Consider the following 56,284-nt stretch of genomic DNA (forward strand, 5'->3'; position numbering starts at 1 on the left):
GCCAGCTGATGCCCGCCGACCTGCACGGCCGCATGGAAGTGCTCAAGTGGCTGTTCTGGCAGGTGGGCGGCCTCGGCCCGATGGCCGGGCAGATCGGCCACTTCAACGTGTACGCCCCCGAGCGCGTGCCCTACGCCATCGACCGCTACACCAAAGAGACCAACCGCCTGTACGGGGTGCTCGACCGCCGCCTGGCCGATCGCCCATACATTGCCGACAACGACTACACCATCGCCGACATCGCGGCCTATCCGTGGATCGTCCCGCACGCCGGGCATGGTCAGGACCTGAACGACTTCCCGCACCTGCAGCGCTGGTTCGAAGCCGTTGGCGCACGGCCGGCCACGCAGCGCGCCTATGCCGGGGTGGAACGCGCCTACTCGCGCCGCCGCGAAGACATCTCCGACGACGAGCGCAGCGTGCTGTTCGGTCAGACCGCCAGCACCGCCGCGCGCTGATTCTCGCGGAGCCTCCGCTCCGCCCTCTCTCCGTTTTCTTCTTCGTTTTCCTCTTCTGACAGGAGCCGACCATGCCGGCATCGCTGTGGTGGTTGTGCCTGGGCGCGTTCGCCATCGGCACTGAAGGTTTCATGATCGCCGGCCTGCTACCGGTGCTGGCCGCAGACCTGGGCGTGAGCGTGCCGGCGGCCGGGCAGCTCGTTACCGTGTTTGCCGTCACGTATGCCGTCGGCTCGCCGGTGATGGCGACGCTGCTCGGCAATGTCGACCGCCGACGCGTGCTGATCGGCGCGCTGGCCATCTTTGCGGCAGGCAACCTGCTGGCGGCCACCGCGCACGGCTTTGGGCAGTTGATGGCGGCGCGCGTGCTGCTGGCGCTGGCGGCCGGCGTGTTTCTGCCGACGGCCAATGCGGTGGCGACCTCGCTGGTGCCGGCTTCGCGCAGCGGCTCGGCGCTCGCCATCATCACGGGCGGCGGCACGGTGGCAGTGGCGCTCGGCGTGCCGCTGGGCGCGTGGATTGCGGCGCAGGGCGACTGGCGCTCGACGTTCATCGCATGCGGTGTGCTGTCGGCGCTGGCCACGGCGGGCCTGGCCTTCGGCCTGCCGCGTGCGCTGCCGCACAGCGTGACCACGCTGGCGCAGCGCCTCTCCGTGGCGCGCCGGCCCGGCATGCTGGGCGCGCTGGCGGTGTCCACGCTGTGGGCCGCAGGCGGCTTTACGTTCTACACCTACGTCGCCCCGTTCTTTGTGCAGGGGCTGGGGTTCGCGCCGCAGCACGTGGGCATCGTGCTGTTCCTGGTCGGCAGCTTTGCGGCGCTCGGCACGGGCCTGGGCGGCCACATGACCGACCGCGCCGGTGTGGCACGCGTGCTGGCGGTCAGCAGCGCGGGCATCGTGCTGGCGTTCTCCGTGCTGTCGCTGTCGGCGCAGGTGCTGCACGGCACGGTGGCCGGCGCGGTCGCCATCGGCGCGGTCGTGCTGTGGGGCATGGCCGGCTGGGGCTTCGGCCCGGCGCAGGCGACGCGCTTGATCCGCCTCGCGCCCGATGTGTCACCGATCACGCTGTCGCTGCATGCATCTGCGGTGTATGTGGGGATTGCGCTGGGGTCGAGCGTTGGCGCCCTGGCCCTGGCGCACGGCGGGCCGGGCATGCTGGGGTGGGCAGCCGCCGCGTGCCACGTGGTGGCGGTGGTGTTGTGGCGCAGGGGCGGCCGACATGAGGCGGCGCTGGCCGATGAACCTGCAGCCACGTCGGTCGCACACTGAACGCCGGAGCGCGGAAGGCGACGCGCCGGGTCCGGAGCCCGACGCACGGACGTCAAACCCTCGCGCTCCGAGCTTGGACTGCGGCGATCGAGCCTCAAACCCTCGCGCTCCGAGCTTGGACTGCGGCGATCGAGCCTCAAACCCTCGCGTTCCGAGCTTGGACTGCGGCGCTCGACCCTCAAACCCTCGTGCGCCACGCTTCAAGGTCGACATTTTCGACCTCAAACAGTCACGCTCCGGGCTTTGAGGTCGACGCTTGAGCCTCAGAGGCTCGGCGTCCGGCCTCCGACCCCTCGCGCTCGGCCCTCTGAGCCCGATTTTTTCGACCTCGAACGGTCATGTTCCGGGCGTTGAGCCTGGTGGACGAGCCTCGGACACTCACGCTCGACTGCCGGAGCCCCGCAATCGGGCCTCAGAGCCTCACGTGCCGCACTCAGACTGCCGCGGTGGGCGTGTCCCGCTCGCCGGTCGAGCGCCGCGCGCCTCGCCGATCCAGGTACGGCAGCGCAAACATGTAGAGCCCCGTGAACAGCAGCAGCGCCAGCGGCAGCAGCGGCGCGTAGGTGATCCACGCCGGCGGCTGCGCACCCTTGCCCAGCCCCAGGGCGACAAAGTTGGCGATGACCGTGAGCGTGAATGCCATCGACACCCAGCGGTGAAACTGGCGGATTGCGTGGCGGGCGCTCACTGGGCACCTCCGGCGGCCTGGATCATCTTCCAGCCGTTGCCGGCCGGGTCACGAAAGCCGGCGTCGACGCTGCCGAAGCGGTCGATCGGCTCCTGCGTGAACTCCACGCCGCGCTCGCGCAGTTGCGCATAGGCGGCGCGGCAATCGGCGACGGTCAGCACCAGCGGCGGCATCGCGCCCTTGGCCACCATGGCGCGCAAGGTCTGCGCGGTGGCTTCGTCGTGAATGGGCGGGCCCGGCTGGAACAGGCCGAGCTGAAACGACGGCTGCTCTGGATGCTGCACCGTCAGCCACCGATACGGGCCGTTGCGCACGTCGGTATGCACGCGAAACCCGAGCTTGTCGACATAGAACGCCAGCGCCGCGTCCTGATCATCCACATACAGCCCGACGACATTGATCCCTTGGCTCATCACCGCTCCTTGTTGTGGGTGGGTGACGGATTTGTACCCTCTGCCAACTGGCGGCGCTTCTCCGAAACTGCTGTGACGAGGTCGGGCCGCTGCGCAGCCTTCAGCACACAGGCGGGCACGCGGTCGAGTTGTTGCAGCGGTGCGGTGGCCTGTGCGTGACGGCGAAGCGCGCTCGGGCTCTGCCCGGTGATGTCGCGAAAGATGCGGCCGAAGGTGCCGAGGCTTTCCCAGCCCGTGGCATACGCGATTTCGATGATGGGCAGGTCGGTGTCGCGCAGCAGGGTGGTGGCCTGCTCGATGCGGCGCGTGAGCAGGTAGCGGTGCGGCGGAATGCCGAAGGCCTGCTTGAACGAACGCGCGAAATGCGCCGCCGACACGCCGCTCACCTCGGCCAGCCGCTTGACGGGCCATGCCTCGTGCGAGGCGGCGTCCATGCGGTCTTTGGCGCGCAGCAGGCGGCGCAGCAGCGCGGGGTCTTGCTGCGCGTCGGTGTGTGCCTGTGCCACCGCAGCCTGCCCTGGCGAGGTCAGCCCAGCTTGAACTCGCCGATGGCATGCGCGAGCTTGCGCACACCCTCTTCCACCTGCGCCAGCGACGAGGTGGCGTACGACAGACGCAGCGTCGAGCGATCCGGGTCGACCGGGTAGAACGCCGCGCCCGGCACGAACGCCACACCGCGCTCGATGGCCACCTTGGCCACGTCGCCGGCATTGCGGCCCGGCAAGGTGCACCACAGGAACATGCCGCCGCGCGGGCGGTTGAAGGTCAGTTCGGTGTCGGGCAGCAGGGCACGCAGGCCGTTGGCCATGGCGTGGGCGCGTTCGGCATAGGCCCCACGCGTGCGCGGCAGCACCGTGTCCAGGCGATTGCTGCGCAGGTACGCGGCGGCCGTGGCCTGCGCAAACGTGGAGGTGTGCGCATCGGCAAACTGCTTGACCATCACCGCGTTGCCCAGCACCGGCTGCGAGGCGATCATCCAGCCCACGCGCAGCCCAGGCGCCACCACCTTCGACAAGCTGCCGAGGTAGATCACGCGCCCCTGCGCGCCGTCGGTCTGCTGCGACAGCGCGTACAGGGACGGCGGCGGGGGCGCGTCGAAATACAGATCGCCGTACGGGTCGTCTTCCACGATCAGCAGGTTGTGGCGCACGGCCACGTCCAGCAGGCGCTTGCGACGCTCCAGGCTCATCAGCGCGCCGCTCGGGTTGCCGAAGTTGGGAATCACGTAGAGGAATTTGGGGCGCGCGGTCGAAAGCACCTTTTCCAGCGCGTCGACATCCAGGCCGTCGCCATCGGTCGGCACGCCGGCCACCTTGGCGCCGTACAGCTTGAACGCCTGAATGGCGGCGAGGAAGGTGGGCGCCTCGGTCAGCACCGTGTCGCCCTCGCCGATCAGCACCTTGCCCAGCAGATCCAGCCCTTGCTGCGAACCGGTGGTGACGAGGATGTCGGTGTTGGCGACGTTGGCGCCGCGCGACTTCATCAGCGTGACGATGGCCTCACGCAGCGGCTCGAAGCCCTCGGTGGCGCCGTATTGCAGCGCGCGGGCGGCGTCGGTGGCGAGTGCGCTGTCGGCGGCGGCCTTCAGGCCTTCCACGTCAAACAAGGCGGCGTCCGGAAAACCGCCGGCAAACGAGATCAGGCCCGGCTTGCCGAGCACCTTGAACAACTCACGGATGGCGGAGGTTTCAACGTTTTGCAGGCGGGGTGCCAGCAGCGATTGCAGGAATTCCATGGCGTGCGTGTCTCTGTAGTTCGAGTGCCCGCCACTTTACGTGATGTGCGCCGCGTGCGCATGCCAACCGGGCATCACAGCCGTGACTAAAATGCCGGCACCGCATAGGCGAAAAGGAGCCCCGCATGGCTGTCCGACGCATCGTCCCGAACCTGCATGCTGCCGATCCGGCACGTGCCCGCGCGTTCTATGCCGAACTGCTCGACCTGGAAGCGGTGATGGACCACGGCTGGATCATCACCTTTGCCGATACGGCCCACACGATGACGCCGCAAATCAGCATTGCCAGCGAAGGTGGAAACGGTACGCCGGTGCCGGCGCTGTCGGTAGAAGTGGACGATGTGGATGCGGTGCATGCGCGGGCCGTCTCGCTGGGCCTGGAAATCGTTTACCCGCTGGTCGATGAGCCGTGGGGCGTCCGCCGCTTTTACGTGCGCGATCCGTTCGGCAACGTGGTCAACATCCTGGCGCACCGCTAACCACGCTTCAAAAAAGAAAACGCCCGCATGCCAAAGGCGATGCGGGCGCGGCAGTGCCGGCTAGCGGCTACCGGTGATTGCCGTTGTGGGTGCGCTTGTCCTGGTGTGCGTTGCCGTTCTTGTCCTTCTCGACAACGCGCGTGATGCCACCCGTGGCGGGCGGGTCACTGGCGGGGAAGGTGTCTTCCACCGCCTTTTCCACCAGCTCCTCACGCTTTTCTGCGTGCGGATGCTTCTCTTTCTTGCCTTTCTCCATGGCGCCCTCCTGTTTCAAGCGTGGTTGACGACACGCAAGCGAACCGCGTGCCTGGGCGCACTCAATACTCTTCCCAGTACGGACGCGAGCCGTAGTACTCATGCACGGACTGCGCCCAGGTCGGGTCAGCCATCGTGGGCCAGCTGTCCTTGTCGAAACCCGGAGCCGCTTCAAGGCGATCCTTGTTAGCGTCGAGCACGAAGCACTTGCGGTCGACGTCGAGCGACATGGCGCTCCACGGCACGGCAAACAGCTTGTCGCCGATGCCCAGGAAGCCGCCCACCGACATCACCGCATAGGCGATCCGGCCGCGCTGCACGTCGAGCATGATGTCGGTGATCTTGCCGAGGTCCTCTCCAGCGAGGTTGACGACGCGATCGCCCTCCAGCGTATCTGCGGCCATCAGCTCCGGGCCCGGACCCGCCGAATCGGACTCGGCACGCCCGATGATGCGCATGCGTACGCCAGCGGTGGTTCCCACACCGGTGGCCGTACCGGTGCCCAGCGTGGTGCCCGTTGTCGTGGTTTGCATAGCAGTTACCTCCCATCAATCAGTTGACGTTCAGGATGATGTGCGGCGGCCACGCATCTGCGCGGCGTCTGTCGCACGTAACCACCTGTGCCAGCACGAAGCTTGCCTGCGGCACATCGCCCGCAACGGCTCGCGTGCGGCATGCCGCTTGCTCGACGGTTTGGCGGACTCAAACAACAACCCCTTACCGGAGAGCCCCATGAACAAAGCTGAAATCCCTGTGGCGCAACGCGCCGTGCTGTCGATGCTGCTGGACGATCACCGCGAGGTGAAAAAACTGTTCAAGGCGTTCCAGCAGGAAAAAGACAAAACCGCCGGCGAGCAAATCGTGCGCGAAGCGTGTGAAAAGTTGACCGTCCATACGCAACTTGAGGAAGAGGTGTTCTACCCGTTCGTGCGCGACAACGGCGGCGAAGCCTTCAAGGACCTCGTCGACGAAGCCGTGGTGGAGCACGCCACCGCGAAGGACCTGATCAAGCAGCTGAGCGGCATGCAGGCCGGCGACGATCTGTTCGCGGCCAAGTTCACCGTGCTGGCCGAGTACGTCTCGCACCACGTGGAAGAGGAAGAGACCGAACTCTTCCCCAAGCTCATCCGCCAGCACGTGGACCTCGCCCCGCTGCAGGAACCCATGACCGCGCGCAAGGAAGCATTGCTCGCCGAGACCGCCAGCTGACGCCCCATCACCCGATACCGGACCGACACCATGCGAGCCACCGTCTCCGATTTCCTCGTCGCGCGCCTGTATGACTGGGGTGTGCGGCGCATCTTTGGCTACCCCGGCGACGGCATCAACGGCATGTTCGGGGCCCTGCAGCGCGCGGGCGGCAAGATCGAGTTCGTGCAGGTGCGGCATGAAGAGATGGCCGCCTTCATGGCCTCGGCGCACGCCAAGTTCACGGGCGAGCTGGGCGTGTGCATGGCAACGTCCGGGCCGGGTGCCACGCACCTCATCACGGGGCTGTACGACGCGCGGCTCGACCACATGCCGGTGCTGGCGATTACCGGCCAGCAGGCCCGCACGGCGGTCGGCGGGCATTACCAGCAGGAGGTGGATCTCGCGGCGATGTTCCGCGACGTGGCCGGCGCGTTTGTCCACCAGGCCAGCATGCCGGCGCAGGTGCGGCATCTGCTGGATCGCGCCGTGCGCATCGCCATCGGGCAGCGCCGGGTGACGGCGCTCGTGCTGCCCAACGATTTGCAGGAAATGCCCTACACCGAGCCGCCGCGCGCGCATGGCACGGTGCACTCGGGCGTGGGCTACAGCGCGCCGAGCGTGATCCCGCAAGCGGCCGATCTGGAACGCGCGGCGGACATCCTCAACAGCGGCCGCCGGGTGGCGATGCTTGTCGGCGCGGGCGCACTCGGGGCCAGCGCAGAAGTGGCGGCCGTGGCGGAAACGCTGGGCGCGGGCGTGGCCAAGGCGCTGCTCGGCAAGGCCGTCCTGCCCGACGAGTTGCCCTATGTGACAGGCGCCATCGGCCTGCTGGGCACCGAGCCGAGTTGGGAGCTGATGAGCCACTGCGACACGCTGCTGATGGTGGGCTCCGGCTTCCCCTATGCGGAATTCCTGCCCAAGGAAGGCCAGGCGCGCGGTGTGCAGATCGACCTCGACCCCGGCATGCTCGGGCTGCGCTATCCGATGGAGGTCAACCTCGTGGGCGACAGTGCGCAGACGCTGCGTGCGCTGCTGCCGCTGCTGCAGCGCAAGACCGATCGCTACTGGCCGGACCGCATTGCCCGTTGGAATGAAAGCTGGTGGAAGACGCTGGAAGACCGTGCGCTGCAGCCGGCCTACCCCGTCAACCCGCAGCGCGTGTTCTGGGAGTTGTCACCGAAGCTGCCGAGCAACGTGATCGTCACCAGCGATTCCGGCACCTGCGCCAACTGGTACGCGCGCGATCTCAAGTTCAAGCCCGGCATGATGGGCTCGCTCTCGGGCGGCTTGGCATCGATGGGGGCGGCGGTGCCCTACGCGATTGCCGCCAAGTTCGCGCATCCCGATCGCCCTGTCATCGCACTCGTGGGCGACGGCGCCATGCAGATGAACAACATGGCCGAACTCATCACCGTGTCGAAATACTGGAAGCGGTGGAAGTCTCCCAAGTGGATCTGCATGGTGCTCAACAATCAGGATCTGAACGAAGTCACCTGGGAGCAGCGCGTGATGGAAGGCGACCCGAAGTTCCCGGCGTCACAGGACATCCCTGACGTGCCGTATCACCGCTTTGCCGAGTTGATCGGCCTGAAGGGCATCTACGTCGACAACCCCGACCAGTTGGCCGGCGCGTGGGATGAAGCGCTCGACGCCGACCGCCCCGTGGTGCTGGAGGTGAAGACGGACCCCGATGTACCGCCGCTGCCGCCGCACGTCACGTTGCAGCAGGCCCGCAACTTTGCGACGGCCTTGGCGTACGGCGACCCGGACGCGAGCGGCGTGCTGCGCGGGACAGCGCGACAGGTGCTGTCGGCGCTGTTCCCGGTGCACAAGGACAAGGAGTGACACGGAAGTGGCGTCGGTGCAGTCAGGCCACTTCGACGTGGACGGCGCCGGATTCCAGCGGGCGCACCGCCACCGCCACCGGCAGGAACTTCTCGATCACGCCGATGTTGGTCAGCAGGTGCGATGACGCGGTGACCACCGTGAAAGCACCGGCGCCTGCGAGCGCCATCGGCAGCACAAGCTGATCCGCCAGGTATTCGTCCACGGCTGCGGTGCTGTGCAGGTAGCGCTGCGCGGCAGCGGCGACTTCCTTGCCGATCGTCTCCGCCGTCACGCCACGCTCGCCGAAGCCCGTGAAGACTTCGGTCACGTGCTCATGCTCGATGTCGAGCACGAGCGCATTGCCGGGGCCTTCCGCGTTGCCGAGGTCCCGGACCGTGCACTCGACGCCCGGCACGAGACGCGTCAACGTGTCCAGCTCGCGCCGCGCCACGCTGCCGCGCACGCCGGCAACGATGCCTTCGGCACGAAGCGCCCGTTGCGCACCGCGCTCCGTCAGGTGTAGCGGCGTCAACACACCCGTGCACGGCGTTACCGTCGCGACCACCTCGCCGCCGCCTGCGGGATAGAAGCCGTGGCGCTTGAGCGCGAGCGTCTGCGTCACGCCCATGCGCGCCACCAGCGGCAGCCATGCCCGGATGAGGAAATCGACCGGCGGTGCGGCGCGGTTGTGCGTGCCGCCGCTGACTGACACGGTGTTCGGCGCGTCGGCAAACCAAAGCGCTGGGAGGATCGTCTGCAGCACCAGCGTGCAACTGCCGGCGGTGCCAATGGCGAAGCGGTAATCGCCGCCACGGATGGCACCCGGCGCAAACCGCAGCGTCTGCGAGCCTGCTTCTGCGCCCTCTACCGTCGCACCGCTGATCTGCACGGCAGCCTGCACCGCCGTCAGATGCTGGCGCAGCAAGCCCGGCTTCGAACGCTTGGCGCGGATGTTCTCGATCCGGAATGGCGTGCCGGTCAGCATGGACAGCGTGAGCGCCGTGCGCAGGATCTGCCCGCCCCCTTCACCTTGTGCGCCGTCCAGTTCGATGCAATCGGCCTGCGCGCGTTGTGCGTGCCGAGCGTGTCGTTGCAATAGGGTGTTCATGGTCTGTTCTTCTTGTTCTTTGTTGGTGTGCGCCTCGCCGCCGCATGTGCATCAGGTCGCACGGGCTTCGCGAGCGTGCTCGCCCGTCTCAATCTCAATCGGTGGTGCTTGCTGCCAGCACACACAGCGTGCGGCATCGGGGGTTGAAGACGGTCAGGCACCAGATGCCCCACCATTCCTTTCCCGCATCAAAGTAGTCACTCCACGTGCTGCGCTCGGGCTCGTCGTCCGGGTTACCCACCCAGTCGACGGCTTCCAGATCGTCATCTGGAAGAACGCACAGCGTTGCGAGCCAATCCCGGAAGTCCTTCCGGTCGAGCTTCGTGCCGTAAGGCGGATCGAGGAACGCCCGCTCCAACGGTCCGCCTTCTTCTGCCAGCGCACGGACTTCCAGTGGGTCAAGGCGCCTCGGACAAGCACGGCCCAACTGGACGTCTTGTGCCGGCCACTCGAGCTGCGCGAACAAGCCGGCCAGCGCCTGACGGTGAATCTCAGTGCCGGGTGCGTCCGGCCCTTCCGGCCCTTCAACGCGATACAGCACGAAATCAAAAACGCAGCCGGCATGCCACAAGCGCCGGCGCATCGCCTCCATGTCAGGGCTCTCGACACGCGTCAGCATGGTCGATGCTCTTAACCCTTCACACACACCACCTGGCGCAGCGTGTGGACGATCTCCACCAGATCCGCCTGCGCAGCCATCACGTGGTCGATGTCCTTGTAGGCCATCGGGATCTCGTCGATCACGTCGGCGTCCTTGCGGCACTCCACGTGGGCCGTGGCGCGGATCTGGTCATCAACCGTGAAGCGCTTCTTGGCCTGCGTGCGGCTCATGGTGCGGCCTGCGCCGTGGCTGCACGAACAGAACGCGTCTTCGTTACCGAGCCCGCGCACGATGAAGCTCTTTGCGCCCATCGACCCCGGGATGATCCCAAGCTGCCCCTTCTGCGCCGACACCGCGCCCTTGCGCGTCACCAGCACTTCGCGCCCGAAGTGGGTTTCGCGCTGCACATAGTTGTGGTGACAGTTCACCGCTTCCACGTCGGCTGCAAACGGCTTGGCGATGACCTTGCGCGCGGCCGCAATCACGTTCTGCATCATCGTGGCGCGGTTGCGGCGCGCGTAATCCTGCGCCCAACCGACGGCTTCAACGTAATCGTTGAAGTGCTCGCTGCCTTCTTCGAAGTACGCCAGGTCGCGGTCCGGCAGGTTGGCGATGTGCTGTCGCATATCGGCCTGCGCCAGTTCGATGAACAGGTTGCCGATGGCGTTACCCACGCCGCGCGAACCGGAGTGCAGCATGAACCAGACGCGCTGCTCTTCATCGAGGCAGACCTCGATGAAGTGGTTGCCCGTACCGAGCGTTCCCAGGTGCTTGTAGTTGTTGGTGTTCTTCAACTTCGGGTACTTGTCGGTGATGCGCTTGAAGCCATCGGCCAGTTCACCCCACATGGCATCCACGGTTTCCGGCGGCGTGTTCCAGGCACCCTTGTCGCGCGGGCCCGGCGTACGGCCGTGCGGCACCGCCGCTTCAATGGCGCTGCGCAGGCCGTGCAGGTTGTCCGGCAAATCAGCCGCCGTGAGCGTCGTACGGGCGGCCATCATGCCGCAGCCGATATCCACACCGACGGCCGCCGGGATGATCGCGCCCTGCGTGGGGATCACGCTGCCGATGGTCGAACCCTTACCCAGGTGCACGTCCGGCATCACCGCCAGGTGCTTGAAGATGAACGGCATCTTGGCCGTGTTCATCAACTGCTTGCGGGCGTCGTCTTCTACCGGCACGCCGTTGGTCCACAGCTTGATGTCGGCGCCGTTGTCGACGTGGAGGGTGTTGTAGCTGCTCATGATGCGTTGCTTCCTTTGTTGTTGTCGTTGTTCTTCTTGCTGATCGTGCGGCCGCTGCGTCGCGCCACTCGGCACGGTTTGCAGCGGATGGCGATCGAGTCGATATAGCCCTTGGCGGTTTCATACCACCATTTCTGCTGTGCGGCGGTCCAGACCTCGTGCTTTCCGCAATCGACGCAGGCGTACCACTGATCGACGTAGTAACCGTGTTGTGCGAAGCGGGGCAGACCGGATCCCCAGCTGTTGTGCGGCGCCAGTTGCGACACATCCACCGGCAAGCTACCTCGCGGTGGAGGCGGAGGTGGAAGCGACACCGGCGCGCGTGCCCGCAGGCAGGCAATCTTTGCCTGTTCTCGCCGCTCGTGGCGCCGCGCCATGATGGCGGCGCGCTTCTGTTTACCGCTGATCATGGTGCGCTCCTGCTGAGTTGGACACTTCCCCTAGTGCAATGGGTATGCCAGGTCACTCCCCATGGAACGATCAACTTCGCAACATCTTGATTTTGTTGAATTTTCACGCATCCAACGCAGATGTAGGCACGCGAAACTTCCCGAAATATCGATCTATCGATATATTTGTTTATCTTTTTAGATAAACACGCGGGATGCGCAAAAACGTCGCGATCGGTTTCGTCGGTACCACGCTCGACTACGTGGGCAAGGGCGCGCAGCGCTGGGAACGGTGGCGGCCGACCGTCGGCCTGTGCCAGCAGGACGACCTCGTCATCCACCGCCTGGAGCTGCTGCACGATGCCCGCAGCCGCGGCCTGTTCGAACGGCTGCGCGCGGACATCGCCGCTGTGTCGCCTGAAACCGAAGTGCGCAGCGTCGAAGTCACGCTACGCGACCCGTGGGACTTCGAAGAGGTCTACAGCACGCTGCACGATTTCACCCGCAGCTATGCCTTCGACACCGAGGCAGAGGACTACCTCCTCCACATCACCACGGGCACGCACGTCGCGCAGATCTGCTGGTTCCTGCTGGCCGAGGCGCGCTACCTGCCGGCGCAGCTCATCCAGACGGCGCCGCCGCGCAAGAAGGAACTCGGCAACACGTCCGGCAGCTACAGCGTCATCGACCTGGACCTCTCGCGCTACGACAAGATCGCCACGCGCTTTGCACGCGAGCGCGAAGACACGGTGTCGCTGCTGAAGTCCGGCATTGCCACGCGCAACCCGGCGTTCAACCGGATGATCGAGCAGATCGAGCGCGTGGCTTCGCGTTCCAAGTCGCCGATGCTGCTGTTCGGGCCGACCGGCGCGGGCAAGTCGTTCCTCGCGCGGCGGGTGTACGAGATGAAGAAGGCGCGGCACCAGCTGGCAGGCCGCTTTGTCGAGGTGAACTGCGCCACGCTGCGGGGCGACAGCGCCATGTCGGCGCTCTTCGGCCACGTGAAAGGCGCCTTCACCGGCGCACAGACCGAACGCGCGGGCCTGCTGCGCAGCGCGGATGGCGGCCTGCTGTTTCTCGATGAGATTGGCGAACTGGGCCTGGACGAACAAGCCATGCTGCTCAAGGCCATCGAAGAGAAGCGCTTCCTGCCGTTCGGCAGCGACCGCGAAGTCGAAAGCGATTTCCAGCTCATCGCGGGCACCGTGCGCGACCTGCGGCAGTGGGTGGCCGAGGGGCGCTTTCGCGAAGACTTATACGCGCGGATCAATCTGTGGACCTTCGACCTGCCGGGCCTGGCCGATCGCCCCGAAGATCTGGAACCGAACCTCGATTTCGAACTCGCCCGGTTTGCACGCGAGCACGGTGAGCAAGTGCGCTTCCATACCGAGGCGCGCCGCATCTACCTGAAGTTCGTCACTTCGCCGCAGGCGCGCTGGACGGGCAACTTTCGCGAGCTGTCGGCCAGCGTCACGCGGCTGGCAACGCTGGCCGAGGGCGGACGCATTACCGAAGCCGATGTCGCAGACGAAATCGCCCGTCTGCAACGCACGTGGGCCGAACCGGATCCGGCAGGCAAAGGCGACCGCCTTGCCAACCTGATCGGCGACGCGGCGGCATCGATCGACCTGTTCGACCGCATGCAGCTGGAAAACGTGATTGCCGTGTGCCGCGAATCGGCATCGCTGTCCGACGCCGGGCGCCGGCTCTTCGACGTGTCGCGCACCGAGAAGGCCAAGGTGAATGACGCCGACCGTCTGCGCAAATACCTCGCACGGTTCGGACTGGATTGGGCGACCGTGCGCGCCGGCTAGGCGCTCGGTAAGATGCCGTCCATCCTTCGACGCCTTCGCACTCGACACCACACGCCATGATCCGCCTGGACGACCTCACCATCCTCGTGCTGGCCGTGGATAACGGCAGCCTGTCGGCGGCCGCACGCGTGTTGAACATTGCCCCCGCGGCAGCAAGCGCGGCCATCAAGCGGTTGGAGGCGGAACTCGGCGTGCGGCTGCTGGCGCGCTCCACGCGCAGCCTGGCGCTCACGCAGGAAGGCGAGCGCTACCTGCAACATGCGCGCCGTGCGCTGGCGGATCTGCAGGCCGGGCAGGACGCGCTCGCGCTGGGGCGGCAAGCCATCGGCGGCGATGTGTCGCTGTCGATTCCGTCAGACCTCGGCCGCAACGTGCTCACCGGCTGGCTCGACGACTTCCTCACCGAGCACCCAGCGGTGGCGCTTCAGGTGCGCATCGGCGACCGGCTGGTCGACATGTTCCGGCAGCGCGTCGATGTCGCGGTGCGCTATGGCGAGCCCGAGGACTCGTCCCTCGTGGCGTTGCCGCTGGCGCCGGACAACCGCCGCGTGCTGTGCGCGGCGCCGGCCTACTTTGCGCGCCACGGCGTGCCGAAGACGCCGGACGATCTGCGTCAGCACAATTGCCTGTTGCTGGCCCTGTCCGACACCACGCACGACCAGTGGACCTTTCACGGCGCGAGCGACGACGGTCAGGCGCACGTTGTGCGCGTCACCGGCAACCGCATTGCCGACGACGGCGAACTCGTGCGCCGCTGGGCCGTTGCGGGGCATGGCATCGCTTACAAGTCGCGGCTGGACGTCTTGGCCGATCTGCGCGCCGGCCGGCTGCAAGCCGCACTCACCGACTGGCACGGCGAGGCAGCGCCGCTGCATTTGATCTGCACGCACCGCCTCACGCTGTCGCCCACGCTGATGCGGCTGCGCGACTTCCTGCAAGACCGCATTGCCGGTTATCTGGCGGACGCCTGAGTCAAAACCCTTCCAGCACGATCTTGCCGCGCGCCTGATTGCTTTCGATCAAGGCATGCGCGCGCTTGAGGTTGGCGGCATTGATCGTGCCGAAGTGCTCGTTCATGGTGGAGCGCAACGTGCCTTCGTCGATGAGAGCGGCCACGCGGTTGAGCAGGCGGTGCTGCTCGATCTGGTCGTCCGTGCTGAACATGGAGCGCGTGTACATGAACTCCCAGTGCAGCGACAGGCTCTTCGCCTTGAGCTTGCGCACGTCGAGCTGCGCCGGGTCGTCGATCAAGGCAAGGCGGCCTTGCGGCTTGAGCGCCTCGACGATCTGTTCGAAGTGGTGTTCGGTCTGGTTCAGGCTGGCGATGTAATCCACCGCCGGCACACCAATGCGATGCAGTTCCGCGGCCAGCGGCTGCGCATGGTTGATCACATGGTGGGCGCCCAGCTCCCGCACCCAGGCGGCCGTCTCCGGGCGCGAGGCGGTGCCGATCACGGTCAGGCCCGTCAACCGGCGCGCGAGCTGTACAAGCACCGATCCCACACCGCCTGCCGCACCGACGATCAACAACGTCTTGCCGCTGGGCGCCGCAGATTCCGGCACCTGCAGCCGGTCGAAGAGCAATTCCCAGGCGGTGATGGCGGTGAGCGGCAGCGCCGCTGCCTGCGCAAACCCGAGCGTGGCGGGCATCGCGCCGACCACGCGTTCGTCCACGACATGCAGCTCGCTATTGGTGCCCGGGCGCTGCAGGGCACCGGCATACCACACCGCATCACCCGGCTTGAAGAGCGACACCTCGGCGCCGACAGCGCGCACCACGCCGGCAGCATCCCAGCCCAGCACGCGGGGCTGACCATCCACCGGCGGCATGCCGGCGCGCACCTTCACATCGACCGGGTTGACGGAGATGGCGCGCACTTCCACAAGCAAGTCGCGCGGGCCTGGCGTAGGTTCGGGCAGGGTCAGGTCGACGAGCGCCTCGGGGCGGTCGATGGGCAGGCTTTGGTAGTAGGCAACGGCTTTCATGGCGGACATTCCAGTGAATTGGATAGCCGCATCATGGGCGCGCAACGCTGGGCGAAACAGACGCGCGGCGCAGATTCAGTTTCAATGCCGGACAGAAAATCGCACCCTGCCGCATCAAGCTGCGTGCACGCCGTGGAGGTCTGCGCTGCAGTTCGGGTGATCTTCGTTGTGGTCATGCTCACGCAGCGCGCCCGGGATGCCAGTAGCCGCCAGACCATCGGCTGCGAGCCATGCCGCCGTGGCAGCAGCGGCGCGGTCGATCAATTCGCCACAGCGGGCGTAGTCGTAGGGCGACACATCGAGCGGGCACAGCGGCGGCACAACGGTAATGGGCACCTGCCCGGCCCATCGCTCCAGGTCTTGCACAAGCTGACGCGCGACCAGCAGCGACAAGGCGTTCAGCGCGTGCTCGATGGCGCTGCGCGGGGCACGGCGGTCCGCACACGCAAACCCTGCCGGCAGTACGACGACGCGTGTGGCGCCCAGCCGGATGGCCGCGGAGATCGGCGTGTTGTTGGCGACGCCGCCGTCGATCAAGAGCCGGTCGCCAATACGCACGGGCGGAAACACGCCTGGAATGGCGGCGCTGGCCAGCACGGCCGGCACGATGGCGCCAGACGACAGCACCACCTCGGCGCCGGTGCGCATGTCGGTGGCCACCACATGCAGCGGCAGCGTGGCCGACTCAAGCAGGGTCTGCGCAAAATGCCGCGCCAGCAGGCGCTGCAGGCCGGACGCATCGACGAGGTGCTCACGTCGGCCGCCCAGGATGCCCAGCATGCTGAACATTGCGCGCCAGGACCACGGCATCACGTCGGCGCGCCGCACGCTGCGCCACAGTGCCTCGAGCTGCGCCGTGCCGGCCGCATGCGGATTGCACGCAAAAAAGGCGGCGTTGATGGCGCCGGCCGAGGCACCCACCACCATGTCGGGCACCACACCGGACGCCACCAGCTCGCGCAGCATGCCGGCCTCGATGGCGCCGAGGCTGCCGCCACCGGCAAAGACAAACGCCGTTCGTTCCACTCTGTCCATGATCGATGCCGCGTTGCAGCAAGGAGTCCCAACTGGTCCATCCAGGGACGACTGGAACTAGAGTAGGTCTGCCCCGCCGCTGCGGCTAGTAGGGCCGGTCAGTCGGAATCAGCGAGCTTGCCGCGCGGCGTCCGCCAGCGGCTTCCAGTGCAGAAAACCGAACAGCAACGTCAGCAGCACGCTGTCGAACAACGGGCCCTTGTGCAGCGCCACCTTGCGAAAGCACAGCACCACTTCCAGCAGGTGGGCGGCCAGCAGCACCAGCGCCACGATGCGCAACCAGCCGATGGCGTCGGCCGACAGCGGGAGGGGCCTGGCATAGCTGGCCAGCGCGAGGCCATACACGGCGAGCAGGACGATCTTGCTGAGGACGTTGAACATGCCAAGGCTCCAGAGGGACGGTGATTCCGATGCCATGCAGCATACCGGCCACTGTTGCCCCTCCGGCCGCTTCAAACACCTGGATAGACGCCGCCCTCCACCCGGCTGTATCTGCCGGCGGGCGGCGTCAGGCCGTCGCCGTGCCGAACCACTGCTGCAACGCCGCCTGCAGCCCCTCGGTCGTTCCGTCACCGACCCACGCCACGTGGCCGTCGGGGCGGACCAGCACAGCGGACGGCGCGGGCACCGTGCCCACCACGGGCAGCGTCCAGGCGCCTGCGTGGCGGGCGTCCACCCGCCGCACGCGATCGGCCCATGGCGCGATGTCGATGGCATCCGCCGGGCCGAAGTTGATCAGCACCGCGCCCGCCGCGTGCAACAGCTGGAAAACGCGCACCGGGCCTTGGGCGGTGTCCAGGTCGAGATCGGGCATGCGGCGGCCAAGCAGCGGATGCCCTTCGCCAAAGTCGTAGCGCACATCGAGCGCCGAGACCATCCCGACCAGGCGCCGGCGCGGTTCATCCATGCGAAACAGCTCCGAGGTGATCTCGCTCAGCGCCTTGGAGCGCTCGTCCTGGCGAAGCAGCACCACCTGCGCCAGCGTATTGCGCAACGTGCGTGCGGCCACCGGATGGCGCTCGGCGTGATAGCTGTCGAGCAGGCTTTCGGGCGCCGTCCGTTTGATGACGGCGGCCAGCTTCCAACCCAGGTTCACGGCATCCTGCATGCCCATGTTCAGGCCCTGCCCGCCCATGGGCGGATGCACGTGCGCGGCGTCGCCTGCCAGGAGCACACGTTTGTCGCGGTAGGCCACCGCCTGGCGGGCCATATCGGAAAACCGCGAAATCCAGTTCGGCCGATGCGCACCAAAGTCGGTGCCATAGACGGCGATCAGCGCCTCGCTCAGGTCGGCCAGCGTGGGCGCATTGTCGGTGCCGAGTTGTCGCTCGGTCAGCACCACGCGGACGCACTTGCCATCTTCCATGGGAGCGACAGCGTGCCGGCCGATGGCATCGTATTTGAAGCCGAAGGGGGGCGGCGGCTGCGTGGCGTGTACCTCGGCGATGAGCCAGCTGGTCGTGGCGTCCCAGCCTGCAAACTCAATGCCGGCGGCCTTGCGGACAGCGCTGCGCCCGCCATCGCAGCCCACGAGGTATTGCGCCCGCAGCACCTCGCCGTCGGACAGCGTGACGTCGACGCCGCTGCCGTCCTGCGAGAAGCCGGTGACTTGACGCGCGCGATAGAACGGCACGCCCAGCTCGCCGACCCACTGCGCGAGGAGGCGCTCGGTGTGGTGCTGCCACAGGCCGAGCACATAGTTGTGCCGGGTCGGGAAGTCGCTGATGTCCAGCGGGTTCTCGCCGAAGTGCACGACCGGATAGGTCTTGCCCTGCGAGACAAACCGCTCGGCCACGCCACGCTGGTCGAGCACCTCGATCGACCGTGCATGCAGGCCCAGGGCACGCACACCCACCACATCCTGGTTGGCGCGGCGCTCGACAATGGCGACGTCGATGCCGGCCAGGGCCAGCTCGGCCGCGAGCATGAGCCCCGTCGGCCCACCGCCGGCAATCACCACGGCATGCCCGCTCATTTCGCACCTCCGGCTTGCATCACCACGGCCCTGCCCTGTGCTCGAAACGTCGATGGCGTCACACGCATGTCTCACCCTCCTTTCGGTCGGCTTCAAGATGGGGGGCGATGCTACTGCGGCCGCCGGGGCTTCCCGCAAGCCCCAGGGGCCGCGGTATACTTGAGGCAACGGTGGAGCGAATGCTTGTCTGGCGAAGCGCACACCACGAAAAAAGGCCGTCCCGAAGGACGGCCTTTTCTGTTTCTGCGCCTGCCGAAACTTATTCGACAGTCACCGATTTCGCCAGGTTACGCGGCTTGTCGACGTCGGTGCCGCGCGCCAGTGCCGTGTGATACGCCAGCAGTTGCAGCGGCACCACGTGCAGGATCGGCGAGAGCTGGCCGTAGTGCTCCGGCATGCGGATCACCTGGATGCCGTCGCTCGACTGGATATGCGTATCGGCATCGGCAAACACGTACAGCTTGCCCCCGCGCGCGCGCACTTCCTGGATGTTCGACTTGAGCTTTTCGAGCAGCGCGTCGTTCGGGGCGACGGTCACGACCGGCATCTGCTCAGTCACCAGGGCCAGCGGGCCGTGCTTGAGTTCGCCGGCCGGGTAGGCCTCTGCGTGGATGTACGAAATTTCCTTGAGCTTGAGCGCACCTTCCAGGGCGATCGGGTAATGCAGACCGCGGCCGAGGAACAGTGCGTTTTCGCGGCGGGCAAATTCGTCCGACCACGCGATGATCTGCGGCTCGAGCGCCAGCACCGCGTTCAGCGCCGACGGCAGGTGGCGCAGATGGCGCAGCGCATCTTCTTCCTGCTCGGCATTCAGATGACCGCGCAGCTTGGCGAACGTCAGCGCCAGCATGTACAGCGCGGCCAGCTGCGTGGTGAACGCCTTGGTGGACGCCACGCCGATCTCGGTGCCGGCGCGCGTGAGGAACTTGAGCTGCGTCTCGCGCACCATGGCGCTGGTCGCCACGTTGCAGATGGCGAGCGTATGCGTGTGGCCCAGTTCGCGTGCGTGGCGCAGTGCGGCCAGCGTGTCGGCGGTTTCGCCCGATTGCGAGATCACGACGACGAGCGCGTTCGGGTTGGGCACCGTCTCGCGGTAGCGGTATTCGCTGGCAACCTCGACCTGCGTCGGGATCTTGGCGATCGATTCAAGCCAGTACTTGGCCGTGCAGCCCGAGTAGTAGCTCGTGCCGCAGGCCAGGATCAGCACGCTGTCGACCTTGGGCAGCACCTGGGCCGCCTCGGGGCCAAACAGGTCAGGCGCAAAGCCTTGCACGCCTTCGAGCGTGTCGCCCAGGGCGCGCGGCTGCTCGAAGATTTCCTTCTGCATGAAGTGGCGGAAGGGGCCGAGTTCCACAGCGGCAGCGTAGGTGCCGACTTCCTTCACTTCACGCTCGACGATCTTGTCGTTTGCATCGGCCACGGTGAAGCCGTCGCGAGTGAGTTCCACCACGTCGCCTTCTTCCAGGTAGGCCATGCGGCTGGCGGTGCCGGCCACGGCCAGCGCGTCGGAGGCGAGGAACGATTCGTTCTCGCCGATCGCCACCACCAGCGGCGAGCCGGCGCGCGCGCCCACCACCACGTCGGGGTTGTCGCGTGCAAACACGGCAATCGCATAGGCGCCGTGCAGGCGCTTGACCGAGGCACGCACCGAGGCGAACAGGTCGCCGCGCGTGGCGCTGCTGGGGTACGTGTAGGCCTGGTGGATCAAGTGCGCGACGACTTCCGTATCCGTCTGCGATTCAAAGCCGTAGCCGACGGCTTTGAGTTCTTCGCGCAGCGCCTCGTAGTTTTCGATGATGCCGTTGTGGACCAGAGCGATGGTGTCGCCCGAGAAGTGCGGGTGCGCGTTGACGGTATCCGGCCGGCCATGCGTGGCCCAGCGGGTGTGCGCGATGCCGATGGCGCCATCGAGGTGGCTGGTCTGTGCCTGGGCATCGAGATCGGCCACGCGCGACACGGTGCGTGCGCGCTCTAGCTGTCCGTCACGCTGCACGGCGACGCCGCATGAGTCATAGCCGCGGTATTCCAGGCGGCGCAGGCCTTCGATCAGGACGGGAACGATATTGCGCGTGGAAACCGCGCCAACGATACCGCACATGTTGATTTCTCCAGTTGGGGTGCGGCCGCACGTTCAATGTGCGCCGCACTCGGTAATTCAGTATCGATGCTCGTGTGCCGAAGCGGCATCCGCTGTTCGGCGCAGGAGAAAACCTGTCAGCCTTCCTTCTTCTGCTTGACCGGGCGCTGCCAGCTGTCGATGGTGACCTGCCGCGCCCGCGAGACCGTCAGCTTGCCGTCGGGCGCATCCTTGGTCAGCGTGGTGCCGGCGCCCAGCGTCGCACCCTTGCCAACGCGCACCGGCGCCACGAGCTGCGTGTCGGAACCGATGAAGGCGTCGTCTTCGATGACGGTGCGGAATTTGTTCGCGCCGTCGTAGTTGCACGTGATGGTGCCCGCGCCGATGTTGACGCGCGAGCCGACCGTGGCGTCGCCCACGTAGGCCAGGTGGTTGGCCTTGCTGTGCGCCGCGATCTGGCTGTTCTTGACCTCGACAAAGTTGCCGATGTGCACGTCTTCGGCCAGCTCGGTGCCCGGTCGCAGGCGCGCGTACGGGCCGATGCGCGAGTCGGCGCCAACCTTGGCGCGCTCAATGTGGCAGAACGGCAGAATCTCGGCGCCGGCCTCGATCGCGGCATCGCGGATCACCGCATTGGCGCCGATGCGCACGCCGTCAGCCAGCGTGACATCGCCCTCGAAGATGCAGTTGACGTCGATCACCACGTCGCGGCCGCAGGTGAGCTTGCCGCGCACGTCGATGCGCGCCGGGTCGACGAGCGTCACGCCGTCTTCCAGCAGTTGCTGTGCGATGTTGCGCTGGTGAATGCGCTCCAGCTCCGCCAGCTGCACCTTGCTGTTCACGCCCAGCGTTTCCCACTCGGCCAGCGGATGGGCGGACGTGATGGGCACGCCTTCGCTGGCGGCGCGCTCGATCACGTCGGTCAGGTAGTACTCGCCCTGCGCGTTGTCGTTGGAGAGCGTGGCAAGCCAGCTCTTGAGCTTGGCCGTCGGGCACACGAGGATGCCGGTGTTCACCTCATGGATGGCGAGTTGCGTTTCGTTGGCGTCTTTCTGCTCGACGATGCGCGTGATGCGGCCGGCGGCGTCGCGCACGATGCGGCCGTAGCCGGTCGGGTCGCCTAGATGCACGGTCAGCACGCCCAGGTGGTCGTTGCCGGCGGCACCCACCAGCGCGTTCAGCGTTTCAGCGCGGGTGAGCGGCACATCGCCGTAGAGCACCAGGGTGGGCACGCTCTCGTCGAGCTGGTCCACGGCCTGCATGACGGCGTGGCCCGTGCCAAGTTGCTTGTCTTGCGTGGCGAAAGCGATGTCGGGCGCGCCAACCATCTCGCGCACCCGATCGCCGCCATGACCGACAACCACAACCAGCCGCGTCGGCGACAGGGTGCGCGCGGTTTCAATGACGTGCGCCAGCAGCGCTTTGCCGGCCAGGGGGTGCAGCACTTTCGGCAGGGCGGAGCGCATGCGTTTGCCCATGCCTGCAGCCAGGATGACGATATTCACAAGGAGGTTCCTAGAGTGACTCGAAGCGATAGCCTGCGACGGGTTGCCGGCACCGGGATTGGCTGCCTGGAACCCACCGCCCGCCACCTCCCCTCAGGATGGCCGGACCGCCTGCAAACCCTTCTGCGGGGCGCTTTTGCGGCGTATAAGACACAGATGGAAAAATTCTAGCATGGGGCCCACCCTCCCCCTGAACCGGTCAAACGGTGGAATTGTTGCAATTGCGCCATGACCGAGACGGGTAGCCCGCTGGCCGGTCGGGCGGATGGCGGACGCCCGGCATGGCGCGTGGCGCGCATGTGCGCACCGTGTGCCACCCGGTGTGAAGCGGGTCGCGCTCAGCTTGCCGCGGCCTCCCCGGGCACGGCTTGCTCGGCGGGCTTGTCGCCTGGTTTGCGCTCAAACCGCACGAACTCGATGCGGTCGTCGTGCGAGCCGGCAAACACCAGCGGGGCCTGGTCGTAGGCAGTCTGGCCGAACAGCGCGTCTTCGCCGATCTTCGCCAGGCCCGTGGTCAGGCCGTTGAAGTCGAACAGATCGGTATCGGCCAGGTGCGACGGCACGACGTTCTGCAGCGAAGCGAAGATGTTGTCGATGCGGCCCGGCGTCTGGCGCTCCCACTCCAGCAGCATCTCCTTGACCTTCTTGCGCTGCAGGTTTTCCTGCGAGCCGCAGAGGTTGCACGGGATGATCGGGAATTCCATCGCGCGGGCGTAGGAAGCGATGTCCTTTTCCGCGCAATAGGCGAGCGGCCGGATGACGATGTGGTCGCCGTTGTCGGTGGCCAACTTGGGCGGCATCGACTTCATCTTGCCGCCGAAGAACATGTTCAGGAAGAAGGTGTTGACGATGTCGTCGCGGTGATGGCCCAGCGCGATCTTGTTGGCGCCCAGCTCCTTGGCCGTGCGGTAGATCACGCCGCGGCGCAGGCGCGAGCACAGCGAGCACGTCGTCTTGCCCTCGGGCACCTTCTCCTTGACGATCGAATAGGTGTCCGCCTCGACGATCACATATTCCACGCCCAGCTTCTTCAGGTAGTTGGGCAGCACCTCTTCCGGAAAGCCGGGCTGCTTCTGGTCGAGGTTCATCGCAATCAGCTTGAAGTCGACCGGCGCGCGCTTCTGCAGCGCCATCAGCACCGACAGCATCGTGTACGAATCCTTGCCGCCGGACAGGCACACGAGGATGGTGTCGCCGTCTTCGATCATCTTGAAGTCGCCGATGGCGCGGCCAACCTGCGACTGCAGACGGGTTTCGAGGCGGTGGAAATTATTGGAAAACGTCATGGCTTATCGACCCCGCCAGCGCTGAATAATGGCCGGACGGGCGTCAAATTGTGAGGAAAATCAGCATTTTAGCGCGCGCGGGGCGCCGCCTGCAGGGTCGCGCGAACAGGCCTAGAATGGTTTGCCTATCTTTGGCTCGATGGAAACGAACCCCATGACGACAGCAATGCGGATTCTGGTGCTTGGCGCCGGTGGCACCGGCGGTTATTTCGGCGGGCGGCTCGCCCAGGCGGGCGCGGACGTGACATTCCTGGTGCGCCCTGCGCGTGCGGCGCGGTTGCGCGAACACGGTCTCGTGATCCGCAGCCCGCACGGCGATGCGCAATTGCCTGTGCAGACCATCACGGCAGACCAGGCGGCGGCTTGGGGCCGTGCCGACCTGGTGCTGCTGAGCTGCAAGGCCTACGACCTGGAAGACGCCATCACGGCCATCCGCCCCGTGGTCGGTGAGCGCACGGTGGTACTGCCGGTGCTCAACGGGCTGGCGCATCTGGAACGTCTGGATGCGGCGTTTGGTGAATCGCGGGTGCTCGGTGGGCTGTGCCACATCAGTGCGACGAGTGCGCCGGATGGTGCGGTCCTGCATCTGAGCAACGGGCAGGGCCCCGCCGCGCATTCGATCACCTTTGGCGAGCGCACGCCGCATGCGCCCCGCGAGCGCACCGAGGCGATTCGCGATGTGTTTGCCACGGCCCACTTTGATTCCGTGCTGGCCGAGAACGTCATGCAGGACATGTGGGAGAAATTCACGTTCCTCACTTCGCTGGCGGCAATGACGTGCCTGATGCGGGCGACGGTGGGCGAGATTGTTGCCACGGATGAGGGCGCGGCGCTGAATGAGGCGATGTTCCACGCGTGCGAGCGCGTGGCGGCGGCGTCGGGGTATCCGAATCGGCAGGCGGCGCGCGAGCGTGCGCTGAACGTGCTGACGCAGGCGGGGTCACCGCTGACGGCATCGATGCTGCGGGATCTGGAGAGTGGCGCGCGGGTGGAGGCGGATCACATCGTGGGGGACATGCTGCGCCGTGGGCGGGCGTTGGGCGTTGATGTGTCGCTGCTGCGGGTGGCGTTTGCGCATTTGCAGGCTTATCAGCAGCGGTTGTTGCGGGCGGCTGGCTGACTGTTTTTATTTTGCGCGTTGGGTTCACGCCTGTTTCATCCCCTGGCGGGGCTGACTCACTTTCTTTGTCTTGCCAAAGAAAGTAAGCAAAGAAAGGCGCGCCCGAGATGGCGACCCCCTCCTTGGATTTGTGTCGCGGGGAGGGGAAGGAGCCAAACTCGCTGCGCTCAGACAAGGCTCCTTCCTTGATCCTCCCCGCAACAAAAATCCAAGGCGCCATCTAGGGCAAGGAAAAGCAAACCGTCTACTGCCAGCGGCGCCACTCTGGATCGCTGCTTGTCATTTGCCTATTGCCAACCGCCACCCAATGCCTGCATGAGCGCGGCGGAGTCTAGCAACCTGTCGGCTTGGCTCTGCACCTGCTGCAGCGTGGCCTCATCGACCTGGCGTTGGGCGTCCAGCAACGTTAGCGTGCTGATGCCGCCGGCGGCGTGGCGAGCTTGGGCGGCGCGCAGGGTCTGTTGCGCCTGGTCGGTTGCGAGCGCTCGGGCCTGTAGCGTTTGGGCGTCGTTGTTGACGGCGTGCAGGGCGTCGGCCACCTCTTGCAGACCTTGCAATACGGCTTGTTTGTAGGCGGCGCCGGCTGCATCGTAGGCGGCTTCGGCTTCGCGTTTTTTGGCGCGCAGGGAGCCCCCGTGGAAGATTGGCTGCGTGAGCCCGGCGCCCAGGTTCCAGATGCTCGACCCGGCGCCGAGGAGGTTGCGGAAGCTGGTGGTTTCCGAACCCAGGCCTGCGGACAACGTGATGCGTGGGAACAGGTTGGCGGTGGCCACGCCCACGTTGGCGCTGGCTTCGTGCCACATCGCTTCGGCAGCGCGGATGTCGGGGCGGCGCTGCGCGAGCGTGGATGGCAGCGACACCGGCAGCGGGTCGGGCAGATGCAGCGCGTCGAGCGACGGCAAGTCCGGCAACCCAGCGCCGGGCTCGCGGCCCAGCAATACCGATAGACGGTGCCGCTGCTGCGCAGCCTGTTGCACGAGCGGCGGCAACGTGGCGTCGGTCTGCGCGACGAGCGTGCGCTGCGAGAACGCATCGACCTGCGCGACGCCGCCCACGCTCAACCTCCGCTCGGTTATCTCCAACTGCTTGCGCTGCTCGGCCGCCAATCGCTGCGTGGTCGCGATCTGCGCATCCAGCGCGGCAATCCGCACCACGGTCGTCACCACATTGCCCGCCAGAGACAGCCGCGCCGCTTCCAGTTCATAACGCTGCGTATCGACCTGCGCTTGCGATGCTTCCAGCGCCCTGCGCACGCCGCCAAAAATATCCAGCGCATACGACACCGACAGCGACGCCGAATACAGCGTGAACGGCCCCGGCTTGGGCGTGTTGAAACCGAACGCCTCCGGGTTGATCTGCTGACGCACCGCTGACACGGTGCCATCCACCGACGGCAACGCATAGCCGAACTGCGCCTGCGCTTCGGCCTGCGCTTGACGCAAACGCGCCTCTGCCTGCGCGACGGACGGGCTCGCGCGCAACGCCTCGTCCACCAACGCATCCAGCGCCAGCGATCGGAACAAGCGCCACCAATCCGCCGGCACATTGGCATCGACAAGATGCTGCGCTTCGCCGCCAACCACGGGCGCGGATGCGGTTTCGCGCGAAACAGGCTGCGCGGAATAGCCGGTAGCCGCCGGCCCCGCGGGTGCCTTGAAATCGGGACCAACGGCACAGCCGCTCAGAGATAACGCGGCAACAATCACAACGCCAAGCAACCGCTCGCCACCCACCACCGCTCGCCCCACCGCCAACAGGTGCCCACCGATGGTTTGGCCGTACCCTGCCCTAGATGGCGCCTTGAATTTCTGTAAGCGGGCGGAAACAAGACGGGGAACTGTCTGAGCGAAGCGAGTTTTCCCCGTCTCCGCCCGGTTACATAAATTCAAGGGGAATTCGCCATCTCGGGCGCGCCTTTCTTTGCTTACCTTTCTTTGGCAAGACAAAGAAAGTAAGTCGGCCCCGCCAGGGGACGAAACAAGGGATGCACCATCAACATCACGCCCCTCCCCCCACGAAATCCGCACCATCCACATAGCCACCTCAATCCAACGTCTTGCGATAAAACCGCAACGCCACCCCCAACACCACCACCGTAAACACCATCAACGGCCAGATGCTCGGCCACAGCTCAAGCCAGCCATTGCCCTTGAGCAAGATGCCGCGCGTCAGCCGGTTGAAGTACGTCATGGGCAGCAGGTTGCCGATCACCTGCGCCCACTTGGGCATGCCCACGAACGGAAACATGAAGCCCGAGAGCAGGATGTTCGGCAGGAAGTAGAAGAACGTCAGCTGCGTCGCCTGCAGCTGGTTCTGCGCCAGCGACGACAGCGTGATCCCTACCGTCAGGCTCGCCACGATAAACAGCAGCGCCGACACGTAGACCATCCACACGCTGCCGACAAACGGCACGTGGAAAACGAAGAACGCCATCAACAGAATGATCGTCACCTGCACCAGCCCGATGAAGATGTACGGGACGATCTTGCCCGTCATCACCTCCAGCGGATGCACCGGCGTGGCGAGCAGGTTTTCCATCGTGCCGCGCTCGCGCTCGCGCGTCATGGCCAGGCCCGTCATCATCACCATGGTCATCGTCAGGATGGTGCCCATCAGGCCGGGGATGATGTTGTACTGCGTGATGCCTTCCGGGTTGTAGAGCTTGTGGATGCGCACATCGAATGGCGGCGCGGCACCGCTCGGGCCCGCGCCCGCACCTCCGGCCAGCGGCGACAGCGCACCCTTCATGTCCTTGTTGACGACGCCTTGCACGAGTTGCGAGAGCGACGCCACGGCCAGGCCGGTAGCGGCAGGGTCGGTGGCATCGGCTTCCACGAGCAGCGAGGGTTTCTCTCCGCGCACGAGCCGGCGCGTGAAATCCGGCGGGATCGTCACGACAAACTGCAACTGCCCCTTGGCCAGCGCTTCGCGCCCCGCTGCTTCGTCGACCAGCGTGGTCGCCAGGTCGAAGTAGTCGGAGTTGCGCATGCTGGCCAGGAAGCTGCGCGTGAACTCGCTCTGGTCTGCGGCAATCACGCCGGTCAGCAGGTGCTTCGGGTCGGCGTTGATGGCAAAGCCGAACAGGAACAGCTGCATGATCGGAATGCCGATCATCATGGCGAACGTCACGCGGTCGCGGCGCAGTTGCAGGAATTCCTTGAGCACCACGCTCCACCAGCGCACCAACGAAAAGCGATTGCCGTCCGCCTTCATGGCTGCGCCCCGTAGTTGTCGGAGGAGCGCTTCATCATGTGGATGAACACGTCTTCGAGGCCCGTGTCGATCGGCTCGGCGCGCGTGCCGGATTCTCCGGCGAGCTTGCGCAGCGTGCCCTCCAGCGCATGGGCATCGGCGCCGGTCACGTGCAGCACCGAACCAAACGCGACGGTCTGATCCACGCCGGGCTGCCCTTCCAGCTTGCGGCCCAGTTCCACCAGATTGCCGCCCGAAACCGACCACGTCGACAGATGCTGTGCGGCGATCACCTCATCGGCGGTGCCGTGCGCGAGCAGTTCGCCATACGCGATGTAGGCGAGCTTGTGGCAGCGCTCGGCTTCGTCCATGTAGTGCGTGCTGACGAGCACCGAGATGCCTTCCGCCGCCAGCCGGTGCAGTTCTTCCCAGAAGTCGCGCCGCGCTTTCGGGTCGACGCCGGCGGTGGGTTCATCGAGCAGCAGCAGCTCGGGCTTGTGGAGCATGCACGCGGCCAGCGCCAGGCGTTGCTTCCAGCCGCCCGACAGCGAGCCCGCCAGTTGCTTGGCGCGCGAGGCCAGCCCAAGATGCTCCAGGGCGTGGTCCACCACCTCGCGCCGATTCGGCATCTCGTACAGGCGCGCGACGAAGTCCAGATTCTCGCGAATCGAAAGATCATCCCAATACGAGAACCGCTGCGTCATGTAGCCGACGCGCCGCTTGATCTGCGCAGACTCTTTAAGGATGTCGTACCCGAGGCACGAGCCGCTGCCGCTGTCGGGCGTCAGCAGCCCGCACATCATGCGGATCGACGTGGTCTTGCCGCTGCCGTTGGGGCCGAGAAAGCCGAAGATCTCGCCGCGCGCGACCTGCATGGAGAGGTCTTTCACAACGTGCTTGTCGCCGAAGTGCTTGTTCAGGCCATGCACGTCGATGGCGTAGTCGCCGGTACGTGTGTGCGGTTGACCGTCGTGGCTGGCAGCACTCATGGCAGCGTCACCTCCACGGGCTGGCCCGGGCGCAGCTTCGGACCATCGGCCGCGGCCGGCCGCGCCTCCACCATGAAGACCAGCTTCTCGCGCGTCGCGTTGCTGTAGATGACGGGCGGCGTGTATTCGGCTTCGGTCGCGATGTAGGTGACGGTGGCGTTGATATCCGCCGCGCAGCCATCGCAGTGCAGGCGCGCGGCTTGCCCGGGCTTGAGCGCGCCGACCACGCCTTGCGGCACGAAGAAGCGCACTTTCACGTTGGCCGGCGGCAGCATTCGCACCACGGGGCTGCCGGCGCCGACCCACTCGCCTTCGCGATACAGCGTGTCGAACACGAGACCGCCCTGCGTAGCCTTCTGCGCTTTCTGATCGAGCCGCCACTGTGCTTGCGCCACCGCCGCACGCGCGGCTTCCACCTGCGCGGATTGCGCGCGAATCTGGTCATTGCGCGCCGGCAACTGGGCGATGCGCAGCTGGTTGGTCAATTCACGCACGCGCTGCGCATTGGTCTGCGCGGTCGAGCGGCTTGCATCGAGCTGCGATTGCGCGATGCCACCTGCGCGGAACTGCGCTTCGTCACGCGCGAGCTGCGTCGACGAGAGCTTGTCCGCCGCCACCGCCTGTGCCAGTTGCGCGCGCACCGCATCCACTTCCGGCACACGCTTGCCGACGTTCAGATCGGCGAGTTGCGCTTCGGCGCCTTGCAGTTGCGCGGCAGCCTGCTGGCGGGCCGCGGTCTCGTCCACCGATTCCAGTACGAAGAGCGGCGCGCCCGCGTTGACGGTCTGCCCGCGCTGCACGCCGAGATGTTCGAGCCGCCCGCCCACCGGCGAGGCCACGTAGACGAACTCGCCTTCCACATAGCCCTGGTAGGTGCGGTCGTCGTGTTTGGCGCAGCCCGCCAGCACGATGGCTGCGGCCGATACCGCCGCCAAAGACCCTGCCCTACCGATGCACAACGCTTGCCGCATACCGCCCTCCGCGGGATTCGATTGATGCGATTGATGCGATTGACCTGCCGTGTACGCCCTACTCGCGCCCCTTGTTCTTTGGCTTGGACTTGGAGTTGGGCTTCGATTTCGATTTCCGCTTGGCTGATTTCCCGTCCGCTTGCTCGGGTGTGGCGACTGGGCCGATGCCATGCAGCAGCAGCGCGGCCACATGCCGACCGATGTCCTCGTCGCTGACCCGATCCGCCAGCGGCAGGCGGCCCCACAGCGCGCGCGTCGCCAGCGGCAGCATCGCCAGGCCGATCAACGACACCATCACCAGCGGCGGCTGCAAAGACGCGTTCACCGCGCCGGCGGCCTGCGCGCGCGCAATGCGGTCGACCAGCAACGTGGCGCGCTCCAGCGCGATGCGTGCAAACACACGCTCGCGCAACTGCCCGCCCTCGCTGGCGATCTCGCGAATCCACAGCGTCGGAAACCATGGCGTGGCCGTCGCCACCGCCACCATGCGCTGCGCCACGCCGGCCACCGTCTGCGCAAGGTCGGGCAGATGCGCGTCGTCAGCGATGATCGCCAGTGCCGGGCCCGTCACCTGATCGATCAACGGGCGGATGCGCCCTTCCACCACCGCGTCGAGCAATTGATCGCGCGTCTTGAAGTGGTAATGCACCATCGGCGCCGTCACGCCGGCTTCGCGGGCGATGGCGGCAAGCGTGGTCGGGCCGACGCCGTCGCGCGCAAATAACGTGACGGCAATGTCGAGCAGGCGGTCCCGGAGGTCGTCCTGCGTTGCGCCATCCTGGCGGCGGGGGCGGCCGGGGCCGCGAGGGGAAGGTTTGCGGGTTGCCATGCCGCGAATATTAATTGTCGAATTAATTAATTTCAAGGAGGCAATTGGCGTCTCGCAGATCGGTCAGGAATGGGACGGCCGCGCGGCTAACCGCGCGCCGCTGCATCGAGCTGCGCAAGCCGCACCAGCAAACGGTCTTGCGCTTCGCTTGGGAAGCTCGATGTGCGGCGTACGGCAAACACGGTGTTCAGGCAGCGTCGCGTTGCGATCGGGCGCACAACGTGCAGGCGCCCGCGCTCCACCGCCTCCTGAATAGCATGCAGCGGCAGCACCGACCAGCCCATGCCAGCCTCCACCAAGGTGCTCACCTCTTCCAGGTCGGACACGTGATGCGCGCTGACTGTCGTCTCCGGCATGCGCCGGAACAGCGCCTTGAACCACAGCCCGTAGACCGCGTCGGATTCGTCGTAGGTGACGAAGGGCAGCGCCGCGCAATCAGCCAGCGTGCGTGGCGCAGCGTGTTCACGCAGTGCACGGGCGCTGCAGGCGAGCACAAATTCCTCGGTATAGACAGCGTGGTGCTCAAACAGGCGCGACGTACGCGGCGTGTAGACGAAACCGAGATCGGCGCGGCCGGATTCGACGTGGCTGAAGACCTCTTCGTCGCTGCCGAAGGCGAGTTCCAGGCGCACGTCGTCCAACAGCGGCGCATCCGATTCGGGCGACGGCGTCAGGAGCGCCGGCATCAGCACATAGCGCCCGAAGCTGGAGCCGCTCGCCAGCTTGAGCGACACGCGCTCCATCTCGCCGCTGTGCAAGGCGGCGCGCAGTTCATCCAGCCCGGCAAACGCATCGCGGCACCACGCACGCACCGACGTGCCGGCGCGCGTGAGCACGAGCTTGCGCCCCGAACGCTCGAACAAGGGCACGCCGAGCCACTGCTCCAGTTGTCGCATCTGGTACGACAGCGCCGGTTGCGACACGGCCAGGCGGTCTGCGGCACGCACGAAGCTGCCCTCGTTGGCGACGGTCAGGAAGCTATGCAGATAACGCAGCGGCGAGTGCGACATGGCGCCTCAATTCATCAAATTTTTGGATCGAAAAACGAAAAACATTCGATTTGATTTCAAGTCTGTCAGATCGCACAATCCGCCGCAAGTGAACGACCGATCCAGGCAGGAGGCCATCATGACGACCGCAATGCAACATCCGAGCTATGCATTGGAAGACCGTTACGGCGCACGCAACTACGCGCCCTTGCCGGTCATGCTGGAACGCGGCGAAGGCGTGTGGCTGTTCGATACGGACGGTCGGCGCTACCTCGACATGATGTCGGCGTACTCGGCGGTCAGCTTCGGGCATTCGCATCCGAAACTCGTCGCGGCCCTGACGGAGCAGGCGGGCCGCCTGACGCTCACGTCGCGCGCATTCCACAACGTCGAACTGGGCCCCTTCCTGGCCGACGTCTGCCGCATCACGCGCATGGACCGCGCGCTGCCCATGAACACCGGCGCCGAGGCCGTCGAAACCGCCATCAAAGCGGCCCGCAAATGGGCACGCGACGTGAAGGGCCTGGCGCCCGAGGCGGCCGAGATCATCGTCTTCGAGAACAATTTCCACGGCCGCACGACGACGATCGTCGGGTTCTCCTCGCACGATCAATATCGCTACGGATTCGGCCCGTTCGCGGCGGGCTTCCGGCGCATTCCGTTTGGCGACGCCGATGCGCTGCGTGCCGCCATCGGGCCCAATACCGGCGCCATCCTCATGGAACCTGTGCAAGGCGAAGGCGGCATCGTCGAACCGCCTCCTGGCTACTTGAAACTCGCGCGTGAACTCGCCACCCGGCACAACGTGCTGCTGATCTGCGACGAGGTGCAGACAGGCCTCGGCCGCACCGGCGATGTGCTCGCGAGCTGGCATGAAGGCGTTGACGCCGACCTGGTGGTGCTGGGCAAGGCGCTCGGTGGCGGCATGGTGCCCGTGTCAGCCATCGCAGGGCGCGAGGCGGTCATTGGCGTGTTCCAGCCGGGGGACCACGGCTCCACGTTTGGCGGCAACCCGCTCGCGGCGCTCATCGGCCGGGCGGCACTCGCCTTGCTGATGGAAGAACAACTGCCACAGCGTGCCGCGCGCGTGGGCGCAGCGTTCATCGATGAACTGAAAACGCTGGTCGGCCACGGCGTGCGGCAGGTGCGCGGACGCGGCTTGTTGATCGGCCTGCAGCTCGACGCCGACATCGACGCACACGACTTCGCCTTCGCGCTGGCGGAGCGCGGCGTGCTGACCAAGGACACCAACGGCAACGTGGTCCGCCTGACACCGCCGCTGGTGATTGGCGAGGCGGAACTGGCACTGGCGCTGGAGGCCATCCGCCAGACGCTGGCAGGGTGGCCGCGCCGCAAGGTGGCGTGACGGAAGAACTTGCAAGGGGAGTGACATGACCATCATCGATCTGATCGGCGCGGCCATCGGCTGCGGCGCACAAGACGACGGCTGCAAGGACGGCCCGCGTGCGCTGCTGGAAGCCGGCGCGCTGGCGCGATTGCAGACGCCGGACACGCACGCTGCGCTCGTGCACGACATCGAACTGGCCACGTCGGCCGGGCACAGCCGCTCAGCGCGTCTGGCTGCCCTCCCGGGCGTGGCCGGCTTCTCGCGCGCGCTTGGCGATGCAACCGCGCACAGCGTGCATCAGGGGCATGTGCCTGTGATCATCGGCGGCGATCACTCGTGCGCCATCGGCACGTGGTCCGGCGTGGCGAACGCCTTGCGGCCGAAGGGTCCGCTCGGCCTGATCTGGATCGACGCCCATCTCGACAGCCACACACCGCAGACGAGCGATTCCGGCGCCATCCACGGCATGCCGCTGGCGGCACTGCTCGGCCACGGCGCGGCGGCCCTCACGCAAATCGGTGATGCCGCGCCGAAGCTGTTGCCGGAACACGTCGTGGTAATCGGCGCGCGCAGCTACGAGCCCGCCGAACGCGCGTTGCTGGATCTGCTTGGCGTGCGCGTCATCGACGCCGCAGAAGTCGCACGCAACGGCCTGCGCGCCGTCATGGCCGACGCCATCCGCCAGGTCAAATCGGGCACCGCGGCCTTTGGCGTGACTCTCGATCTGGATGCCTTCGACCCCGCCGTCGCACCTGGGGTGGGCACGCCCGAAACAGATGGACTCACGGCACACGGCATGGCCCAGGCACTCGCCGCCTGCGCACGCGACGCACGTTTCGCCGCATTCGAACTGGTGGAATACAACCCGCGCCACGACAAGGGCGGGATCACAGCGCATCTGGCCCTGGACCTGCTGGCCAGCGTAGCAGGCGCGTTGCACGCCCAGCGCCGCGAATACGCGACAGCGGCTTGAACCGCCATCAAAAAAAACGCACCGCCAACGCCGGCGTACAGACGGTGTGGCCGTACCCTGCCCTATGCGGCGCCTTGAATTTCTGTTGCAAGGAGGAAAAAGGAAGGGAAACTGTCTGAGCGCAGCGAGTTTTTCCCTTCCCCTCCTTGCGACATAAATTCAAGGAGTCTTTCGCCACATCGGGCGCGCCTTTCTTTGCTTACTTTCTTTGGCAAGACAAAGAAAGTGAGTCGCCCCCGGCAGGGGGTGAAACAAGGGACGCTCCACGAGCATCAAAAAAAGCCCTCAGCCCGACTCTTTAATCCGAAACACCTCAACACCCACGGATTCGCAATCCGGATACACATCCGGCTTCTCCGTCGACACCCGCGCAGCCAGCACATGCGGGTGCTTGAGCATCGCCGTCAGCACGTCATCGCACAGCGTTTCCTGCAGGTGAATATGACCTTGCGCCATACGCCGCGCCACGGTGTCGCGCATGAAGTCGTAATCCACCACTTCATGCAGCTTGTCTTCCGTCGGCGACGAATGCTCCAGCGGCACGTACAGCTCGATGTTGATCAGGACGCGCTGCTCGCCCTTCTTCTCGAATTCATGCACGCCGATGTTGATCTGCACTTCGTAGTTGCGCAGGAACATGCGGCGGCAGTGCGACAGGCGCGGGTGGGATAGCAGGGAAAGCATGGGAGCGTCCGGGGGGAGTGGTTTATTCAGTCAGGAACATCACGTCGCGGGCCAGCGGCATCAGGTGCTGGCCTCCGTCGACGAACAGCGTGGTGCCGGTCACGGCGCGGGCGGTGGCGAGGTAACACACCGCCTCGGCGATGTCTTCCGGCGTGGACGACTGGCCCAGCGGCGTCATCTGGTGCGCGCGTGCAAACCCGCCCTGCGACTGGTCGCCCGACACCATCGTGATGCCCGGCGCCACGCCCACCACGCGCAGCGCGGGCGCCAGGGCCTGCGCAAGCTGCATCGTGGCCGTCGACAGCGCCGCCTTCGACAATGTGTAAGAGAGGAAATCCGGGTTCAGATTGTCGAGCTTCTGGTCGAGCAGGTTGATGACGACGCCGCGGCGCTCGGCACCATCGGCCGTCAACGCACGGTGCAGCTCGCGCGACAGCAGCAGCGGCGCCGCCACGTTGGTGCGCATGTGCGTATCGAGCGACGCATAGCTGAAGCTCGTCGCCACGTCGTACTGGAACAAAGACGCGTTGTTGACCAGGCAGGTGGGCGTACCCAGTGCAGCGCTGCAATCCGCAATCAGGCGACCGGCAGCGGCTTCGTCCGACAGGTCGGCCTGCAGCACGGCGGCGCGGCGGCCCATGGCGGTGATCTCGGCGGCCACGGCATCGGCCTCGGCGCGCGAGCGGTGGCAATGCACGGCAACATCCCACCCGTGGCGGGCCAACGCCAGGGCAATGACGCGCCCCACGCGGCGGCCTGCGCCGGTAACGAGGGCGATGCGCCGCGGTGTAGCGGATTCTGCGGCCGATTCCGCAGTGGACTGGTTGGGCGTCTGCGCCATTGTTTACAATCCGGCGATGAGCAAAACCGTGAGTTTACCGCTTCCCAACGAGGCGGCGCAGGCGCAGTCCGCGCACCTGTTCGCCGTGATCGCCGACGCCATTGCGGGCGCCGGCGGCTGGCTTCCGTTCGACCGCTACATGGAACTGGCGCTCTACGCGCCCGGCCTGGGCTACTACAGCGGCGGCGCGGCCAAGTTCGGCCGCCGCGTGGAAGACGGCGGCGACTTCATCACCGCGCCCGAACTGACGCCGTTCTTCGGGCGCACCGTGGCGCACCAGATCGCGCAGGTGCTGCAGGCATTGCCCGAAGGCCAGCGCCACGTGCTGGAATTTGGCGCCGGCACCGGCAAGCTGGCCGCCGACATCCTCACCGAACTGGATGCGCTGGGCGCACGGCCCGACAGCTACGGCATCGTCGAACTCTCTGGCGAGCTGCGCCAGCGCCAGCAGGAGCGCCTGACTGCGCTCGGCCCCGAGCTGGGCGCGCTCGCGCGGTGGCACGACACGTTGCCCGCACCGTTCACCGGCGTGATGGTTGGCAACGAAGTGCTCGATGCGATGCCCGTGTCGCTCTGGGCGCGCCGCGGCGGCGTGTGGCACCAGCGCGGCGTGATGCTCGATGCCGACAACGGCCTGCAATGGGAAGACCGGCTTGTTGACACCCGGGACGTGCCCGCCAAGCTGGCCGCACTGCCGGGCACGCACGATCTCGTCACCGAATCACACGAAGCCGCCGAGGGCTTCATCCGCAGCGCCGGCGCGGCACTTGAGCGCGGCTTGCTGCTGCTGATCGACTACGGTTTCCCCGCTGCGGAGTACTACCACGCGCAGCGCGCCAACGGCACGCTCATGTGCCACTACCGCCAGTACGCGCACGACGATCCGTTCTGGCTGCCCGGCCTGCAGGACATCACCGCGCACGTCGATTTTTCAGGGATTGCCGAGGCGGGGCAGGAAGCCGGGCTGGAACTGCTCGGCTACACAAGCCAGGCGCGCTTTCTGTTAAGCGCTGGCGTGGGGGAGCTGCTGATGACGCTCGATCCGTCCGATCCGATGCAGTTTCTGCCGGCGGCCAATGCCGTGCAGAAGCTGCTGTCGGAAGCGGAAATGGGCGAGCTGTTCAAGGCCATCGCGCTGGGCAAGGGCATCGATGCAGCGCTGCCGCTGGCCGGCTTTGCGGATGCAGACCGCTCGAACCGCTTGGGTTAGTCGATCAAGCTGACGCGGCCTTGGCTGCTTTCGCTTCCAAGGCGCGTTCGTTCTGCTCGGCTTCGTAGCGGCCGATCGTGCCGCGCATCCACCACAGCAGCGCCAGGCCCGGGAAGGCAAACACCACGGTCATCAGATAGAACGCGGGCCAGCCGTAGGCTTCAACGAGGTAGCCCGAGGTGGGCCCGACGTACACGCGGCCGATGGAAGCCAGCGCCGACAGCAACGCATACTGCGTCGCCGAGAACGACCGGTTGCACAGCGCCATCAGCAGCGCCACAAAGGCCGCCGTGCCCATGCCCCCGCAGATGTTCTCGATGCCGATGGCCACCGCCATCGTCCACAGATGCTGCGGCGTCACGGCCAGCACCCAGTAGCCCAGGTTCGACACCGCCTGCAGCACGCCAAAAATCAGCAGCGCGCGCACCAGCCCCAAGCGGACCATCAGCGTGCCGCCATACAGTGCGCCCACGATGGTGGCGGCCAAGCCGAGCGTCTTGTTGACGATGCCGACCTCACCGGCGGAAAAGCCGACGCCGCGAATCAGGAAGGTGGTCGACAGGCTGCCCGCAAACGCATCGCCCAGTTTGTAGAGCACGATCAGCGCCAGCAGCGCCCAGGCGCCACGGCGCGAGAAAAAGTCCTGCAGCGGGCCGACCACCGCCTCCTGCAGGCTGCGCGGCGGGTGCGCCGACACCTCCGGCTCGGGCGACCACAGCGTCGTGAAGATACCCAGCGCCATCAGGCCGGCCATCAGCAGATACATGTTGCTCCAGCCCATCACGCGATCGGCCAGATACAGCGCCAGGCCGCCCGACACCAGCATGGCCAGCCGATAGCCGAGCACCTTCACGGCTGCGCCGACGCCGCGCTCGCTCGAATGCAGCACATCGGTGCTGTAGGCATCGAAGACGATGTCTTGCGACGCAGACAAAAACGCCACCAGCACCGCCAGCCCGGCCAGTGCCCAGAGCGCGGCGTGCGGCGGCGTGAACGCCATGGCGGCAATCGACGCCACCAGCCCCGCCTGCGTCAGCACCAGCCAGCCGCGCCGGCGTCCCATGAGGGGCGGCGTGAAGCGGTCCATCAGCGGCGCCCAGAGGAATTTGAAGATGTACGCCTGCCCCACCAGCGAGAACAGCCCGATGGTGCGGATATCCAGCCCTTCCACCGTCATCCACGCCTGCAGCGTGCCGGAGGTGAGCGCCAGCGGCAGGCCGGAGGCAAAGCCCAGCAGCAGCATCGCGCCGATGCGGCGGTTGCGGAAAATATCGAGGTAATCGTGGAAGGTCATGCGGCGGGCCGGAGGCGAGTGCGAATGCGGGTTGCCACGTAGCGTGGCACGGTGCGTTGGCCGATATTATGTCGCACGGATTCGGCCCCTCACCCATATGCCCCGCGCCACACGCTCCCTGCTGACCGCCATCGGCCTCGCGCTATCTGCGTGGGCCACCGCCATGGACGGCCCGCTGCCCGTGCCCGCCGACGGCGTGAAGCTCGAAGCGCCGACCACCACATCGCCCAACATCCGCCTCGTCATTCCGGCGGAGGAAATCGACAAGCGGGCGCTGGCCGAGTACCAGGGCATCGTCGACAACGCGGCCCACGAAGGCGCGCTGGCGCCCGACAACGTGCCCGACCTCATCCGCATCCGCAGCATCGTCAGGCGCCTCACACCGCAGGCACCGCGCTGGAACCCCGACGCCGCGCACTGGCAGTGGGAGATCAACCTGATCGGCTCGTCGCAGGTGAATGCGTTCTGCATGCCCGGCGGCAAGATCGCCGTGTTTTCGGGGCTGCTCGAACAGTTCAAGCTGACGGACGACGAACTCGCCATGGCGCTGGGCCACGAGATCGCCCACGCGCTGCGCGAGCACGCCCGCGCCCGCGCCGGCCAGCGCGAGATCACCAACCTGGGCGCCAACGTCATCTCGCAGCTGTTCGGCTTCGGCAACCGGGGCGACACGGACCTGGGTGAAGGCGCCAAGATGCACCTGCTGGCCTTCTCGCGTGCGGAGGAAACCGAGGCCGACCTGGTCGGCATGGACATCGCCTCCCGCGCCGGCTACGACCCGCGCGCCGCGCTCACGCTGTGGCAGAAAATGGGTTCGATCGGCGGGACGGAGCAAAAGCAGTTTCTGTCGACGCACCCCTCGGGGCGCACGCGCATGGCTGTGCTGTCACGCCATTTGCCCGAAACGCTCACGCTGTTTGCCGACGCTCGACATATGACGATGGCGAAACTGCCGGAATATCGGTCGAACATGCAATATCTTGGCGCCGCGCCTGTTGATAATGGCGACGAGGCGCCGATGCGGCCGATGGTACGACCGTAATAATCGGCGTTGAACAAGCGCGCTTTCCACCTGATTCGCCGCCCCACTCCATCGATATGCGGTCTAGAGCCGCCTCCATAGATGGTCTTCGAGACAACATCTTTCTGCTCCGCAAATCCCAACGATTTACGGAGTTTTTACTTTTGCAGCGGGATTCATCGTCAGTCCGGCCACCATTTGGTAGGGAGCCACCCCTCCTTAAGCAAACCCTAAGAAAACAACTTTGCCCGCCTTGTACGCTGCGCCCCGCAGTATTTCTACGCACAGATTTCCACGAAAATCGCGAATACAGGGATACGTACAACAATGAAGGCATGGGGCAAAGGATTTACGGGAATTGCATTCGCCTGCGCACTGAGCGCATGCGGTGGCGGTGGCGATAGCGGCAACGGTGGTTTGGCCGACCCGAACAGCTTTTCGGTCAGCGCAACCGTCGGCGGAACCAAGGTGCAAACGTTTAGCGCAGGGAGCCAAAATGCCACGCTGACGGTCAAGTCGGGGCAGGACCTGCGCCTGGACAGCAGCACCGACGTCACTTGGAAATCCGGCGATGCGACGAGCAACACCGAGGTCTCCGTCAAAGGTGCCAGTACGCAAAGCTGGACCGCAGGCCTGAAGAGCCCGCCGGGCGGCACGTTCACGGTGACCGTGACGTCAGCCAAGGACGCGAGCAAGTCGGCCAAGGTGACGGTCACGGTGACGCCGCATGAGTACACGGCAGGCACGGCGCAAGTGGGTCGCGTCATCACGTGGAAAGAAACGAGCAACTACGTGGACGGCTCGACCGCGCAAAAGACGCGCGTGAACACGACGACAGGCGTCGACGCCAACACGGGCATCACGACCGTGGCCTCCACCCTGAACAGCGTGACGGATGACACGTTTACGCAAGACGCCGACGGCAACCGCCTCAAGCGCACGTTCCCGAACGGCGCCTCGTGCACGTACAACCCCAAGCGCAATCTGCTGAACTTCCCGCTGTCGGTTGGCAAGACGTGGACGTCGGGTTGGCTGTACACCTGTACGGCCGGCTATACGGAAACGGTCAGCATGACCTCGACCGTGGAAGCGTATGAACCGGTCACCACCGATGCCGGCACGTTCAACACGCTGCGCATTCACCATATCGAAACCATTACGAAATCCAACGACGGTCAGCTTCAGAATGGCCCCGCCGGCAACGCAGCCTACGCCATCGACATGCGCTGCTGGTGGGACGTTGCCGGCCAGCGCACCGTGAAGTGCGACAACGCCAACACGTACCAGGGTCCGGCCCCGGCGAATTACGTGAAGACCTTCTCGCAGTCAATGATGTCGGTCCAGTAATACCGCGCAGCTTCACCGCTCAACCAGCCCCGCAGCCTTTACCGGCCTCGCGGGGCTTGTTGTTTGTACGGCCGTGTTCGCGCGCCGCGACAACGCCATCCCCGCCACCGTCGCGCCCAGGATCAGCACCGCGCCGCCCGTCTGCATCGGGCTGAACCATTCGCCCAGGACGAGCGCGCCGAGTACCGTCGCCGTCAGCGGGCTGAGCAGCGACAGAAACGTCACGTCTGCGCCCAGCACGCCGATACCGCGCACCCACAGCCAGTAGCCCAACGCCGTGCCGATGACGATGAGGTACGCAAAGCCCACCGCGTTACGCGCCGTGAGCGCGGGCGGCAAGCCTTCCACGAACAACGCCACCGGCAGCAGGACCAGGCCGCCGAGCGCGAGCTGCCAGGCGGCCACTGCCAACGGCGTCCCGATGCGGCCCCATCGTTCGATGAGCACCGTGCCGATCGCCATCGAGAACGCCGCAGCCAGCGCAGCCGCCACGCCGATTGCATCGAGCTTGGCGGCTGGGCCGAGAATCAGCAGCCCCACTCCCAACGAGCCGGCCAGCGCCGCGGCCAGTTGTGCGGGACGCGGCTTGCGGGCAAGCAGCGGCCACGCCAGCAGCGCGACCACCAGCGGTTGGGCCGACATGATCGTTGCCGCCACGCCGCCCGGCAGGCGCTGCGCCGCCACGAACAGCAGCGCGAAGAACACGCCGATATTCGCCAGCCCCAGAAACAGCAGCGGCAGCAGCTTGCTACGCGGCGGCAGGCCGGGGCCGAGCAGCATCAGCAGCACGCCCGCCGGCAACGCCCGCAGCGCCCCGACCAGCAACGGATGGCCGACGGGCAGCGTCTGCGTGAAAACGAGATAGGTCGTGCCCCACAGCACCGGCGCCGCAGCGGTGGCCAGCATCAACGTCAGACGGCTGAACTGCATGATGAATCTCCATGTCACGTTATTTGATATCGAAATAAATGAGCGCACTAATGCCTCGTCTTCGCTTCCTTGTGGCAAGAAAGGCGCTACCAAGCGCCTGGCTTTGCCCTGGCGTCGCCCGTGATGGCACGCATTGTCGGCGCAGCGCAAAACCGATACGATTTCGCGGAGCCTCGACATCAAGTAATTCGATGTCGAAATACTAGGACGAGGATTTTTATGGGTCAAGGTGATTCCGCATCCCCGCAGGGCGGGCCGATGGACAACATCCTCGCGCAATGGCGGCGCGAGCGCCCGGACATCGACCCCAGCCCGATGGCCGTCTGCGGCGATGTCTGGCGCGCCGGCGAGCGGTTGCGCAGCGGCGTGGTCGCCAACGTGGCCGGAGCCGATCTCGACATGGCGGGTTTTGACGTGCTGTTGACGCTGCGCCGCAACGGTCGCGATCAGGCGCTGTCGCCTTCCGCGCTGGCCAAGGACATGATGCTGTCGACGTCCGCCATGACGAATCGGCTCGACCGGCTGGAAAAGCGCGGCCTGATCGCCCGCAAGACCGATCCGGACGACCGGCGCGGGCTGCAGATCGTGCTGACCGACGAAGGCTTCACGCTGGTCGACGGGCTGGTCGCCTCGCATGTGCAGACCGAAGAGCGGATGCTTGCGGCGTTGAGTCAGGCGGAGCGGGCGATGTTGCGAGAGTTGCTAGGGAAGATCGGCGGCGCAGGCGATTGAGTTCGACCGACAGGAGAACACGTTCATGCTGAAGCGATTCAAAAACCTGTTCGGCCGACCCGCGCCGACACCGACATCGGAAGACCCGCTGCGCGATGACGACATCCTGCGGGACGACTTTTCTCCCAGCGCGGACGCGATCGATGCCCTGGCCGACTTCGTGCGCCTTGTGGCGGCCCCGTGTGGGCAGGCCGAGGCAGACCAGTTGGCCGCGTCCGTGCGGACCGGCGACCTCCCGGGCGACGATATCGCCGGGCTGTTGACGTGGTCGATTGCCCGAAACCTCGGTGACGGCGCGCCGTGGACGCTGGCCATCTGGGTCGATTGGAAAGCCTGGGATGAAATCGAATGGCAGACCGAGAAGCTGCTCGACACGCTGGGCATCGGGGCGCGCTGGGAATGGACCCGCGCTGAAGCGGAGCGCACCGTTGCAGAGGGGCTGCTCGATTTCGGCGCGTGGCTGCGTCCGCATGGCTACGAATTGCTGCACGTCGATACCGGCGGCGACGAGTACTTTGCGTTTCCCATCCGTGCGGATTTGCTGCAAACCGGACTTGCCCACGCCGAGCGCGCAGGGCTGAAGGTCGAGCAAGCGGACGACTTTCGCGCGTCGCAAGGGCTGTCGCTCTAGTGCGGGTTGCCGCAACAACCCCGTAAAGAGACGGGTCGCGCCCGAGGCCATTCCTCTTTACGATGGCGGCTCACGTGTGCGCGTGGGGCGCCAACCTGGAGGAGCGTGTGAGCCTGACCATCCTGTGTGTGCTGGTGATCGTGGCAGCGGTGTGTGCAGCACGCGGCCGACGTCGGCCTGCGCGCGGGCTGGCGGTGTTCTGTGGTGTGCTGGTGATCGCGATCGGCTGTGGGCCGGTGCCGGCCTGGCTACTGGATTCGCTGGAAAAACCCTTCGAGAACGAGCCGCAGATCCAATGGGGCACGCGCAACGCCATCGTGCTGCTGGGCGCGGGCACGTTCCGCGTGGGCGATGCCGTCGAGCCGGGGCTGTTCTCGTATCCGCGGCTGGTGGAAACCACGCAGCTGTACCAGGCGTGCCGCAAGTCGGATGGCGATTGCAAGATCCTCGTCAGCGGCGGCGATGCACGCCACCATGGCTCACCGGAAGCAACGGTGTATCAGCGCGAACTTGTCAGGCTGGGTGTGGCCAAGGACGACGTGCTCATAGAACCCCGAAGCATGAATACGTGGCAGAACGCGCAGTTCTCGCGCACGGTGCTGTCGCAATACGCGCCGGACCGCACGGTGCTCGTGTCGTCGGCCATCCATCTGCGGCGCAGCCTGCTGTATTTCACGCACTTCGGCATGGCGCCAATTCCGGTGCGCGCAGACGATCTGCAGGCCACGGCATCGCCCTTGCCGATGGCATACAACTTTGCGCTGACCGATTTCGCGCTGCACGAGTGGATCGGCATTGCGCGGTATCACGTGTACAACGCGCTGGGCTGGAACCCGGCGCGCATCAATCCCGGCGACGCGTGACTCGCTTCCCTGCCCCCCCCACCGTTCGAAGCGGCGCTCTAGTGCTTCCGGAGGGCAGCAAAAATCCGGCGCCGACCTATACTTTGTGCATCGCAACATCCGGGCATCGCAATGCGCCATCTCGGCCGTATTGAAGCTCACCGCCTCATCACCATTGGCAAGCGCGCTTGCCACCACCCGCCCACCGGGCGCGGCCATCCCTGACGGGAATCGCTGACGATTCCTGCGCCAGCAAGCAGGCCGCTGCGTAAGCAGCGCCCGCCCCGCCAGCCACACCTCAGAAGCAAACCAACAAGCAAGGGGAACCCTCATGCCTCAAGTCACGGCAAGCAAGCTGCCGGTCAAACTGCTCGCGCTCGTCTTCGGCGCCGTCGTGGCGCTCGTGATCGGGCGGACTTTCCTGCTGAACTGGCAGATCATTCCGCCCGGCTACACAGGCATCAAGATCAACCGGCTCGTCGATCGCGGCATCACGCATGAAAACGTCGTCACCGGGTTCGTGTTCTACAACCCTGTGCAGACCGCGATCATCCAATACCCGACCTACGTGCAGCGCGTGATCTGGACGCAAGACGTGAATGAAGGCCGGGCGCTCAACGAAGAGCTGACGTTCAACACCAAGGACGCCGTGCCGGTGAACGTGGACGTGGCCGTCTCGTACCAGCTCGATCGGGAGAAAGTGCCGGCGTTCTACACCAACTTCCGCGCCGATCGCATCGAGACCTTCACGCACGGCTACCTGCGCGACACCGCGCGCAACGTGATCGTCGCCATCGGCTCGGAATACAACTTCGACGATGTGAATGGCGGCAAGAAGGAGGAGTTCGTCGCGCGGCTCACCAAGGAGCTCGACGCGCGGCTCGCGCCGCTGGGCGTGTCGATCAAACAGTTCGGCATCGTCGGCTCATTGCGCCCGCCGCGTGCGCTGCTCGATGCGGTGAGCGCCAAGACCAAGGCCATCCAGGACGCTATCCGCACCGAGAACGAAGTGCGCTCCGCCCAGGCCGAGGCCAAGAAGCGCGTGGCGATTGCCGAAGGCGAAGCCGCTGCCAACCGTGCGCTCGCCTCGTCACTGGATGACCGCCTGCTGGCGTGGGAGCGCCTGAAGCTCGAACGTGCCGCCATCGAGAAGTGGAACGGCGTGACGCCGAGTGTGATGGCGGGCGGCAACGGCGGCGGCATGTTGTTCAACATCCCGGCCGGCGCGCAAACCAAGTAAGCCGCGCCCAAAGAAAAACGCGCCTTCGGGCGCGTTTTTCGTTTCCGCTCAGGCGGCGATCAGCTTGCGAAGCCCGGCGCTGCTTCGCGCACGGCGTGCTCGGCGCCGGCTGCGGGAATCGGCGCTTCCACATGCAGGCTCGTCGCTTCATCCACGCCCAGGTGCACGTTCATGCATTGCACCGCCGCACCGGCCGCGCCCTTGCCCAGGTTGTCCAGACGCGCGGTGACGACCATGCGCTCGTCCGAACCAAACACGAACAGGTCGGCGCGGTTGGTGTCGTTGGCGCCCTGCACGTCGAAGAAGCCGTTGTCGAGCGTCGCAACGTTGTCAGCCGGCGCCACGCGGATGAACTGCTCGCCCTGGTAGTAATCGGCCAGCACACGGGCGATGTCCGTCGGGCTCACCTTGCGCGCCAGGTGCTGCGGGTGCAGGCCGATCGTCACGGCCAGACCCTTGAGGAAGTTGCCGACGACGGGCGTGAAGATCGGCGCGAGGCTCAGGCGGCTCTGCACGCGCATCTCCGGCAGGTGCTTGTGCGCCAAGGCCAGCGCGTACGGACGCGGGCTGTCGAGCTTCGCATTATTGGCGGCCAGGTAGTCGGCGATCATGGCCTTGCCGCCGCCGCTGTAGCCGGTGAGCGAGAACGCCGTGACCGGATAGTCGGCCGGGACGATGCCCGCATCCACCAGCGGGCGCATCAGCAGCACGAAGGCGCTGGCGTGGCAGCCCGGCACGGCGATGCGCTTGGTGTTGCGCAGGCGCTCGCGCTGGCCCTGGGCCAGTTCGGGCAGGCCGTAGACCCAGTCGTCCGACGTGCGGAACGCGGTGCTGGCGTCGATGATGCAGGTGTTCGGGTTGTTGACCAGCGAGACGGCCTCGCGCGAGGCGACATCCGGCAGGCACAGGAATGCGACATCGGCGGCATTCAGGAATTTGGCGCGCTCGGCTGAATCCTTGCGCTTGTCTTCGGCGATGCGCAGCAGCTCGATATCGTCGCGCTGCGACAGATAATCGAGCAGGCGAAGGCCGGTGGTGCCTTCCTGACCGTCGACGAAAACCTTGAATGCCATGGTGATCTCGCTAAAAAACTGGGGGCCAAAGACAACGCCGGCAAGCGGTGCCGGCGCGTGAGGTTTGCATTGTAGCGGCTGACGAAGACATTTCCGCGGCAGCGCTATGAAGTGACTTTGATGCCGCTTACCAGTGCGGCTTCGTGTCGTAATCGATCGTCAGCGGCGCGTGGTCGCTGAACTTGATGTCCTTGAAGATCGACGTGCGGCGCGCCGTGGCGGCAATGCCCGGCGTCGCGATCTGGTAATCGATACGCCACCCGACGTTCTTTGCATACGCCTGGCCGCGGTTGCTCCACCAGGTGTACTGCTCAGGGCGCTGGTCGAGCGTGCGGAACACATCCACATAGCCGACCTCGTCGAACAGCTTGGTCAGCCACGCGCGCTCTTCGGGCAGGCAGCCGGAGTTCTTCTGGTTGCCCTTCCAGTTCTTGATGTCGATTTCCTTGTGGACGATGTTGACGTCGCCGCACAGCACGACCTCGCGGCCCTTTTCGTGGCGCAGGTCCTTAAGGTGCTCCATGAACAGGTCCATGAAGCGGAACTTGGCCTGCTGGCGCTCTTCGCCGCTGGAACCCGACGGCACGTAGACCGAGATGATCGACAGCTTGCCGTAGCGGGCCTCGACGTAGCGGCCTTCGGCGTCGAACTCGCCGTTGTCGAAGCCGATGATGACCTCGTCGGGCTTGTGGCGCGTGTAGATGCCCGCGCCGCTGTAGCCCTTTTTCACCGCGTGCTGGAACACGCCGTGGTAACCGTGCGGCGCCAGGAATTCAGGCGTCATGTCGTCTTGCGCGCATTTCAGTTCCTGCACGCAGACGAAATCGGCGTCCTGCTTGCCCATCCATTCAAAAAAGCCTTTGCTGGCAGCGGAGCGAACGCCGTTGAGGTTGGCGGAAATGATGCGTAACATGGCGGGACTTTTTTGCGGACCAGAGAAAAAAGATGAGCCAAAACAGCGAGTTGCGCCAATCCTTCATCCGCTTTGCGGTGGAAGCCGGCGTGCTGTCGTTCGGGGAATTCGTGACCAAGGCGGGGCGGACGTCGCCCTATTTCTTCAACGCCGGCAAGTTTGCTGACGGCGCACTGCTGGGCCAAGTCGCGCAATTCTATGCGAAAACCCTGCTGGACTCCGGTGTCGAGTTCGACATGCTGTTCGGGCCGGCCTACAAGGGCATCACCCTGGCATCGGCCACCGCCGTGGCGCTGGCGGGCCTGGGCCGCAATGTGGGCTTCGCGTACAACCGCAAGGAAGCCAAGGACCACGGCGAAGGCGGCAGCCTCGTCGGCGCGAAGCTGCAGGGCCGCGTGGTGATCGTCGATGACGTGATCTCTGCCGGCACCTCGGTGCGCGAGTCGGTGGAGATGATTCGCGCTGCTGGCGCGACGCCGGCTGCCGTGCTGATTCTGATGGATCGGATGGAACGCAGCGGCAATGCGGTGGATATTGGCGAGCGCTCTGCGGTGCAGGATGTGCAGGCTCAGTACGGGATGCCGGTTGTGTCGATTGCTAATCTGGATGATTTGCTGGGGTATCTGGATAACGCTGGTGACCCGGCGCTGGCTGGGTATCGTGAAAAGGCTGCGGCCTATCGGGATAAGTACGGCGTTAGTGCGATCTGATTCTTTTTGCTGCGTTAAAAAACCCCGGTGGATGTTGTTCGCTGGGGTTTTGTTTTTTTGGTTCATCCCTTGTTTCACCCCCTGCCGGGGGCGACTCACTTTCTTTGGTCTTGCCCAAAGAAAGTAAGCAAAGAAATGCGCGCCCGAGATGGCGAAAGACTCCTTGAATTTCTGTAACCGTGCGGAGAAGGAGGCAAACTCGCTGCGCTCAAACAGGCCTCCTTCTTTTTTCCGCCCGCTTACAGAAATTCAAGGCGCCATCTAGGGCAGGAAAGTCAAAGGACAAAGCCACACCCTCGGGGCGCAAGCCCAAACGACAAAGGCCAACCGCGCGATGGGTTGGCCTTTCTCTTTTGACGTTGAGCCCTTGATGGCGCCTTGAATTTTCGTAAGCGGGCGGAAAAAAGGTGGGGAACTGTCTGAGCGAAGCGAGTTTTCCCCACCTCCGCCCGGTTACGCAAATTCAAGGAGTCTTTCGCCATCTCGGGCGCGCCTTTCTTTTGCCTACTTTTCTTTGGCAAGACAAAGAAAAGTAGGTCGGTCCCGGCAGGGAACGAAAGGGAGATGGACCACCAAGGCCAAAACAAACCCCAAAAAAACTACTCAATCCTCAACGCCTCAAACGCCGGATTCCCCTCCGGATACTGCGGCTTCATCCCTTCCAGCACCCGCAACAAAATCTCCGCCACCATCACGTTCCGGTGGGTCTTGGAATCCGCGGGCACGACATACCAAGGGGCGTCGGGCGTCGCGGTGGCGTTGATGGCGGCCTCGTAGGCTTCCATATAGGCCTCCCAGAACTCCCGCTCTGCAATATCGGCTGGGTCGAATTTCCAGTGTTTGTGCGGATCGTCGACGCGCTCCTGCAGGCGCTGGCGCTGCTCGTCTTTCGAGATATGCAGGAAGCATTTGACGATGGTCGTGCCGGTGTCGCTCAGCATCTGCTCGAACGCGTTGATGTGCCCATAACGGCGTTTGCATTCGGCCACGTCGATATCGCCATGCACGCGCGTGATCAGCACGTCTTCGTAGTGGCTGCGGTTGAAGATGACGATCTCGCCGCGCGCGGGCGTCTGGGCATGCACGCGCCAGAGGTAATCGTGTGCGAGTTCCTGCGGCGTCGGCGCCTTGAAGCCGACCACGCGCAGGCCCAGCGGGTCCATCGCGCGGAAGACGCCGCGCACGGTGCCGTCCTTGCCGGAGGTGTCCATGCCCTGCAGGATCACCAGCACCTTGCGCCGGTGCTCGGCGTAGAGCACGTCCTGCAGCGCGTCGAGCTTGGCCGAGACTTCGGCCAGGCGCGCGTTGTCGTCAGCCTTGTTGCCGGTGGAGAACGGCTTGCTGGAGGCATCCACCTTCGCGATCTTGAACTTGTTGCTGCCGTCGAAACGGTAGTCGTCAATCAGGTTCTTGCCGTTCGTGCCCACGGTATCTCCTTGTTGTTCTGACGTTGCGGCAGGCGGCCGCGCGGTGTCAATGCGCTGCGGCAGTCAGCTTGAGTGCATCCAGGTCCAGCGTGCCTTCAAAGACGGTCGTGGCGGGGCCCGTCATCATGACCGGCTGGCCGACGCCGGCCCAGGCGATGGTCAGGTCGCCGCCATGCGTGGTCACCTTGACGGGCGAATCCAGCAGGCCGCGGCGGATGCCGGCCACCACCGCTGCGCAGGCGCCGGTGCCGCACGCGAGCGTCTCGCCCGCGCCGCGCTCGTACACGCGCAGACGCACGGAATGGCGATCGACGATCTGCATGAAGCCCGCATTCACGCGGCGCGGAAACACGGCATGCGATTCGATCAGCGGGCCGTCTTCCAGCACGGGAAAGGCTTCCGTATCGTCGACGATCTGCACGGCGTGCGGATTGCCCATCGACACGGTCGACAGCCATGCAGTGCGGCCGTTGATCTGCAGCGCGTGCTGCGTGTCGTCGCCCTCAAGGCGGGTGGGCAGGCCGTCGGGCAGGAACGGCAGGCGCGCCGCCTCGAACACCGGTGCGCCCATGTCGACCGTGACCTGGCCGTCGTCCTGCATCGTCAACGTGGCGATGCCGTTCATGACTTCCACGCGCACGGTCCGTTTGTCGGTCAGACCGCGGTCAGTGACGAACTTGACGAAGCAGCGTGCGCCGTTGCCGCAGTGCTCCACCTCGCCGCCGTCGTGGTTGAAGATGCGGTAGCGGAAATCGACGTCGGGCCGCGTTGAACGCTCGACCAGCAGGAGCTGGTCCGCCCCCACGCCGAAGTGGCGGTCGGCAATGGCGGCCCATTGCTCGGGCGTGAAGTCGATGGGGGTCTGGATGCCGTCGAGCACGACAAAGTCGTTGCCCGCGCCGTGCATCTTGGTGAAGTGCAGTTTCATGGCGGGCCGCACAGAGGCGGCAATGAACGTTCGGAAAACGCCCATTCTAAAGCGAGCCGGCCGCGGTTGCCCCGGGGCCGGCCGCGGGCATCAATAAATGCCCGGCATGCCCTCGGGGCGGTGCTTGAAGCGCTTGTGCACCCAGTAATACTCGGTGATGCGCGGGCGGATCGCGTCTTCAAAGAAGGCGTTCATGCGGCGCGTGTCGGCGGTCAGGTCGCCGGTGGGGTAGTTCTCCCACGCGGGCAGGATGCGCAGCGCATAGCCCTCGTAGTTGGGCAGGATCTCGGTGTACATCGGCACGACCTTGGCGCCGGTCATCGACGCCATGCGCGGAATGGCGTTGAGCGTGAGCGCCGGCACGCCGAAGAACGGCACGAATTCGGAGTCGCGCTCGCCGAAATCCATGTCCGAGATGAGCTGCAGCGCCTCGCCGCGCTTGATGGTGCGCATGATCTGGCGGATGTTCTCGCTGCGCTCCAGCATGGTCGCGCCAAAGCGGCTGCGCAGCGCCTTCACGGCGGCATCGAGCGCCGGGTTGGCCATGTGCGTGTACAGCGAACAGCCCGCGTTGCCGACGTTCTTGCGCAGGTAGTCCGTCAGCGCCAGGGCGCCGATCTCCACGCCCGACAGATGCAGCGTGACGAGAATGTGCGGCTGGCCGTGCAGCGCAGGCAGGTTGGCCTGGTCGTCGATCTTCACCACGCGCATCAGGCGCTTTTCCGATGCGAACCACGCAAACGAGCGCTCGGCAAAGCTGCGGAAGACCTTGCGGAATACGTCGTGCGCCATGGCTTCGCGCTCGGCTTCCGATTTCTCGGGAAAGCACGCGCGCAAATTGGCCAGGACCACGCGGCGGCGGCCGTTGGGAATGCGGTACAGCAGACCGCCCAGTCCTTCGCCAAAACGCGCGACAAAACCGTACGGCAGGAGGGACAGCAGCCACAAGAAGCCGAGTCCGAGTTTGGCAGAGAAACGTTCCATAAAGGCAGCAGTGTCAGGCAGCGGGCGGAGCGTCCGCGCCCTTGGGATGCTTGTAGCGGTTATAGCCCCAGAGATATTGCGTCGGCGCCACGGCAATCAACCGCTCGATGGCGGCGTTGATTCGGGTGGCGGCTTGCGTGGCGTCTTCGGGCAGGTCGCCGATCTCCTCCACGTGCAGCCGGTAGCCCGTACCGCGTGGCAGCCGCTCGGCAAACAATGCCACGACGGGCGCACCTGTGAGCCGATGCAAGCGGTGCACCAGCGTCATCGTATAGGCCGGCTTGCCGAAGAACGGCGCCCATACGCCTTCACCGCCGGTGGGCGTCTGGTCGGGCAGGATGCCGATGGCCTCGCCGCGCTTGAGTGCGCGCACCAGCATGCGCACGCCGCGCGGGTCTGCGGGGGCCATGTGCATGTTCGGCCCCGTACGCATGTGTTCGATCCAGGCGCGCAGGCTTTCCTTGCGCGGCGGCTTGAACAGCGATGTGACGGGGCGCTCCCTTGCATAGGCCTGTGGCAGCACCTCGAAGCAGCCCAGATGCGGCGTGAGGAAGATCAGGCCGCGCCCGTCGGCCATTGCCCGCTCGATGGCGGTACGGCAAACGTCGAACAGGTGCGGCGCAACCTGCGCCCCGTTCTTGCGCACCCAGAAGTACGGCATCTCGAACACCATGCGGCCGGCGGAGCGCCCGGCCTCTTTGAGCATGGCGGGCGTGACGTCGGGATAGGCGTGGCGGAAGTTGGCGATGAGCCGGTCGTGATAGCGGCCGGGCACCTGGGCGGCCAACGCTCCCAGCCAGCCGCCCAGCGCCTGCAGCACTGACAGGGGCAGGCGTGAAAACAGCCAGTAGAGGAAGGTCATGCGTGCGTACGCTGCAATGTGTTGGTCGCAGTCGACAGGAGAGCAGGGTCTTGGCAGGCCGTGCTGCGGCCCCGAAAAGTGCCGCGTATAATAGCGCGATTCGCCGAGTTAACTGACAACTTGCGGGGCGAATCCTTGCTTGGCCACAAACCTCGGCAAGGTTGCTAAATACCGCTAAAGCGTCGCCGGCCGTGGCTTAACGGATTGGCAACGTGATAGCCAATCTGGAGCTAACAGCCGTGTCAAACGACTTCCTCTTCACCTCGGAGTCGGTCTCCGAGGGCCATCCCGACAAGGTCGCCGACCAGATTTCCGACGCCATCCTGGACGCCATCCTCGCCCAGGACAAATATGCGCGCGTCGCTGCAGAAACGCTGTGCAACACTGGCCTGGTGGTGCTCGCGGGTGAAATCACCACGTCGGCCAACGTCGATTACATCCAGGTCGCGCGCGAAACCATCAAGCGCATCGGCTACGACAACACCGACTACGGCATCGACTACAAGGGCTGTGCCGTCCTCGTCGCTTACGACAAGCAATCGCCGGACATCGCGCAGGGCGTCGACCGCGCATCGGACGACTACCTGAACCAGGGCGCAGGCGACCAGGGCCTGATGTTCGGCTACGCGTGCGATGAAACGCCCGAGCTGATGCCCTTCCCGATCTACTACGCACACCGCCTGGTCGAGCGCCAGTCGCAACTGCGCCGCGACGGCCGCCTGCCCTGGCTGCGCCCGGACGCCAAGTCGCAGGTGACGGTGCGTTATGTGGACGGCAAGCCGCACAGCGTGGATACCGTGGTGCTGTCCACCCAGCACGCGCCGGAAATGTCGCAAGAGGCCATCCGCGAAGCCGTGATCGAAGAGATCATCAAGCCGGTGCTGCCGTCGCACATGCTGGCCGACACCAAGTACCTGGTGAACCCGACCGGCCGCTTCGTCATCGGCGGCCCGCAAGGCGACTGCGGCCTGACCGGCCGCAAGATCATCGTCGACACGTACGGCGGCGCAGCCCCGCACGGCGGCGGCGCGTTCTCGGGCAAGGACCCGTCGAAGGTGGACCGCTCGGCCGCGTACGCCGCGCGCTATGTCGCCAAGAACGTGGTGGCCGCCGGTCTGGCGCGCCAATGCCAGGTGCAGGTCAGCTACGCGATCGGCGTGGCCCGCCCGATCAACATCACTGTGTACACGGAAGGCACGGGCGTGATCCCGGACGACCAGATCGCCAAGCTCGTGCACGAGCATTTCGACCTGCGTCCGAAGGGCATCGTGCAGATGCTGGACCTGCTGCGCCCGGTCTACGAAAAGACTGCCGCGTACGGCCACTTCGGCCGCGAAGAGCCGGAGTTCAGCTGGGAAGCCACCGACAAGGCTCTGCTGCTGCGCGAAGCAGCCGGCCTGGCTGGCGAGCCGACCAAGGCGTTTGCCTGAGCCAGCACTGGCACCAAAGAGAAACCGCCCTTCGGGGCGGTTTTTTGTTGGGTACTGTGCCGCGCTCGCTCACTGATGGGTGACGCGGAAAGCCGTCCACTCCTGCGATTTGCTGTAGCGCGACTGAATGCCCTGACGCAATTCGGCGCTGCTCGCGTACTGGAACAGCCCGTTCTCGATGTCGTAGAACAATTGCCGGCCGGCGCGCGTGTCGACTGCCATTGCGTGCGTTTCATCCGCAATCCAATACACGCCTGGCGTACCGACCACCGTGTCGAGCATGGTGCCCAGCGCGACATCGTCCGCCACGCGCGTACCCTTCAGGCCCACGTTGCTCAGCAAGGTCAGCACATCCTGCCCATTGCCATTCGGATCCCAACGATATTTGACCTGCAAGATGCCGGCGCGCAGCTTGCTCGGGTCGGAATCCTTGGGCGCGATCGACGCGTCCAGCGTGTTCTTGCACCAGAGCGCGCTGGCGGCTGCGCACCAGCCGAGGCGGCGTTCGGTGTCGGTGCCGCCGCCCTGCGTCTGCAGGCTCGAATAGTTGTTGTGCGATGTGTACAGCGTCTGTTCTGCCATGATGTGGCCTCGTCATCCATGAGCGTGAGCCACCGGCTGTGTGCCGGCGCACCGCAAGGAACTGCCCTCGCGGCAAGACCCACTCTAGGGACGGCAAGGCAGCGCCGATATGCGCCGCATGTGCCCAGCCTCGCCCCATGGCAGGCGGCACGGGCCAAACATTACGGCAGGCGATTGCGCAATTTCGATCAGGCGCCTCCAACCCGCCGGCGATACCGTATCGCCACCCAGGAGCCACCGCATTGACCACCGCCACCGACCGCTACCTCGCCCGCTTCCGCGCCGTGCTGGCCCACATCGACGCGCATCTGGACGACACGCTCGACGTGGACGGACTGGCGGACGTGGCGGCGTTTTCGAGCTACCACTTCCACCGTCAGTTCTCGTTGCTGTTCGGCATGAACGTCGGGCGCTATGTGCAGTTGCTGCGGCTGAAGCGTGCCGCCCATCAACTCGCCTATCGTGACGACGTGCGCATCACCGACATCGCGCTGGCGTGCGGGTACGAAGGGCCGGAGGCATTTGCGCGGGCGTTCCGCAGGCAGGCGGGCCAATCGCCGTCAGCCTTCCGGGCCGCGCCGCAGTGGGCGTCCTGGGCGACCGATCTGCAGGCGCTGCGCGCCCTCAGGAGCCAACACATGCCCGCACAACCGCACACCCAATCCGTTGAGATCGTCGAGCGCGAGGCCGTTGCAGTCGCCGCCATCGAGCACCGCGGCGACCCAGCACGCCTGGGCGAGACCCTTCGCGCGTTCATCGCCTGGCGCCGCGAGCATCGGCTGCACCCGAGCGTTTCGGCCACGTATAACGTCGTCTACGACAACCCCGACGACGTGCCGCCCGAAGCGTTCCGCATGGACATCTGCGCGGCGACGCAGGCACCGATCGCCGCCAATGCGGCGGGCATCACCGGCAAGACGCTGGCAGGCGGGCGCTACGCCGTGCTGCGCCACACGGGCTCCGACGACACGCTCGCCCAGAGCGTGTCGTACCTCTATGCCGATTGGCTGCCCGCCAGCGGCGAGGAGTTGCGCGACGCGCCGTTGCTGTTCCAGCGCGTGCTCTTCTACCCCGACGTGCCCGAGCACGAAGCTGTGACGGACGTACTCCTGCCGCTCAGGTGAGCCTTCAGGCGATCAGACGATCAGGCGTCCAGGTGGATCTGGATGCCGGTGGCCGTGTAGATGGCCGTGGCCTTGAAGCCGTCCACCACCACCGACGCGAACTGGCGGTTGCTGCCGGCACCATCCACCACGGCGATGGTGTCGCCCACCTTGGGCGCGTAGCCGTTCACGAACTTCACGTGCAGCGTGCCGCCGGCAATCGTGGTGAGGCCGGCCACGCTCAGCTTGCCCTGACCGTTCGGGCCGATGGCGAGGTCGAGCGTGGTGCCCTGCAGTTGCGTGAACTTGCCCGCAATCGCCACCGCCGCCGGCGCGTTGACCGCCAGCGTGCCGGCGCCGACATACACGTCGCCCGTGCCGAATGCGTTGGCCGAATCGGCTTCGAGCACACCGCCTGCGACCTGCGTGCCGCCGGTGTACGTGTTGGCGCCTGCCAGACGCAGCCGGCCGGTGCCTTGCAGCGTGAGCTTGCCCGCGCCCGAGATGGCATTGCGCCACGTATCGGCCGCGTTGAAGCCGCCCTGCGTTGCATCCATCGACACGATCACGTTGCCGTTGAACGCGCCGTAGCCGTCGGCCGCCGCGAACAGGTTGAGGCGGCCCCAGCCTTCGGCGTCGTCGAGCACGGGGTAGCCGGACGCCAGTTCCGTCGTCTTCAGCACCACGCGGCGCTGATCGGCGCTCAGGTACGGGAAGCGCGTTTCCAGCAGCACCTCGGCGCCCTTCGGCACCACCGGCGCCAGCGTCGTCGCGCCGATCTGCGTAAAGCCAAACGTCATGCGGCGCGTGAAATTGGCCTGATTGGTGGCGTAGTCGGCAAAGCGGTCGGTGGCCGGCGTGCCGGACTGGGCCAGCACCGGGAACGTCGTCGCATCCGTGCCGGTCTGCGCCATCAGCGCGGTGTGCGCCTGCGCGAAGGCCGCTGCCTTCAGCGTGGCGTTGGCCGGGTCGACGAGGTTGGCCGCGGCGGCGGCAATGCCGATCATGCGGCCCGACATCACGTCCAGCGGCGAATGCATGCCGGCCAGGATGCGGTTCTCGCCCAGCTCCAGACCACGCGACAGCATCTGCTGGAAGCGCTCGGGCACCAGGTATGCCATGGCCACGGCATCGCGCGTCGCCTCGGCCGAGTGGCCGCTGATGAAGCCGCCGTCGGTGGCGGGGGTCGGGCTCTCGGCCGGCACCAGCGTCGGCACGACCGCCACGCTGCTGCTCCAGCGGTACGGTCGCGCATATTTGTAGAAGCGCTTGGCCGGCTCGGTAGAAGCGTTGTTGCCGACCGTGTTGATCAGGTCGACCACCTTGCCGAAGGCGGTGTTGCCGCCCGAGGTGCCCACGCCCGTGTTGTTGCCGCTGTCGTTGTAGAGCACGGTGGTGGCATCGGCCGGCACGGTGGTAATGGACGTCGTCTGCTGCGCGAGCGTGCGCCACGCGGCGGTGAGCGGCCCCATGCCGTCGGTCACGCTGTAGCCCTTGCCGCGGCGGTCGTCAAAGTACGCCGCATCGGCCTGCGCCTGCGTGCGGTTGGTGGTGGCGTTCACCACGTATTGAACGTTTGCGTTCAAGACCGGCAGATTGAGCTGCGTGCCGCCGGCCGTGCCGTCGTTGGGCAGGCCCGTCCACGTGGAGGCGACCACCGCCGGGAACGACCCGTTGGCCGGCGCGTTCACGCCCGCATCGACGATCTCCGTCAGCGGCTGCCAGAGGTCGAGAAAGCGCGTGAACAGGCGCACA

The 56,284-nt window shown here is 65.8% G+C and carries 55 protein-coding genes (2 of these 55 only partly in view); 20 read left to right on the plus strand and 35 right to left on the minus strand.

Translation table 11 applies throughout. The annotated features are described in order from the left end of the window. Together R2676_RS24520 and R2676_RS24525 are read left to right on the plus strand one after the other, a co-directional pair. On the plus strand, window positions 1-458 hold the 3' portion of the coding sequence (locus tag R2676_RS24520; RefSeq protein WP_206273321.1) for a glutathione binding-like protein. Its footprint begins 250 nt before the window's first position; only the last 458 of its 708 coding nucleotides appear in the window; the start codon falls outside the window, past its left edge; the stop codon is at window positions 456-458. Window positions 459-529: 71 nt separating this feature from the next. After that, entirely contained in the window at window positions 530-1,726 is a 1,197-nt protein-coding gene (locus tag R2676_RS24525) for an MFS transporter (RefSeq protein ID WP_206273223.1), read from the plus strand. A gap of 433 nt (window positions 1,727-2,159) precedes the next feature. Here R2676_RS24525 and R2676_RS24530 read toward each other — a convergent pair whose 3' ends face one another. The 4 genes from R2676_RS24530 to R2676_RS24545 are packed head-to-tail and all read right to left on the minus strand — an operon-like array spanning window position 2,160 to window position 4,562. Next, the gene (locus tag R2676_RS24530) at window positions 2,160-2,414 is read right to left on the minus strand and encodes a hypothetical protein (protein ID WP_045785568.1); all 255 of its coding nucleotides are present in this window, start codon (window positions 2,412-2,414) and stop codon (window positions 2,160-2,162) included. Then, the gene (locus R2676_RS24535) at window positions 2,411-2,827 is read right to left on the minus strand and encodes a VOC family protein (protein WP_004633594.1); all 417 of its coding nucleotides are present in this window, start codon (window positions 2,825-2,827) and stop codon (window positions 2,411-2,413) included. Before R2676_RS24535 ends, R2676_RS24530 begins: the two co-directional genes overlap by 4 nt. Then, complete coding sequence (locus tag R2676_RS24540; RefSeq protein WP_206273222.1) at window positions 2,827-3,333, minus strand: helix-turn-helix domain-containing protein; 507 nt, start codon at window positions 3,331-3,333, stop codon at window positions 2,827-2,829. Before R2676_RS24540 ends, R2676_RS24535 begins: the two co-directional genes overlap by 1 nt. A 20-nt stretch (window positions 3,334-3,353) precedes the next feature. Further along, the gene (locus tag R2676_RS24545; protein WP_206273221.1) at window positions 3,354-4,562 is read right to left on the minus strand and encodes an aminotransferase-like domain-containing protein; all 1,209 of its coding nucleotides are present in this window, start codon (window positions 4,560-4,562) and stop codon (window positions 3,354-3,356) included. 125 nt (window positions 4,563-4,687) lie between these two features. On the opposite strand from R2676_RS24545, the gene R2676_RS24550 reads away from it, so the two are divergent. Next, window positions 4,688-5,041: a glyoxalase superfamily protein gene (locus R2676_RS24550; protein WP_206273220.1), complete on the plus strand. Its 354-nt coding sequence runs from the start codon at window positions 4,688-4,690 to the stop codon at window positions 5,039-5,041. Between the two features lie 67 nt (window positions 5,042-5,108). Here R2676_RS24550 and R2676_RS24555 read toward each other — a convergent pair whose 3' ends face one another. After that, complete coding sequence (locus R2676_RS24555) at window positions 5,109-5,297, minus strand: hypothetical protein (protein ID WP_147218045.1); 189 nt, start codon at window positions 5,295-5,297, stop codon at window positions 5,109-5,111. A gap of 61 nt (window positions 5,298-5,358) precedes the next feature. After that, window positions 5,359-5,829: a PRC-barrel domain-containing protein gene (locus R2676_RS24560; RefSeq protein ID WP_206273219.1), complete on the minus strand. Its 471-nt coding sequence runs from the start codon at window positions 5,827-5,829 to the stop codon at window positions 5,359-5,361. Between the two features lie 199 nt (window positions 5,830-6,028). Here R2676_RS24560 and R2676_RS24565 point away from each other — a divergent pair, with 199 nt between their 5' ends. After that, window positions 6,029-6,505: a hemerythrin domain-containing protein gene (locus R2676_RS24565; RefSeq protein ID WP_206273218.1), complete on the plus strand. Its 477-nt coding sequence runs from the start codon at window positions 6,029-6,031 to the stop codon at window positions 6,503-6,505. A 30-nt stretch (window positions 6,506-6,535) separates the two neighbouring features. Further along, window positions 6,536-8,332: a thiamine pyrophosphate-requiring protein gene (locus R2676_RS24570; protein WP_027678515.1), complete on the plus strand. Its 1,797-nt coding sequence runs from the start codon at window positions 6,536-6,538 to the stop codon at window positions 8,330-8,332. A gap of 22 nt (window positions 8,333-8,354) precedes the next feature. Here R2676_RS24570 and rtcA read toward each other — a convergent pair whose 3' ends face one another. The 4 genes from rtcA to R2676_RS24590 form a co-directional block, all read right to left on the minus strand. Then, window positions 8,355-9,422, minus strand: a complete 1,068-nt coding sequence (gene rtcA, locus R2676_RS24575) for an RNA 3'-terminal phosphate cyclase (RefSeq protein WP_206273217.1) — start codon at window positions 9,420-9,422, stop codon at window positions 8,355-8,357. A gap of 94 nt (window positions 9,423-9,516) precedes the next feature. After that, entirely contained in the window at window positions 9,517-10,041 is a 525-nt protein-coding gene (locus R2676_RS24580) for a hypothetical protein (protein ID WP_206273216.1), read from the minus strand. A gap of 11 nt (window positions 10,042-10,052) precedes the next feature. Beyond that, window positions 10,053-11,267, minus strand: a complete 1,215-nt coding sequence (locus tag R2676_RS24585) for an RtcB family protein (protein ID WP_206273215.1) — start codon at window positions 11,265-11,267, stop codon at window positions 10,053-10,055. Continuing rightward, entirely contained in the window at window positions 11,264-11,677 is a 414-nt protein-coding gene (locus tag R2676_RS24590) for a zinc-ribbon domain-containing protein (RefSeq protein ID WP_102064298.1), read from the minus strand. Before R2676_RS24590 ends, R2676_RS24585 begins: the two co-directional genes overlap by 4 nt. Window positions 11,678-11,871: 194 nt before the next feature. On the opposite strand from R2676_RS24590, the gene rtcR reads away from it, so the two are divergent. Together rtcR and R2676_RS24600 are read left to right on the plus strand one after the other, a co-directional pair. Beyond that, window positions 11,872-13,470: an RNA repair transcriptional activator RtcR gene (gene rtcR / locus R2676_RS24595; protein ID WP_206273214.1), complete on the plus strand. Its 1,599-nt coding sequence runs from the start codon at window positions 11,872-11,874 to the stop codon at window positions 13,468-13,470. A gap of 56 nt (window positions 13,471-13,526) precedes the next feature. Continuing rightward, window positions 13,527-14,441 (plus strand): LysR family transcriptional regulator, encoded by a 915-nt coding sequence (locus R2676_RS24600; protein WP_206273213.1) that lies wholly within the window; start codon window positions 13,527-13,529, stop codon window positions 14,439-14,441. A 1-nt stretch (window position 14,442) separates the two neighbouring features. On the opposite strand, the gene R2676_RS24605 is transcribed toward R2676_RS24600, so the two are convergent. The 7 genes from R2676_RS24605 to ttcA form a co-directional block, all read right to left on the minus strand. After that, window positions 14,443-15,456 (minus strand): zinc-binding alcohol dehydrogenase family protein, encoded by a 1,014-nt coding sequence (locus R2676_RS24605; RefSeq protein ID WP_206273212.1) that lies wholly within the window; start codon window positions 15,454-15,456, stop codon window positions 14,443-14,445. A 114-nt stretch (window positions 15,457-15,570) separates the two neighbouring features. Further along, window positions 15,571-16,491: a patatin-like phospholipase family protein gene (locus R2676_RS24610; protein ID WP_206273211.1), complete on the minus strand. Its 921-nt coding sequence runs from the start codon at window positions 16,489-16,491 to the stop codon at window positions 15,571-15,573. Window positions 16,492-16,599: 108 nt separating this feature from the next. Then, a complete protein-coding gene (locus R2676_RS24615) occupies window positions 16,600-16,872 on the minus strand; it encodes a DUF1145 domain-containing protein (RefSeq protein ID WP_206273210.1) in 273 nt (90 codons plus the stop codon). 127 nt (window positions 16,873-16,999) lie between these two features. Further along, window positions 17,000-18,466, minus strand: a complete 1,467-nt coding sequence (locus tag R2676_RS24620; protein WP_206273209.1) for an FAD-dependent monooxygenase — start codon at window positions 18,464-18,466, stop codon at window positions 17,000-17,002. A 259-nt stretch (window positions 18,467-18,725) separates the two neighbouring features. Continuing rightward, window positions 18,726-20,564, minus strand: coding sequence for a glutamine--fructose-6-phosphate transaminase (isomerizing) (glmS, locus tag R2676_RS24625; protein WP_027678560.1), 1,839 nt, complete (start codon window positions 20,562-20,564; stop codon window positions 18,726-18,728). 116 nt (window positions 20,565-20,680) lie between these two features. Further along, window positions 20,681-22,048, minus strand: coding sequence for a bifunctional UDP-N-acetylglucosamine diphosphorylase/glucosamine-1-phosphate N-acetyltransferase GlmU (glmU, locus tag R2676_RS24630; RefSeq protein ID WP_206273208.1), 1,368 nt, complete (start codon window positions 22,046-22,048; stop codon window positions 20,681-20,683). Between the two features lie 338 nt (window positions 22,049-22,386). Further along, on the minus strand, window positions 22,387-23,334 hold the full coding sequence (ttcA, locus tag R2676_RS24635) for a tRNA 2-thiocytidine(32) synthetase TtcA (protein WP_027678562.1): 948 nt from the start codon (window positions 23,332-23,334) through the stop codon (window positions 22,387-22,389). A 166-nt stretch (window positions 23,335-23,500) separates the two neighbouring features. Here ttcA and panE point away from each other — a divergent pair, with 166 nt between their 5' ends. Then, on the plus strand, window positions 23,501-24,454 hold the full coding sequence (gene panE, locus R2676_RS24640) for a 2-dehydropantoate 2-reductase (protein WP_206273320.1): 954 nt from the start codon (window positions 23,501-23,503) through the stop codon (window positions 24,452-24,454). A gap of 287 nt (window positions 24,455-24,741) precedes the next feature. Here the strand turns inward: panE and R2676_RS24645 are convergent, their stop codons facing one another. From R2676_RS24645 to R2676_RS24670, 6 genes are all read right to left on the minus strand, one after another. Next, a complete protein-coding gene (locus tag R2676_RS24645) occupies window positions 24,742-26,484 on the minus strand; it encodes an efflux transporter outer membrane subunit (protein ID WP_316857640.1) in 1,743 nt (580 codons plus the stop codon). A gap of 13 nt (window positions 26,485-26,497) precedes the next feature. Then, window positions 26,498-27,667, minus strand: a complete 1,170-nt coding sequence (locus R2676_RS24650) for an ABC transporter permease (RefSeq protein WP_206273207.1) — start codon at window positions 27,665-27,667, stop codon at window positions 26,498-26,500. Beyond that, entirely contained in the window at window positions 27,664-28,635 is a 972-nt protein-coding gene (locus tag R2676_RS24655) for an ABC transporter ATP-binding protein (protein ID WP_206273206.1), read from the minus strand. Before R2676_RS24655 ends, R2676_RS24650 begins: the two co-directional genes overlap by 4 nt. Further along, the gene (locus tag R2676_RS24660) at window positions 28,632-29,606 is read right to left on the minus strand and encodes an HlyD family secretion protein (protein WP_206273205.1); all 975 of its coding nucleotides are present in this window, start codon (window positions 29,604-29,606) and stop codon (window positions 28,632-28,634) included. The genes R2676_RS24655 and R2676_RS24660 overlap by 4 nt, the downstream gene beginning before the upstream one ends. A 58-nt stretch (window positions 29,607-29,664) precedes the next feature. Continuing rightward, entirely contained in the window at window positions 29,665-30,435 is a 771-nt protein-coding gene (locus R2676_RS24665) for a TetR/AcrR family transcriptional regulator (RefSeq protein ID WP_206273204.1), read from the minus strand. Window positions 30,436-30,521: 86 nt separating this feature from the next. Next, window positions 30,522-31,445 carry a LysR family transcriptional regulator gene (locus R2676_RS24670; protein ID WP_027678569.1) on the minus strand — a complete coding sequence of 308 codons (924 nt, stop codon included), beginning with the start codon at window positions 31,443-31,445 and terminating at the stop codon, window positions 30,522-30,524. 118 nt (window positions 31,446-31,563) lie between these two features. Here R2676_RS24670 and rocD point away from each other — a divergent pair, with 118 nt between their 5' ends. After that, window positions 31,564-32,790, plus strand: a complete 1,227-nt coding sequence (gene rocD, locus R2676_RS24675; RefSeq protein ID WP_206273203.1) for an ornithine--oxo-acid transaminase — start codon at window positions 31,564-31,566, stop codon at window positions 32,788-32,790. Between the two features lie 25 nt (window positions 32,791-32,815). After that, window positions 32,816-33,745: an arginase gene (locus R2676_RS24680; RefSeq protein ID WP_206273202.1), complete on the plus strand. Its 930-nt coding sequence runs from the start codon at window positions 32,816-32,818 to the stop codon at window positions 33,743-33,745. 285 nt (window positions 33,746-34,030) lie between these two features. Here the strand turns inward: R2676_RS24680 and R2676_RS24685 are convergent, their stop codons facing one another. Both R2676_RS24685 and R2676_RS24690 read right to left on the minus strand, forming a co-directional pair. Then, complete coding sequence (locus tag R2676_RS24685) at window positions 34,031-34,429, minus strand: dihydroneopterin aldolase (RefSeq protein WP_024976941.1); 399 nt, start codon at window positions 34,427-34,429, stop codon at window positions 34,031-34,033. A gap of 22 nt (window positions 34,430-34,451) precedes the next feature. Then, entirely contained in the window at window positions 34,452-35,270 is an 819-nt protein-coding gene (locus R2676_RS24690) for an SDR family oxidoreductase (RefSeq protein WP_206273201.1), read from the minus strand. 16 nt (window positions 35,271-35,286) lie between these two features. Here R2676_RS24690 and R2676_RS24695 point away from each other — a divergent pair, with 16 nt between their 5' ends. Continuing rightward, entirely contained in the window at window positions 35,287-36,480 is a 1,194-nt protein-coding gene (locus R2676_RS24695) for a class I SAM-dependent methyltransferase (RefSeq protein WP_206273200.1), read from the plus strand. A gap of 4 nt (window positions 36,481-36,484) precedes the next feature. Here R2676_RS24695 and R2676_RS24700 read toward each other — a convergent pair whose 3' ends face one another. Further along, window positions 36,485-37,774 carry a muropeptide transporter gene (locus R2676_RS24700; protein ID WP_206273199.1) on the minus strand — a complete coding sequence of 430 codons (1,290 nt, stop codon included), beginning with the start codon at window positions 37,772-37,774 and terminating at the stop codon, window positions 36,485-36,487. Window positions 37,775-37,871: 97 nt separating this feature from the next. On the opposite strand from R2676_RS24700, the gene R2676_RS24705 reads away from it, so the two are divergent. After that, window positions 37,872-38,816, plus strand: coding sequence for a M48 family metallopeptidase (locus tag R2676_RS24705; RefSeq protein WP_206273198.1), 945 nt, complete (start codon window positions 37,872-37,874; stop codon window positions 38,814-38,816). A 447-nt stretch (window positions 38,817-39,263) separates the two neighbouring features. After that, window positions 39,264-40,142, plus strand: a complete 879-nt coding sequence (locus R2676_RS24710; RefSeq protein ID WP_316857643.1) for a hypothetical protein — start codon at window positions 39,264-39,266, stop codon at window positions 40,140-40,142. 12 nt (window positions 40,143-40,154) lie between these two features. On the opposite strand, the gene R2676_RS24715 is transcribed toward R2676_RS24710, so the two are convergent. Continuing rightward, entirely contained in the window at window positions 40,155-41,072 is a 918-nt protein-coding gene (locus R2676_RS24715) for an EamA family transporter (protein WP_206273196.1), read from the minus strand. A 219-nt stretch (window positions 41,073-41,291) separates the two neighbouring features. Between R2676_RS24715 and R2676_RS24720 the strand changes: the two genes are divergently transcribed. The 4 genes from R2676_RS24720 (at window position 41,292) to R2676_RS24735 (ending at window position 44,517) form a co-directional block, all read left to right on the plus strand. Beyond that, entirely contained in the window at window positions 41,292-41,804 is a 513-nt protein-coding gene (locus R2676_RS24720) for a MarR family winged helix-turn-helix transcriptional regulator (protein WP_206273195.1), read from the plus strand. Window positions 41,805-41,829: 25 nt separating this feature from the next. Then, window positions 41,830-42,435 (plus strand): DUF6630 family protein, encoded by a 606-nt coding sequence (locus R2676_RS24725; RefSeq protein WP_206273194.1) that lies wholly within the window; start codon window positions 41,830-41,832, stop codon window positions 42,433-42,435. 107 nt (window positions 42,436-42,542) lie between these two features. Further along, window positions 42,543-43,298, plus strand: coding sequence for a YdcF family protein (locus tag R2676_RS24730; RefSeq protein ID WP_206273318.1), 756 nt, complete (start codon window positions 42,543-42,545; stop codon window positions 43,296-43,298). Window positions 43,299-43,608: 310 nt separating this feature from the next. Beyond that, entirely contained in the window at window positions 43,609-44,517 is a 909-nt protein-coding gene (locus R2676_RS24735) for a prohibitin family protein (protein ID WP_206273193.1), read from the plus strand. A 59-nt stretch (window positions 44,518-44,576) separates the two neighbouring features. Here the strand turns inward: R2676_RS24735 and argC are convergent, their stop codons facing one another. Both argC and R2676_RS24745 read right to left on the minus strand, forming a co-directional pair. Continuing rightward, window positions 44,577-45,590: an N-acetyl-gamma-glutamyl-phosphate reductase gene (argC, locus tag R2676_RS24740; RefSeq protein WP_206273192.1), complete on the minus strand. Its 1,014-nt coding sequence runs from the start codon at window positions 45,588-45,590 to the stop codon at window positions 44,577-44,579. 127 nt (window positions 45,591-45,717) lie between these two features. Continuing rightward, window positions 45,718-46,503 (minus strand): exodeoxyribonuclease III, encoded by a 786-nt coding sequence (locus R2676_RS24745; RefSeq protein WP_045785515.1) that lies wholly within the window; start codon window positions 46,501-46,503, stop codon window positions 45,718-45,720. Window positions 46,504-46,535: 32 nt separating this feature from the next. Here R2676_RS24745 and pyrE point away from each other — a divergent pair, with 32 nt between their 5' ends. Then, the gene (pyrE, locus tag R2676_RS24750) at window positions 46,536-47,213 is read left to right on the plus strand and encodes an orotate phosphoribosyltransferase (protein ID WP_027678582.1); all 678 of its coding nucleotides are present in this window, start codon (window positions 46,536-46,538) and stop codon (window positions 47,211-47,213) included. Between the two features lie 599 nt (window positions 47,214-47,812). On the opposite strand, the gene R2676_RS24755 is transcribed toward pyrE, so the two are convergent. From R2676_RS24755 to R2676_RS24770, 4 genes are all read right to left on the minus strand, one after another. Beyond that, entirely contained in the window at window positions 47,813-48,640 is an 828-nt protein-coding gene (locus R2676_RS24755) for a polyphosphate kinase 2 family protein (RefSeq protein ID WP_206273191.1), read from the minus strand. 46 nt (window positions 48,641-48,686) lie between these two features. After that, a complete protein-coding gene (gene dapF / locus R2676_RS24760) occupies window positions 48,687-49,568 on the minus strand; it encodes a diaminopimelate epimerase (RefSeq protein ID WP_206273190.1) in 882 nt (293 codons plus the stop codon). 90 nt (window positions 49,569-49,658) lie between these two features. After that, on the minus strand, window positions 49,659-50,552 hold the full coding sequence (locus R2676_RS24765) for a lipid A biosynthesis lauroyl acyltransferase (protein ID WP_206273189.1): 894 nt from the start codon (window positions 50,550-50,552) through the stop codon (window positions 49,659-49,661). A 13-nt stretch (window positions 50,553-50,565) separates the two neighbouring features. Beyond that, window positions 50,566-51,414, minus strand: a complete 849-nt coding sequence (locus tag R2676_RS24770; protein WP_206273188.1) for a lysophospholipid acyltransferase family protein — start codon at window positions 51,412-51,414, stop codon at window positions 50,566-50,568. Window positions 51,415-51,653: 239 nt separating this feature from the next. Between R2676_RS24770 and metK the strand changes: the two genes are divergently transcribed. Beyond that, on the plus strand, window positions 51,654-52,844 hold the full coding sequence (gene metK / locus R2676_RS24775; protein ID WP_206273187.1) for a methionine adenosyltransferase: 1,191 nt from the start codon (window positions 51,654-51,656) through the stop codon (window positions 52,842-52,844). Window positions 52,845-52,913: 69 nt separating this feature from the next. Here metK and R2676_RS24780 read toward each other — a convergent pair whose 3' ends face one another. Next, on the minus strand, window positions 52,914-53,426 hold the full coding sequence (locus R2676_RS24780) for a hypothetical protein (protein ID WP_206273186.1): 513 nt from the start codon (window positions 53,424-53,426) through the stop codon (window positions 52,914-52,916). A 242-nt stretch (window positions 53,427-53,668) separates the two neighbouring features. Between R2676_RS24780 and R2676_RS24785 the strand changes: the two genes are divergently transcribed. Then, a complete protein-coding gene (locus R2676_RS24785; RefSeq protein WP_206273185.1) occupies window positions 53,669-54,550 on the plus strand; it encodes an AraC family transcriptional regulator in 882 nt (293 codons plus the stop codon). Window positions 54,551-54,570: 20 nt separating this feature from the next. On the opposite strand, the gene R2676_RS24790 is transcribed toward R2676_RS24785, so the two are convergent. After that, on the minus strand, window positions 54,571-56,284 hold the 3' portion of the coding sequence (locus R2676_RS24790) for an acid phosphatase (protein ID WP_206273184.1). The gene runs 275 nt beyond the window's last position; 1,714 of the gene's 1,989 nt are visible here — the last part of the coding sequence; its start codon lies beyond the right edge, outside the window; its stop codon occupies window positions 54,571-54,573.

The organism is Ralstonia flatus, from assembly GCF_958439105.1.
GTDB lineage: Bacteria > Pseudomonadota > Gammaproteobacteria > Burkholderiales > Burkholderiaceae > Ralstonia > Ralstonia flatus.

Bases quoted from the DNA above. Each gene is read 5' to 3' on its own strand.
- R2676_RS24525 (WP_206273223.1), top strand. From the start codon at position 530: ATGCCGGCATCGCTGTGGTGGTTGTGCCTGGGCGCGTTCGCCATCGGC.
- R2676_RS24535 (WP_004633594.1), bottom strand. From the start codon at position 2,827: ATGAGCCAAGGGATCAATGTCGTCGGGCTGTATGTGGATGATCAGGAC.
- R2676_RS24545 (WP_206273221.1), bottom strand. From the start codon at position 4,562: ATGGAATTCCTGCAATCGCTGCTGGCACCCCGCCTGCAAAACGTTGAA.
- R2676_RS24550 (WP_206273220.1), top strand. From the start codon at position 4,688: ATGGCTGTCCGACGCATCGTCCCGAACCTGCATGCTGCCGATCCGGCA.
- R2676_RS24555 (WP_147218045.1), bottom strand. From the start codon at position 5,297: ATGGAGAAAGGCAAGAAAGAGAAGCATCCGCACGCAGAAAAGCGTGAG.
- R2676_RS24560 (WP_206273219.1), bottom strand. From the start codon at position 5,829: ATGCAAACCACGACAACGGGCACCACGCTGGGCACCGGTACGGCCACC.
- R2676_RS24565 (WP_206273218.1), top strand. From the start codon at position 6,029: ATGAACAAAGCTGAAATCCCTGTGGCGCAACGCGCCGTGCTGTCGATG.
- R2676_RS24570 (WP_027678515.1), top strand. From the start codon at position 6,536: ATGCGAGCCACCGTCTCCGATTTCCTCGTCGCGCGCCTGTATGACTGG.
- rtcA (WP_206273217.1), bottom strand. From the start codon at position 9,422: ATGAACACCCTATTGCAACGACACGCTCGGCACGCACAACGCGCGCAG.
- R2676_RS24580 (WP_206273216.1), bottom strand. From the start codon at position 10,041: ATGCTGACGCGTGTCGAGAGCCCTGACATGGAGGCGATGCGCCGGCGC.
- R2676_RS24585 (WP_206273215.1), bottom strand. From the start codon at position 11,267: ATGAGCAGCTACAACACCCTCCACGTCGACAACGGCGCCGACATCAAG.
- R2676_RS24590 (WP_102064298.1), bottom strand. From the start codon at position 11,677: ATGATCAGCGGTAAACAGAAGCGCGCCGCCATCATGGCGCGGCGCCAC.
- rtcR (WP_206273214.1), top strand. From the start codon at position 11,872: ATGCGCAAAAACGTCGCGATCGGTTTCGTCGGTACCACGCTCGACTAC.
- R2676_RS24600 (WP_206273213.1), top strand. From the start codon at position 13,527: ATGATCCGCCTGGACGACCTCACCATCCTCGTGCTGGCCGTGGATAAC.
- R2676_RS24605 (WP_206273212.1), bottom strand. From the start codon at position 15,456: ATGAAAGCCGTTGCCTACTACCAAAGCCTGCCCATCGACCGCCCCGAG.
- R2676_RS24610 (WP_206273211.1), bottom strand. From the start codon at position 16,491: ATGGACAGAGTGGAACGAACGGCGTTTGTCTTTGCCGGTGGCGGCAGC.
- R2676_RS24615 (WP_206273210.1), bottom strand. From the start codon at position 16,872: ATGTTCAACGTCCTCAGCAAGATCGTCCTGCTCGCCGTGTATGGCCTC.
- R2676_RS24620 (WP_206273209.1), bottom strand. From the start codon at position 18,466: ATGAGCGGGCATGCCGTGGTGATTGCCGGCGGTGGGCCGACGGGGCTC.
- glmS (WP_027678560.1), bottom strand. From the start codon at position 20,564: ATGTGCGGTATCGTTGGCGCGGTTTCCACGCGCAATATCGTTCCCGTC.
- ttcA (WP_027678562.1), bottom strand. From the start codon at position 23,334: ATGACGTTTTCCAATAATTTCCACCGCCTCGAAACCCGTCTGCAGTCG.
- panE (WP_206273320.1), top strand. From the start codon at position 23,501: ATGCGGATTCTGGTGCTTGGCGCCGGTGGCACCGGCGGTTATTTCGGC.
- R2676_RS24645 (WP_316857640.1), bottom strand. From the start codon at position 26,484: ATGGTGCGGATTTCGTGGGGGGAGGGGCGTGATGTTGATGGTGCATCC.
- R2676_RS24650 (WP_206273207.1), bottom strand. From the start codon at position 27,667: ATGAAGGCGGACGGCAATCGCTTTTCGTTGGTGCGCTGGTGGAGCGTG.
- R2676_RS24655 (WP_206273206.1), bottom strand. From the start codon at position 28,635: ATGAGTGCTGCCAGCCACGACGGTCAACCGCACACACGTACCGGCGAC.
- R2676_RS24660 (WP_206273205.1), bottom strand. From the start codon at position 29,606: ATGCGGCAAGCGTTGTGCATCGGTAGGGCAGGGTCTTTGGCGGCGGTA.
- R2676_RS24665 (WP_206273204.1), bottom strand. From the start codon at position 30,435: ATGGCAACCCGCAAACCTTCCCCTCGCGGCCCCGGCCGCCCCCGCCGC.
- R2676_RS24670 (WP_027678569.1), bottom strand. From the start codon at position 31,445: ATGTCGCACTCGCCGCTGCGTTATCTGCATAGCTTCCTGACCGTCGCC.
- rocD (WP_206273203.1), top strand. From the start codon at position 31,564: ATGACGACCGCAATGCAACATCCGAGCTATGCATTGGAAGACCGTTAC.
- R2676_RS24680 (WP_206273202.1), top strand. From the start codon at position 32,816: ATGACCATCATCGATCTGATCGGCGCGGCCATCGGCTGCGGCGCACAA.
- R2676_RS24685 (WP_024976941.1), bottom strand. From the start codon at position 34,429: ATGCTTTCCCTGCTATCCCACCCGCGCCTGTCGCACTGCCGCCGCATG.
- R2676_RS24690 (WP_206273201.1), bottom strand. From the start codon at position 35,270: ATGGCGCAGACGCCCAACCAGTCCACTGCGGAATCGGCCGCAGAATCC.
- R2676_RS24695 (WP_206273200.1), top strand. From the start codon at position 35,287: ATGAGCAAAACCGTGAGTTTACCGCTTCCCAACGAGGCGGCGCAGGCG.
- R2676_RS24700 (WP_206273199.1), bottom strand. From the start codon at position 37,774: ATGACCTTCCACGATTACCTCGATATTTTCCGCAACCGCCGCATCGGC.
- R2676_RS24705 (WP_206273198.1), top strand. From the start codon at position 37,872: ATGCCCCGCGCCACACGCTCCCTGCTGACCGCCATCGGCCTCGCGCTA.
- R2676_RS24715 (WP_206273196.1), bottom strand. From the start codon at position 41,072: ATGCAGTTCAGCCGTCTGACGTTGATGCTGGCCACCGCTGCGGCGCCG.
- R2676_RS24720 (WP_206273195.1), top strand. From the start codon at position 41,292: ATGGGTCAAGGTGATTCCGCATCCCCGCAGGGCGGGCCGATGGACAAC.
- R2676_RS24725 (WP_206273194.1), top strand. From the start codon at position 41,830: ATGCTGAAGCGATTCAAAAACCTGTTCGGCCGACCCGCGCCGACACCG.
- R2676_RS24735 (WP_206273193.1), top strand. From the start codon at position 43,609: ATGCCTCAAGTCACGGCAAGCAAGCTGCCGGTCAAACTGCTCGCGCTC.
- argC (WP_206273192.1), bottom strand. From the start codon at position 45,590: ATGGCATTCAAGGTTTTCGTCGACGGTCAGGAAGGCACCACCGGCCTT.
- R2676_RS24745 (WP_045785515.1), bottom strand. From the start codon at position 46,503: ATGTTACGCATCATTTCCGCCAACCTCAACGGCGTTCGCTCCGCTGCC.
- pyrE (WP_027678582.1), top strand. From the start codon at position 46,536: ATGAGCCAAAACAGCGAGTTGCGCCAATCCTTCATCCGCTTTGCGGTG.
- dapF (WP_206273190.1), bottom strand. From the start codon at position 49,568: ATGAAACTGCACTTCACCAAGATGCACGGCGCGGGCAACGACTTTGTC.
- R2676_RS24765 (WP_206273189.1), bottom strand. From the start codon at position 50,552: ATGGAACGTTTCTCTGCCAAACTCGGACTCGGCTTCTTGTGGCTGCTG.
- R2676_RS24770 (WP_206273188.1), bottom strand. From the start codon at position 51,414: ATGACCTTCCTCTACTGGCTGTTTTCACGCCTGCCCCTGTCAGTGCTG.
- R2676_RS24780 (WP_206273186.1), bottom strand. From the start codon at position 53,426: ATGGCAGAACAGACGCTGTACACATCGCACAACAACTATTCGAGCCTG.